Origin of the sequence: Marinitoga sp. 1154 (genome assembly GCF_013363285.1) — a bacterium.
In the GTDB taxonomy this organism is placed as follows: Bacteria; Thermotogota; Thermotogae; order Petrotogales; family Petrotogaceae; genus Marinitoga.
Genome location: NZ_LBFB01000006.1, coordinates 1 through 57,671 on the forward strand (window position 1 = coordinate 1; position 57,671 = coordinate 57,671).

A 57,671-nucleotide genomic window follows, 5' to 3' on the forward strand; every position below is an offset into this window, starting at 1 on the left:
TCAATGGTAATTTTATCAGGAGTGATATTAAATTTTTTTAATGATGGTAGAAACAAATTGATAAATTCAATAATCATATCTTTGTCTTGAAATATTTCTTTGAATAGTTGATCATATAGTCCCATATTTTTCACCTTCTGATATTTTATTTCTTTTTTATTATATCATAATTGGATTAAATGATAAAAGATACAACAAAATTTCTTTTAAATTATTTACACCATAATAGAAAAATCCATTACTATTTTTTTGGTTTTAGGTAATTTGTCTTTTTCCTAATTACCCACTCTTTTCGTGGGAGAATATAGTATATTCATTATTTAGGGTAATCAGGAATAAATTATAATAGTATAAATTTTATACAGTTTAATTATATGTTTTTTTATATAAGTATAAAATTCATACTAAAATAGAACATTTGTTTCTATTTTTTCGTATGGCACATTGTTGCTGATAAATAGTATGGATGAAAATTTACATATGATAAAAAATTACGGGAGGTAGAATTATGGTAAAAGTAGCAGTTACAGGATTAGGAACAATTAATTCAATAGCAAAGTCAAAAGAAGAATTTAAGGAAAATTTAAAAAATATGAAAATAGGAATAGACCATATAAGCCAGTTTGATACTGCAGAACACAAAGTAAAAATTGCGGGAGAAGTAAAGGATTTTGATCCAACACAATATATGGATAAAAAATTAGCAAGAAGATATGACAGATTTTTACAATTTGCAATAGCAGCGTCAAAAGAAGCTTTAGAAGATAGTGGTTTGAATTTAACCGAAGAGTGGAAAGAAAATGCGGCTGTTATAGTAGCTTCTGGTATAGGTGGATTTAAAACATTATATAAAGAGTTTTTAAAAATGGAAAAAAAAGGACCTAAAGTAGTGAGCCCTTTTTTAATACCAATGATGATTTCAGATATGGCATCAGGAGTGGTTTCTATAGAATTTGGAATAAAGGGTCCAAATTTTAATACAGTAAGTGCATGTGCATCATCTTTGCATGCAATAGCAATTGGAACTATGTTAATACGACATGGATATGTAGATGTTGCTATTGTAGGTGGAACAGAAGCTACTATTGATCCTATGCCAATAGCGGCTTTTGCTAATATGAAAGCATTGTCTACAAGAAATGATGATCCCAAAGGTGCTTCACGACCATTTGATAAAGATAGAGATGGTTTTGTTATGGGAGAAGGTGCGGGAATAATAGTGTTGGAATCAGAAGAACATGCTAAGAAAAGAGACGCAAATATATATGGATATGTTGAAGGATTTGGCATGAGCGGAGATGCATATCATATAAGCGCTCCGGATGAACAGGGACTAGGAGCAGCAAAAGCTATAAAATTAGCATTAAAAGATGCTAATATAGAGCCAGAAAGAATAGATTTAGCAAATTGTCATGCAACGTCAACTCCTGCAGGAGACATTGCTGAAACAAGAGCATTGCGAAATGCACTTGGAGAACATGCAAAAAAAGTTTATATCCAGGGATCGAAAACGTTATTTGGACATGCTTTAGGTGGTGCAGCTGCAATTGAATTTATAGGTCTTATATTGCAGATGAAAGAAGGTTTTATTCACGGAATGCCAAACCTTCAGAATCCAAATGATGAACTTTTAGATCTCAATATTCCAAAAGAGACAGTAGAGGTTAAAACACAATATGCAATAAAAAATTCGTTTGGATTTGGAGGTCATAACGTTTCTGTGGTTTATAAAAGTTTATAAGGAGATGGTTTTATGAGAATAGGTTTAGTAACAGATAATACATGTAATTTGCCAATAGATTTTTTAGAAAAAAATGATATAGGATACGCATCGTTATATATACTGAGAGATGGAAAACATATAAAGGCAATAGATTTATGTCCAACAACCTTTTATGAAGAATTAAAGGTTGGATCCTATGTTCCACTTACATCGCAGCCTTCTGTAAAAGATTTTGAAGAAGTTTATAGAGATATGTTGAAAAGATATGACTATTTAATAACTTTGACAATATCAGAAAAATTAAGTGGCACCCTGAATTCTGCGAGTCTTGCTGCATCCATGGTTGATGAAAAAAGGATATTTACAGTAGATTCGAAATTGACGAGTTATGGTCTTGGATTTTTAATACTTGAATTGATGGAGAAAATAAAGAGTGGAAATTATTCTATTGAGCAATTAATTGAATACTCCAGAAATTTTTATACAACAGTAAGAACAATTTTTAGTGTAACAAATATTGATTATCTATACAAAGGAGGAAGAATAGGAAAAGCGAAAGCACTTATGGGTGGATTGCTAAATATGAAGCCCATTCTTTCTCTTGAAGAAGGTGAAATAATACCGGTAAAAAATGCCCGGGGAATCAATAAAATGATAAAAGAAGTTATAAATCATTCTATCGAAAGAATAGATTCGTTAAGAATGAAGAAAATAGCAGTTATTCATACAAATAATTTAAAGTATGGCGGATTATTAATTGAAGAATTAAGAAATCGTGGTATAAATGATGATACTATTGTATATTCATTATTAGATCCTGTTATAGGAACACATTTGGGACCAGATGCAGTGGGGGTGATTACTCAGTGGGAATAGATGAAATTATGGAAATATTACCACATAGATATCCTTTTTTATTGGTAGATAAAGTTATTGAAATAACAGAAGAAAAAATTATAGCTTATAAAAATATATCAATAAATGAGCCTCAATTTCAGGGACATTTTCCAGGATACCCCATTATGCCTGGAGTTTTAATAATCGAAGGACTGGCGCAAACTGCAGGGATATTGTTAATGAAGGATTTGAAAGAAAAAGTTGTGCCTTTATTTCTTGGAATAGATAAAGCAAGATTTAAAAAAGAGGTTAGACCTGGAGATAAATTAATGTATGAAGTTATGATATTACAGGAAAAAATGGGAATGTATAAATTAAAAGCTGTAGCAAAAGTTGAAGATAAAATAGTAGCAACTGCAGAATTAATGGTTGGAATAAAGAGGGGATAGAATGCATATATCTCAAATAAACGCATATATTCCAGAAGAAATACTGGATAATTTAACTCTGGCGAAAAAATTTGATGTTACAGAAGATTGGATATTTAAAAGAACAGGAATTAAAAAGCGATATATCTCAAATATAGATATATTTCAGATGGGGATGAAGGCTGCTGAAAAGCTTGATTTAACAGATGTTGATACTATTCTTTTTGTCTCATCAACAGGAGCGCATTATATTCCATTTTATGTGAAAGCTTTTGAAAAACTAAAGATTAAGAAATTACGTTATGGTATAGATATATCAAACGGATTTGTCGGATTTATAACATCCTTACATATAGCAGGAGTAATGTTTAAAGAAAAAATAGCAGGAAAAATATTAATAATAGTTTCAGAAAAATTATCAGATCTTGTGGAAAGTACCGATATAAATACAGCAATACTTTTTTCAGATGCTGCTGTTGCCATGGTTTTAGAAAATCATGATGGTTATATTTGTGATCATAGGGTTATATATGATTCACAATATTTGGATGCATTAAATATTAATGATAATAAAAAGATAATTATGGATGGGAAGAGAGTATACAAATTTGCTGTTAATAATATGAAAAAAATGATAAATCAATATATAGAAACGTATGGAAAAAAAATAATAGTTCCACATCAGGCTAATAAACGAATTCTTGAAAGTGTGAAAAAAACATTTGAAGATATAACTTTTTTAAACATAATAGAAGAATATGGTAATACCGGTGCTGCAAGCATTCCTTTAACTTTATTTAAAAAATATGGCAATACAAAAATACAATTAAAAGATCATATATTAATATCAGTTGGTGGTGGAATGACAACATCAGCGATTACCTGGAGGTGTATCAATGAATAGAGTAACTGAATTGCTGAAAATCAAATATCCAGTATTAGAAGGTGGAATGGCCTGGGTTGGAACTCCAAAATTGGCGGCGGCAGTTTCTGAAACTGGGGGACTTGGAACAATTGGAGCCGGTGGCATGACTCCTGATATTTTAAAAAACGCCATAAAAGAAATAAAAAGATTAACAAATAAACCATATGCAGTTAATATTATCCTTGTAAATCCCTATGCTGAACAATTAGTAGAAATAGTTAAAGAAGAAAATGTTCCTGTTGTTATTTTTGGTGCAGGAAATCCAGGGAAATATATAATGCCTCTTAAAGAGAAAAATATAAAGGTTTTAGCTGTAGTTTCTTCAGAAAATCTGGCGAAGAGGCTGGAAAAAGCAGGTATAGATGCAATAATAGGTGAAGGCATGGAATGTGGTGGGCATATTGGAGATGTGTCTACAATGGTATTAATACCAAAATTGGTGGATGTATTGAATATACCGGTAATTGCAGCAGGTGGTATTGCAGACCTTAGAGGAATGAGGGCAGTTCTTGAACTTGGTGCCGAAGGTATTCAAATGGGGACGCGTTTTGTTGCCACACACGAATGTGAAGCACATGAGAATTATAAAAAATTAATATTAAAAGCAGGTATAAGAGATGCTATAGTAACAGGAGCATCAATAGGGCATCCAGCACGTGTAATAAAAAACAAATTTGCAAAAAAAGTTAAAAAATTAGAATTATCTTCACCAGAAGAGGCGGAAGAAATGATGGTGGGTAGCTTGAAGAAAGCGTTTTTATATGGTGATTTGGAAAATGGTTCTTTTATGGCAGGTCAAAGTGCCGGATTAATCAATGAAATAAAGAGTGTTAAAGAAATAGTGGAAGAGTTTGGAAAAGAATTAGAAAAAATCTTTAGATAAAAATTTAGCAAATGTAAAGGAGGAAGAAAATGATAGGCTTTGTATTTCCTGGTCAGGGGTCTCAAACTCTTGGAATGGGAAAGGAAATATTGGATAAATATCCAGAATATAAAAAATATTTAGATATAGCCTCAGATGTGATTAAACTTGATCTGGCATCAATAATTTATGGCGATGATGAAAAAAAGTTGACATTAACAGAAAATGCACAACCAGCTTTATTAGCAATTTCATATATTATATATTTATATTCAATAGAAAAATTAAATATTGTTCCTGAAATTTTAGCTGGTCATTCACTTGGTGAATGGACGGCATTGGTAGCATCTGAAGTTATTTCATTTGAAGAAGGAATAAAATTGGTAAGATTAAGAGGAAAATATATGAGCGAAGCATGTCCTCCAGGCAAAGGAACAATGGGTGCAGTGATAGGGCTTGATATTGAAAAAATTGAAAAGGTTTTAACAAATTTTGGAAATGTAAATATAGCAAATCATAATTCTCCAGAACAGGTAGTAATTAGCGGAGAAAAGGAAGAGGTTTTAAAAGCATTAAAGCAATTGAAAGAGAATGGAGCTAAAAAAGTTGTTGAGTTAAATGTTAGTGGTCCATTTCATTCAAAATTAATTGAAGATGCTAAAGAAAACATGAAAAAAGAACTTGAAAATATAAACTTTAATTCACCAAAATATAAACTTATACAAAATTATACAGCTAATATAGAAAATGACCCAATCAAAATAAAAGAAAATATTATAAATCAGATTACTGGAACGGTAAAATGGGTTGATAGTATAAAAAAAATGAAGGAATTAGGCGTTGAAAAAATATATGAAGTTGGTCCTGGAAAGGTTTTAACTGGTCTGATAAAAAGAATAGATAAAAGTTTAAAACCACAGAGTATATTAAAGGTATAGTAAAAAAACCCCAACTGCTGAAATAGCGTTGGGGTTAAATTTTCTCCAGAATTTCTTTTAATTTTTCTTTTTGTATAGGAATAGCCAGAAAATCTTTTGCGCCATTTATTATGGCTTTTTTTACATATTCTTTTTCTGAAGATGAAGAGGTCACTATAATATTTGCCTGAGGGTCATTCTCTAAAATAAATTTCATTGCTTCTATACCGTCCATCACAGGCATAAGAAGATTCATTAATACTATATCTGGATATAATTTAAAATATTTATTTATAGCTTCTTTGCCATTTTCAGCTTCTCCTATAATTATATGCCCCAGTTCTTCAATCATACTTTTAATAACTATTCTATCAAATCTCGAATCGTCAACCACCAAAATGCTATAAGGCATTCAATCACCTCACATTAATCCTTCAAATAAATTAACCTGATTTCTTTCTGGTAATCCTTTTAACATACCCAATTTTCTAAAAGTTTCTATTGTAGTTTTGTTTATTCCTGTCCTTTTCAATAAATCTTCAACAGATAAAAAACTTTTTTCTTTTCGTGCTTTTACAATACTAACAGCAGCTTTTTCGCCAAGATTTGGAACTTTTATAAATGGTATTCTCAATTTCTTTTCTTCAATTATGAATTTTTTTGCATCTGATTTATATATATCTGGAGCTAAAAAACCAAATCCTCTTAAAATCATTTCATAGGCTAATTCAAGTACAGTCAATTCATTTTTTTCTTTTACATCAAGGGATCTTGATTTTAAATCAAAAATCTTTGATCTAATAGCATTTTTCCCTTTTAATATAATTTCTGTATTAAATTCATCACCTTTTACAGAAAAATAAGTTGCATAAAATGCAAGTGGATAATGAACTTTAAAATATGCTATTCTAAATGCCATACTTACATAGGCAGCAGCATGAGCTTTTGGAAATAGATATTTTATTTTTTTACATGAATTTATAAACCATTCAGGCACCTTATTTTTTTTCATTTCCTCTTCATCTTCTGGAGCCAGACCTTTGCCTTTTCTAACCTTTTCCATTATAAAAAATGAATGTTTTTTTTCAAGACCTTTCTGGATTAAATAATTCATAATATCATCACGACATGCGATAACCTCATCAACAGTTGCCTGTTTCGCAACTATTAAATCTCTGGCATTATTTAACCAGACATCCGTTCCGTGGGATAAACCGGAAATCCTAACCAGTGCAGCGAAGGTTTTTGGTTTTGTTTCTTCTAACATGCCTCTAACAAATTGAGTGCCAAATTCAGGAATTCCCAATGTTCCAACTGTAGTTCTTAATTCTGAACTTAGATCTACTCCAAGAGCTTTGGATGATGAAAATATAGACATTGTTTCCTTATCATCCATCTTTATATTTTTATATTCTATACCAGTTAAATCACTTAACATTTTCAAAAATGTGGGGTCATCATGTCCTAATGCATCTAATTTTACCAGGTCATCATGAATAACATGGTAATCAAAATGTGTTGTCATTGTGTTAGCCTTTCTATCATTTGCAGGGAATTGAACAGGAGTAAAATCATAAACATCCATGTTTTTTGGAACAATCATCAAACCACCAGGATGTTGCCCAGTTGTTCTACGAGAGCCTTCTATTTTCTTAGCCAATCTTATAATTTCTGCATTTTTCAAATCTCCGGCATATTCTTCTGCGTATTTTTTTACGTAGCCATATGCGGTTTTTTCTGCAACTGTCGATATTGTACCTGCTCTAAATACATGGTCTGAACCAAATAGTTCTTCTATAAATTTATGAGCTCTTGATTGATATTCACCTGAAAAGTTTAAGTCTATGTCTGGAACCTTATCTCCTTCAAAACCCATAAATGTTTCAAAAGGAATATCCTGACCGTTTTTTTTCATTTCTTTACCACATTTAGGACATTTCTTGTCCGGCAAATCATATCCTGAATCATATGAACCGTCTGTAATAAATTCACTATACTGGCATTCTGAACAGATATAATGTGGAGGAAGAGGATTTACCTCTGTAATTCCCATCATGGTTGCAACTAATGAAGAACCAACAGAACCTCTTGAACCAACAAGGTATCCGTCATCATTTGATTTTTTTACAATTTTTTGAGCCATTAAATATAATACAGCATAACCGTGATTAATTATTGAATTTAATTCTCTTTCTATCCTTGCTTTTACAATTTCTGGCAAAGGATCTCCATAGATTTCTTTAGCAGTTTTCCAGGTTAATTCTTTAACCTGTTGATCAGCTCCATCTATTATCGGTGGATGTAATTTCCCTTCTAAAGGCTGAATTTCCTCTATTAAATCTGCAATATTATTCGTATTTTTAATAACAATTTCATGAGCTATATTCATATCTTCAAATATTTCATAAGCTGCATCAAGCATTTCTTTAGTAGTTCTAAAATACTTATTAGATGGATATACTGTCTTTTTTTGTCCTTTTGTGGCAGAACCTATAATTAGAGCATCGCGTGCTTTTTTATCTTCCTTATTAAGATAATGGGCATTGCCTGTCATAACAACAGGAATATTATAATTTTTAGCTGATTTATATAATAATTTATAGAATTCTTTTATTTTTTTAATATCCACCTTTGGATGCTCTATACTATCTAAAGGTTGAATTTCTATATAGTCGAATAAACTGATTAATGCATTAATTTCTTCAATAGAAGCTCCTCTTGAAAATTCTTCAAATATAATATTTTTTGAGCAACCACTACCTATTAATAGCCCCTCTCTATTTGCTAATAATTCAGTAAGCAATACAGTAGTATCTCTATAAAAATATTCCGTATGAGCTTTAGACACCAATTTATAAAGATTTTTCAACCCTGTTTTATTTTTTACCAATATTGTAGTGTGATATTTTCTTAATTTTTTAAAATCTATCATCTTTTCAAGATTTATCAATTCATTTAAATTTTTAACCCCTCTGCCTTTAGCTTTTTCAAGTAACTTTAAGAAAGCATATGCAGTAACTTTGGCATCTTCATGAGCTCTATGATGATCAAAATTTCCAAGTCCCAATGCCTTAACAACTTTATCAAGAGAATGCCCGCCTTTTAGATTAAGTAAAGCTCTTGCCATAGCTAATGTATCTATGTAAGGCATTTTTATATCAATATTCATAACTTCTTTAACCCAACGCCTTAAAAATCTATAATCAAAGTTAGCATTGTGAGCTACCAGAATAGTATTTGATATAAAATTCATGAATTCTGGCAAAACGGTTTCTATAGATGGAGCATCTTCTAACATTTCATTGGTTATTCCGGTAATTTCCTGAATTTTTTGTGGGACATTTTTTGATGGTTTAATTAATTTATGATAAATATCTGAAATTTCTCCGTTTATAATTTTTACAGCACCAATTTCTATAATTTCTTCTGTGTTTGGATCAAAACCTGTAGTTTCAAAATCAAAAACTGTGAAATTTGAATCAAAAGATAGCTCTTCTGAAAAATTGTTTATAATTGATGCCATATTATTAACGAGGTTAATTTCACATCCATATATAGGCTTTATATTATTTTTTTTTGCAATATTATAAAAGGTTGGTATTGATTGAACCACTTCGTGATCTGTTATAGCAACTGCTTTATGCCCCCACTTTGCAGCGGTTTTTACTAATTCTTCCACATCGAGAACAGAATCTAAAGCGCTAAATTTAGAATGAGCATGGAGTTCAACTCTTTTTTCTTTTTCGTTATCGATGCGTTCTTTTGGAGGGATTTTTAATATATTTTCTGGTATTATAACATATTCTTTTTGATACTCATCATACGTAATTTTACCTTCCACTTTAATATAATCATTTTCTTTAAGGGTATTATTTACTTTTTCAGCATTATTTTTAAAAACTTTAATAGTTATAGAATCTTTTTCATCAGTTATATACATAGTTAGTATAATAGCTCTATCATTAAATTCTTTATGAAATATTCTCCCTTCAACAACTACTTGTGAGGTTTGATACATAATATCATTCAATCTATCAAGAGGAATAGAGACTCTTTTAAAACCTTTTCCTATTACAATATCGTCACTTTTAGTTTCGTTTTCTTTGTGATTGAAATTAGTATTTTGAAAAGAATCTATATTTGAATTGATAGTATTTAAAGTTTCAATATTTAAATCATTAGAATCAGAATTATCAATAATTTGTGAATCATTACTTTTGGAATTCGAAAAATTTTCATAATTTATGTTTATGGAATCGTCATAAACAAACTCATAATCTGGCAGATATCCAAGGCTTCGTTTTAAAATATTATCAATGACGATTTTATTTTTCTTCATTCTTTCAAGTGCAAATTTATTTGAAATTCTAAAAATTAATGTATTATTTTCAATATCAGGTAAAAAGAATCTTAGATAATTTTCTTCTTCATTACCAATTATTAAATCTATCCAATTCTCCAAAATATAATCCAGAGTATTTTTGGAATTAAACATTATTTTTACAGGCATTTTCATCAATCTCGAAAAAAAAGTTTTTATTTTTTTTTCATCTGTTTCGTTTAAAGGTGTAGAAATTTTTAAAAGAAGAAAGTCATTTATTTCAATATCGCCTTGAAGAGAAAAAGGGATAAATCCTATTTTGGAAAGTAAAAAATCTGAAATTTTCATTGAAAGACCTCCCAATATTTCCTTTACATAACTATACCATATTTTTTTTAAATTTATACATTTTAAATGATGAAATTATGATATTAAAAAAATAAAAGAGGAAGCAATGCTTCCTAATTAATAAATAATATTTCATTTAAGCAACCACCAGGATTTTATCCCGATATTATTATTTTTATACACGATATAAACTTATTCTGAAATGGCTTATTATAAATTTTTGTCCCCATAATTATCTTTAAGATAAAAGGTCTATCAATCTCTAGCTTTATGCAGGTGATATTTATCAAACTATATAAAACAAAAAATTAACTATATTAATATATCAGGTGATATATTAATTGAGTAATTATTATTAATTTTAGAAATATAAAATTAACAGCAAATTTACCACGATTTTGTTTACTTTTTTTTTTTTTTGATAAAATGATAAGTGAATTATCAAGATATAAAACTTAAGGTGAAAGAATGAAAAAGATTTTTATCTCATCTGTGATTTTAATAACAATATATTTGTTGAATATTTTTACCACTTTTTATATTTCGAATTTAAATAATGAAAATGATTCCAATACAAATATATTTTACAAGTATAGTAAAAATTTAAATATTGAAAAAGAATTCTTACAGAGTAAAGAATACACATGCGGACCGGCTGCTTTAAGATATTTATTATTTTTATATGGATATGATATTTCCGAAAATACAATATCTTTAATTGCAGGAACAGAACAAAAAAATTAAATAAAACATTTTATTCCAGATATGGAATAAAGTTATATTATTTAATATTCATAATAACAATAATAATATTAGTCAACAATAGCGCGCTATTGAAAAAACAAAGAAAAAAATGATGGGAGGATGGAAAATGAAAAAGGTAGTGATATATGCTATTTTGTTGATGATGTTTGTAAATATGATACCTGTAAACCTTTTTGCTGATTCAAAAGTTGTTAATGTAAAGGTTTTAACTGATGACGAAATGAAAAACATTATTGGTGCTGGTAGTAATAATGGTGGAGGTAATAGTGGAAGTGATTTTACAAGAAAAGAAATTGAAGGTATATGGATTAAAAGAATTTATTATGACATATATTCTTATAATAAAATAATAAAAATTTCCAAAGAAGGGTGGATGGATACAGGGCCTTTACCAGGGAATTATAGTATTTCTGACACTAGTGAATGGAATGCGAGTGGTTCTATTAACATTTCGATTCCGAAACTTAAAGATATTGTTTCAGTAAACGTTGGAGCTTCCTATTCGGAAAGTAAAACCTATACTCTTAATTTCACTTTTCCGGCATATCATAAAGGAATTGTGTGTTCTATTGAAGAAGGAAAAGTTGAAAAAGGGACTATAAGTATTAAAAAAAGAGTTAGTGTATATGATGGACTTACTTTAATTCGACAATATAATATATATGAAAATAAAAATTATATTGCAATTGGGCCAGAAAGCTTAGTTTGGAGACCTTTATTTAAAGAAGGAGAGACTATAAATAAACCTGGAGGAGAAATCTATAATTATAATCTCTATGTATCAAGAACTGATTTAGGTTTTCCATCAACATCTAAAGTATATGCTAACAAAATATTGGCAGGTGGAAAAGATGAAAATTATAAATAATGAGTTGATAGATGAAATAATCTTTAAAAGATTCACAATATTTTGCTTATCATTAATTTTAAATGTGTCTATAGCTTTTTCGTCTGGTTTTCAACAATTAAAATTTGAACATATATCTACTTTGACGTTTAACAAAAAATTTGAATATAGGTCGTCTATTCAATATAAAAATAATATTACTTTTTTGACTTTACCAGAAAGTTCATGGAAAAATGATTTTGATTTTCAATGGACAGTAAATGAAAAAGGGAATATCTTATATATATTCAAAGGTTTAGAATATTTAAACAACACAAATGAATTTAAAAATATATATGTATATAAAATTGATATATTGAAAAATACAACGAAAATAATAAAATTAAAAGATTTAGCGCCATCTCCCTTTCCTTCAGGAATAGAAATTTTAGATATATATACAAAAAAAGATAAAATTTATTTTTTAACATCTGGGGGTATTACAGTATTTAACGAAAAATTTAAAATAATTGATTTTTATATATTTGAAGATGTTGCTAATATTATTACTGAAAAAATAAAAAATAAATATGAAAAAAAGATAAATTTTATACCCTATAATCATGGTAATCAATTTATTATTGATAAAGATGAAAATATATATATTAAGGATGGATTAAGTATAAAAAAATATTCTTATTCAGGAAAAAGGGAAAAGTTTTATGGGGGAAAAATATATTCGTTATCAAATGAATATAAAATAAATTCAAGTGAAGAGGCTTATTCTCTTTTATTAGAAAATGAAAACGGAGAAATATTTATGATTCTTTTTAAAGAGCGTGATTTAAAAAATAAATATTTAATTTTTAACAAAGTGGAAATATATAATATAAATGATCGTAAGTTATTAGAACTAAAAATGAAAAATCGAAAATTTTATTATACCGGAGCTATTTCGAATGATTATATATATTTGATTACAGCTTCTTCACTTTTAAATAATTCAATATCATATTTGCAAGGATTGAAAATTAATATGAATGGTGAAAAATTATTATTCAATACGTATGAAAAAGAAAATTCTCAATATTATCAGTTTAAAAAAATTATTGTTAGAAGAATATTTAAAACACCTTATATTTATATAAAAAAAGATTTAGAAAGATTAGATATATTTAAAGAAATAGAATAACAGGAGGAAGAGATGAAAAAAAATATTTTTTTACTATTAACAATTTTTGGCATATTTATTATTGCGTATGGGGAAAATAATATTAAAAATATTTTTTTAAATTATGAAGATGCATATAAATACTATGTCTCAAATTTAAATTCAGTCTATGAAATAAAAAATAAAAATATTTTAGAAAAATATAGTGATTTTTTACCATATATTTCATATAATTTTGGTTTTAGTGGTGATAAGATAAGTGGAATAAATTTAAATACTTCCTCAATAAATTTCTCATGGAATGTGTTTAAATCAGATTTTGGCGATAAAACACAAATGAATAAAATAAACGAAAAAATAAAAGGTTTAAATAATGAAAAAATAAAAGAGTCTAATATTACATATTTTAAAAACATATTTTATAATACTTATTATCTTCAGAATTATATCGAATTTTTGGAGAAGGAATATAGTGAATTAAATAATATCTCAACAACTACTGAAATAGAAGTATTAAAAAAAGATCTAACAAAAAAGAAACTAGAACTATCATTAAAGGAAAACTATGAATCATTATATAATTACAAAAGTATGATTATAAAAGATTTAAATTTAGAAACACAGAAAGAATTTAAATTAAAATATTCAGAAAAATATCATAATTTAAAAAATTTTCGTTCAAATATAGAAAACGTGCAATATAAACCTATAGAAAGTTTTTTAGAATACAAAATAAATTATATTACAAAACAACAAAATAATCTGGAAAAAAAATTAAGTTCTAGCAATTATTTTAATGTTAATTTAAGTGGAGGATATGATATTTTAAATAATAACTTTTCAATATCATTGAACTTTAACCTATTAGAAGATACTCCATATTTAAAAATATCCAGTAACGGGAGTTATAGTAAGGATTATATAAATTTTAATGGTTCTATAAACCCATATCTCTTTAAAAATAAAGATGATTACAAAAGTTTAAATGAAGATAATATCCAGGATATCGTTTCTAAAATTAAAAATTCAAGAGAATATTTAAAAAATGAAATATTAAAAATAGAAAAAGAACTAGAATTAGATGAGATTCAGATAAAAATACTTAAAGAAGAACTAAAAAGTATAAAATCAGAGTGGGATAAATTTGAGAAAGAATATCAAATAGAAAAAATGAAATTAGAAAGAAAAATGAAAATAATATATTATAATTTAAAAATTGAAGAGTTTATTGAAACTTATACCAAAATAAAAAATACAAACAACCTCCCTTGAAATAAAAGAAAAATAATGATATAACCACACTACTGTTTTTGCAGGAGTGTGGTTGCTAGTAAAAATGATAAAACAAAAAATTAACTATATTAATATATCAAGTGATATATTAATTGAGTAATTATTATTAATTTTAGAAATATAAAATTAACAGCAAATTTACCACGTTTTTGTTTACTTTTTTTTTTTTTTTTTGATAAAATGATAAGTGAATTATCAAGATATAAAACTTAAGGTGAAAGAATGAAAAAGATTTTTATCTCATCTGTGATTTTAATAACAATATATTTGTTGAATATTTTTACCACTTTTTATATTTCGAATTTAAATAATGAAAATGATTCCAATACAAATATATTTTACAAGTATAGTAAAAATTTAAATATTGAAAAAGAATTCTTACAGAGTAAAGAATACACATGCGGACCGGCTGCTTTAAGATATTTATTATTTTTATATGGATATGATATTTCCGAAAATACAATATCTTTAATTGCAGGAACAGAACAAAAAAATTAAATAAAACATTTTATTCCAGATATGGAATAAAGTTATATTATTTAATATTTACAATAATAATTGTAATATTAATCAACAATAGCGCGCTATTGAAAAAACAAAGAAAAAAATGATGGGAGGATGGAAAATGAAAAAGGTAGTGATATATGCTATTTTGTTGATGATGTTTGTGAATATGATTCCAGTAAATATTTTTGCTGATTCAAAAGTTGTTAATGTAAAAGTTTTAACTAATGATGAAATGAAAAACATTATAAGAATAGATATGCCATCTGGAACAAGAAGAGATAAATTAGAAGTGCTTGCTCCAAGATATGTTAAAATTAACTATTAACGAGAGGTGAAAAAGTGAGAAAATTTATAATAGTATTAATAGTTTTTATTAATGTAATGATTTTTTCGCATAATTTATCAATGAAAAATAAAATATATATTGATCCTATTAAAGTTGATTTAGATAAGTATATTGGAACAAATAATGGTCAGATTTTTTTAATAAAAGATATTGATAATTTAAATATTGAAAGATATAATATTTATAATGAAGAGGTAACTAATTTTTTTGAATTTTTTAAAAACTTTTCTCTACCGGTTTTAGTAAAAAGTAATCCATTTTCAAAACAACCATATTACACCGAATTTTTAAAAGTAATAAATGATAAAATTTATATAATAGATCAGATTGGTGAAAAAAGAAAATTGTATATATTTTCACCTAAAAATAATGAAGAAAAAACGATAAAAATAAAAGGAGAAATTCGCTACACTTCCTTTATTTCATTTGATGCCAGGGATAACGATATTTTTTTAATTAATGAAGAAGGATATTTATATTATTATAATATAAATAATGGAGTAAGTAAAAAAGGAAATGGTTTTCCTAATAAAAACAAAATAATGATTGTAAATAATAATGTCTATGTTATTGTATATGATACAACTTTTAAATATCCGCATATAAGTATAATAAAATATGATTTTGATTTAAATATTAAAAACTTTAGCAACAGAGAATATTCGGTAATAGAAACACAGTTTGATTTTATATCAGAAAATGAAGAAAGAGAAATATATAGTAGTTTTATCGAAGATTATATAAAAATCACAAAATTTAAAAATTATATAATAATAATGGATGAAAAGAATTTTTATATAATAGACACAAGAACAGATGAAAAAGGATACTCAAAACTATTTAAAAAAATACCGATAAAAGAAGTGATCGATAAAAAAGTGGGAAGTATAAACAATTTAATACTAGATTCGGATGAAAAAAATATATATCTTATAAACAAAGAAAATTATATACTATATGTTCTAAGTTTAGATATTTAAAAAATATGGAGGAGTTATCAACTCCTCCATATAATAATGAAGGGTGGTAAGACATGAAAAGGATAATAATATTTTTTTATACAATATTGTGTATAACTATATTTTCTAACAATGGAGAATATTTTAAGAAATATTTTTTAAAAATATTTAATGGAAAAGATTTTCAAGTAGTATTAGAAAACGAGAAAACAGAATTTTATGAATTATCGAATTTTTCCATATACACTAATTATCCTTATAATGATAGATTTTATGGTAATTTAAATGCCGGAATAAAATTAAAAATTTTTGATTATTCAATGATAATAGAAAATAAAATATTGGAACATCGCAATAAAATTAATATTGCAAATATCGAAGCAAGAAAAATGAATTATCAAGATATAAAACTTAGGGTGAAAGGATGGTAAGAAAATGAAAAAATATATAATCCTATACTTTTTTTTAGTTGCAATGTTGGTAATTATATTTCCTCATGAATTAAAATATTATTTTAGAGAAATAAAACCATTAAATTTAAAACCAATATATACAATAGCAACAGACAAAAAATATAAATTTGATGATGGTTCAGATATTTCAGAAGAAGAGATTATTACTATACCGAAAGAAATAATAAATGAATATTTTCCATTATCTTCTATGTATTGGATAGTTAGCGAAGATGGTAATAATATATATATTTTTAAAGGAGTAGTTGTATCATATGGAATGCCCGTTGATTATTTAGATTTAAAAGAACGTAAAGCCTTTGTTTATGTTATCAATCTAAAAACTAAAAAAATAAAAAAAATACAAATTAAAAAATTTGCACCACCACCATTTGCAGAAGGACTTGCTGTTAGAGATATAAAAGAAAAAAATGGGAAAATATACTTTTTTACAAACAGTGGAATAAGCGTATTTAACAAAGATTTTAAAATGATAGATTTTTATATTTTTGAAGATATTGCAAACCTTATTTCCAAGAAAACAAAAGAAGATTATTATAATAAAAATATTTCTGTAGTTGGATATAGCCACGGAAAGGAAATGATGATAGATAAAAATGAAAATATTCATATAATTAGTAATGTATATGAATATATAAATTCAAAAAAAATTCATAGTGTTATATATCGAAAATATAGTTCATTAAATAAAAAAGAAAAATACTTTGGATATACAATATATGGAATAAAAAAAGAATATGAAATAAAGCAGGAATTATTTGAAACAAGTAAAATGGAATCATTTTTATTAGAAGATAAAGAAATACCATATTTACTGATATTTGAAGAAAATATTAATAATCAAGAATATAATCTTTATAAAAAAATAAACAGACTTGCTTTATGGAAGATTACAGAAGATGGAATAACTGAAAGAAATAAAATTATTGATACAAGATATTCTTTTAGATATGAACAAATTACGCATGCAGCAGAATTAATAGAAAATAATTTATATTTATTAACAACTGACCCAAAAATGGGATACACAAATACAGGAAATTTGTGTTTTATAAAAAAATATGAAATTAAAGATATAGGTTTAGTTGAAAAAAATGCAAAAATATTTTTGAATTTTGGGGATAAAGAACCTGTTCAACCATATAAATTTATACCTACTGATATAAAAATAAAAAAAATAAACAATATACTATATTATTATGTATATGATAAATTTTATGAAAGATTTGTTATATTTAAAGAAATAAAATACCATCTTCAAAAATTCTAAAATACCATTGTTCACAATGCTTTCATATTAGCTTTTTAAAAAGTTTACCTCCCTGGTGTGCAATATAATTGGTTAAATTATTATTTGATTCGGTAAAATCAAACTATACACTTTTACAGGGAGGTTAAATCATGAGTAATAATTCTAAACAATTTTATCTTGATTTTGTCTATATAGTATTAAATTTTTCCTGAGTTTGACGCTTATATTTTTTTAATTGCCTGTGTTGCTGCTACAAGGTCAATATCCCATACTGGAGAAAATGGAGGTGAATAAGCCAGATCCATATTTCTTAGCATATCGACTGTGCCGTTTGTGTATAACAATGAAGTAATTGTATTCAACCTTGGGTGAGTTTCACCACCTACAAATTGTGCTCCTAAAATCTTTCCAGTTTTTTTCTCAAAAACAAGTTTAATTTTTAATTTTTTCGAGCCTTTGTAATAGTGGGCTTTGCTTCCCGATTTAATAAATACAGCTTCCGCATCATATCCTTTTTCTTTCGCCTTTTTTAAAGTTAAACCAGTTTTTGCATATTCAATATCTTCAAATTTTGTAATTAATGAACCAACAACACCTATAAATGAATCATTTCCACCAGCAATATTTTTTCCCGCAATCCTTCCCTGCTTGTTTGCCGTAGTTCCAAGTGGGATATAAACGTTTTCTTTTGTAATAAAATGATTTACTGTTGCACAGTCACCGGCTGCATAAACATCTTTTATATTTGTTTCCATTTTTTCATTTACTATAATAGCACCATTTTTTGCCATTATTAAACCAGATTCTTTTAAAAATGCTGTATTTGGTTTTACGCCTATTGACACTATAATCATATCAGCAGCATAAACGCTATCTTTTGTAATTACTTTAAATATCCCATTTTCTTTTATAATATTCTCTGCAAAAGTATTCAAAACAAATGTAATTCCTTTATCTTTTAAACTATTCATAAACTCTTCATGAATTTCAGGTTCGATTTCACCAAGAATATGGTCAGTTCCCTCTATTATAGTAATATCTATATTATGTTTTTTTAATGCTTCGGCAGTTTCAATTCCGATAAAACCTCCTCCAATTATAATTGCTTTTTTAGGGTTATTCTTATGTATAAAATTTAAAATGTTTCTTGCATCATCAGGATTTCTTAATTTAAAAATACCATTTTCTCCCCAGGTATCAAATGAAGGGATTATTGGAGATGCACCGGTAGAAACCACTAGTTTATTATACGAAACAATTTTTTCATCATTTTGTGATTTTATATATACAACTTTATTTGAAAAATCGATATTATAAGCCTCATGTTCTACAAAAACATCAGCACCTTTTTTTTCTTTAAATTTTTCAGGGGTTAAGGCAATTACAGATTCAGCGGATTCAACATCGCCGCTAATGACATATGGCAAACCACATCCGCCATAAGATATATATGGTTCTTTTTGAAAAATAGCTATTTTCAAATTTTTATTTATCCTCTTTGCAGTTGCTGCTGCACTTGTTCCAGCGGCTACTCCGCCTAAAATTACAACATCGTATTCCATTTTTTTCATAACAACACCTCCGTTTATTATTAATATTTTGCTATTAATATTAACATTATCTTTAAACAATTAAGGAGCATAGCTCCTTGAAATAATAACTAATCTATACAAAATATTAATACGATGTCTAAAAAGTCAAATTCACTTAGGCAGCTCGATTGCTTATCCTTAAAATTATTCATTCTCAGCCGTCGTTCAGATTTTTCATCCATGAAAAAGCTTCACTCAAAAAAACGTCCTGTTTTTTTGACGGCTTACATTCATAATTTTAAGGGCAATCTTCGAGCCTTCGTTTCATTTGAGACTTTTTAGACAACCTAAAATATTAATTTAATATATCGTAGTAAGACAGTAAAGATAAAAAAACAGAATAAGTCAAATATACAATGCTTGGTATATAAAATAATTGATTTTTTCCAAGTGAAGTTTTTCCAAATAGTGAAAGTCCAAACCATTGAATCCCATATTTGAATATTAAATATAAAATCGAAAATATCATAATCATAGATATTAAAAATTTCATAAAAGCTGTAATTTTAGTTGCTCTTATTTTACCCTTTAAATAATAAATAGCATTAAATTGTTCAAAAATACTATAAGAAAGATATAATATTCCAAGAATCATTATATTAAAAACATCAAGTGTGAATTGACTTCCAAGCATACTCTGGATTAGCGGTTTTTGAAAATATATTATACTCATAAGTAAAGTTAAAAAAAAGGATATTAAAAAGTTAAAGCTTGAAAAAATAATTTTCAACCATCCAATTAAAGCATTTCCGGAAGAAATATTTTCGACTATTTCTTTTTGTTGCTTAACGTTATTTTCAATTTTTTTAGTTGATTTAATTTTTTCAGACAATAAATGTTTTGTTTTTCTTTTTTCATTGTGGATTTTTAAAGTTGCCATTTTATCCTCCTATGACTTTCATAAATGTGAAAGCTCTATTTTTTTCTAAAAAACAAAATCTTATTTCTTTTAAGTATAAGGATATTTTTGAAAAATCATTTACGGCTTTTAAATAGGTTTTGCATGCTTTTTCAAATGGATAGCCAAATATTCCAGAACTTATTGCAGGTAAAGAAATTGAAGAAATTTTCATTTCGTCAGCTTTTTTAAAAGAATTAAAAACAGAATTATAAAGCAATTTCTCTTCGTTGTCATTTCCTCCGTGCCATACAGGTCCAACTGTGTGAATGACATATTTAACAGGTAAAGAACCTGCTTTTGTAACGGCAACTTCACCTGTTTTTATTATACCATTATTTTTAATATATTCATCACTTTCTTTTTGAATTTGATATCCTCCTGCTTTAACGATGACTGCAGCAACGCCACCACCATGAGAAAGATAAGAATTAGCCGCATTTACAATTGCATCAACCTTTTCTTTTGTTAAATCACCTATAATAATTTTTAAAACGATGTTGTTTATTTTCTTTTCAAATAATACTTTATTCATAACAACACCTCCAGGTACAATCATTAGAAAATTAAATAAAAAATAAATAGATAGTACCTAAAATTAAAGGAATTAAAACAGGGAAAAAGGATTTTTTCATATACTCATTAAAGGTAACAGTTTTGTTGTAATTCTTTTCAAGTAAAGATACTCCGACAATATTCTGAACAGCACCTAAAGGAGTTAAATTGGTACCTAAATTTGCACCAATAGCATAAGCGTACCATAATTCATAAGGAGCTCCATTTAATACTAATAATTTAATAACAGGGGCTAATATGAGTGTTCCTGGCACTGCGCTCAAAAATGGAATAACAATCGCAGAAGACCACATAATTACTATCATTAATATTATCGGAGAACCTATTAAAGGGTTAAAAATATTTGCAATCATTTTAGTTACACCGATTTCCTCTAATGAAAAAGCTATTGTAAATAAACCTGCGTAAAAAAACATGGTATCCCAATCTAAATCTTTTGACATGCTTTCAAAATCTTTTTGGGTTAACAACATAAGTATTAAAGCTCCAGAAGTAGCGATTAAAGCCAGATCTATCTTTATTACAGAATGAAACATAAAACCCATTAAAACAATAATAAATATTGTAACCCCTTTATACATCAATGACTTATTTTCAATAGCTTTTTCAGGATCCATATTAGATAGTGTTTTTAATTTTTCATTGAAAGTTTTTGTGTCTACTTTGTTGTTGAATTTAAACATAATAAGAACTGAAATAAATGATAATGTTGTAATTGGAAGCATTGTAATTAAGAATTTTGTAAAATGAAGCTCACCAATAGAGCCTAAAACAATATTAAGCGGACTACCGATTAAAGTACTCATCCCACCGATATTGTCAATGGTTATTGTTAACAGCATCAACGGAACAGGGTTTATTTCAAGCGTATCAGCAACTAAAAATATAATGGGAGCAATAAGCATAATTGTAATAAGATTATCTAAAAATGCAGAAAAAAGAGCGACTAATAGCATTAGCAATGTCAAAACTACCCAGAATTTATATCTGCTTAATTTTATTGCATTAACAGCGGCAAATGTGAAAAAACCACTTTCTTTTAATATTTCTACTATGATCATCATTCCAAGTAATATTCCGAGCGTTTCAAAACTTACAATTCTTCCAATATTTTCAAATTCCAGGCCGTCTACAGGCTTTAATATGAATAGTAGAATACCAAAGAGAAAGGTAATAATAGATTTTTTAACGTTTTTTGCAAAGATAATAAAATAATATGCTACTATGGTTATCAGTAAAACAACAAACGCTGACATATAGACCGCCTCCAATTAGATAGTTTTAACATCATAATTAAACTCTTTTTCTTTAAATTTCTCTTGAAAAATATTTTAAGGTTTAAAAAAGTTTTAAGAGTATATAGCGATGAAAATCAATAATTTTAAAGGTATATTCTTCATAATTTAGTGAAAATGTGTTAAAATATCTATTAGATACGGAGGTGATAATATGTTTGATAACTTTACAGATAGAGCGGCTAAAGTTTTTATCGAAGCCCAAAATGAAGCAAGATTTATGGGACATCCTTATGTAGGAACAGAACATCTGTTATTGGGACTTTTAAAAGTTAGTGGAAAATACTTAACTCAGATTTTTTCGTATTATAATTTAACATACGGAAAAATAAAATCAGAAATAACAAATATCGTTGGAGTAAACGCTTCGCATAATATTGTAGGGTCATCCCCTCAACCTACTCCAAGAGCTAAAAGAATTATAGAATTAGCTTATGATGAATCAGAAATTCTTGGAACTTCACAAATAGATGCCGAACACTTATTGCTTGGGATATGTCGTGAAGGCGAAGGGATAGCAGCACATGTTTTACGAAGATTGGGTATAAACCTTGTTGAAATGAGAAAAAAATTAGCAGATTTAATGTTAAACAAAAATGAGAATGAAAAAGGAGTATCACCATTTGTTGAAAAGGATGATGAAAGACTTAGACAGAGACAAAATGCGATTAAGCAGCTTGAAGGTTATGGAACTGATTTGACGGATAAAGCTGCAAAAGATGAATTGGATCCAGTCATTGGCAGAGAAGTTGAAATAAGAAGGTTAATGGAAATATTAGCACGAAGGAAAAAGAATAATCCTGTTTTGATTGGTGAAGCAGGAGTTGGTAAAAGTGCTATTGTTGAAGGATTGGCTGAAAAGATAATAAAAGGTGATGTTCCAGAAGTTTTGAAAAATAAATGCATTTTTTCTCTTGATTTAACTTCTCTTGTTGCAGGAACAAAATATCGTGGTGAATTTGAAAAGAGAATGAAAAAATTAATGCAAATACTTGAAAAAAATAAGGATATAATATTGTTTATAGATGAATTACATATGATTGTGGAGGCTGGGGCTGCAGAAGGGTCTTCAATGGATGCTGCTAATGTTTTAAAACCAGCACTGGCAAGTGGGAATATTACGGTTATAGGTGCCACGACTCCGTCAGAGTATAGGAAATTTATTGAAAAAGATCCTGCTCTTGAGAGAAGGTTTCAAAAAATATATGTAAATGAACCGACATATGAAGAGGCAATTGCGATTTTAAAAGGAATAAAATCAAAATATGAAGAACATCATAAAGTAAAATATACAGATCAAGCGTTGGAAGCGGCTGTTAACTTATCATTAAGATATATTACAGACAGATATTTGCCGGATAAAGCTGTAGATCTTATAGATGAAGCTGGTGCAAGAATGCGATTGAATGCATTGACTCTGCCAAAAAATTTAAAAAAGATGTTAAATAAAATAACGGAATTAGAGAACAAAAAAGAGTATTTTGTTCAAAAAGATAAATATGACGAAGTCGAAGAAATAAAAAATCAGATCAATGAATTAAAGAAAAAATATTCAAAAAAATATTCAGAATGGAGAAAAAACGCGGAAAAGGATATAATAGAAATTACAGAAGAGAATATTTCAGAGGTAGTTTCAGATTGGACGGGTGTTCCTTTGAAAAAATTAGAAATGTCTGAAATGGAAAGGCTTTTAAACCTTGAAGCAGTATTACATGAAAGAGTGATAGGACAGGATGATGCTATAAAAGCAGTATCAAAAGCGATAAGACGCGCAAGAAGTGGGATTAAAGATCCAAAAAGACCAACAGGGGTATTTCTGTTTTTAGGGCCAACCGGTGTAGGAAAAACAGAACTTGCAAAAACAATTGCTGAATATTTATTTGGTGATGAAAAAGCATTGGTAAGAATAGATATGTCTGAATATATGGAGAAATTTAACGTTTCAAGATTAGTTGGAGCTCCTCCAGGATATGTTGGTTATGAAGAAGGTGGACAATTAACTGAAGCAGTAAGAAGAAGACCATATTCCGTCATTTTATTAGATGAAATTGAAAAGGCTCATCCTGATGTTTATAATATATTATTACAGATTATGGATGATGGACGATTAACAGATTCGCAGGGAAGAATAGTAGATTTTAGAAATGCTATTATCATTATGACCAGTAATCTTGGCAGTGAAACAATTAATAAAACCAAGCGGTCTATGGGATTTGTGGATGACGAATCTGAAGAGAAAAAGTATAATGAAATAAAGCTATCTGTAATGGAAGAGGTTAGAAAAGCATTTAAACCGGAATTTTTAAATAGATTAGATGAAACGGTTGTGTTCCATCCTCTTACAAAGAAAGATATGAAAGAAATAATAAAAATTCAATTAAAAGATTTGGAAAAACGATTAAATGAAAAAGATTTGCATTTAAAATTCAAAGAAGAAGCTATAGACTTTTTAGTGGAAAAAGGTTTTGATCCAATATTCGGAGCCAGACCACTTAAACGAGCTATTCAAAGATATTTAGAAGATCCTTTATCAGAAGAAATATTAAAAGGTAGATTTAAAGAAGGAGACAGAATAATAATAGAAATTAAAAATGATAATATTCACTTTAAAAAAGGAAGAAAAACATCATCTAAACAGAAGGTGCTATAATGGCCAAAAAGAATCAAAAATATTTTGTTTGTTCTGAATGTGGTTATGAAAGTACAAAATGGTTTGCAAAATGTCCTTCATGTAATGAATGGAATACCGCGGTGGAATTCACCGCGGATGTTTTTGATAATACGACTGTACAATCAACTTCTGAAATATTATTTTTAACCGATGATATAAAAGAACCAGTAAAAATAAAAACAGGATTTAAAGAATTAGACGAAATTTTATATGGGGGTTTAGTAGAGAGCGGTGTATATCTTCTGGCTGGTGAACCAGGTATTGGGAAAAGCACGTTTTTAACTCAGCTTTCCTCCAATATAGGAAATGAAAAAACAGTTATATATGTATCTGGTGAGGAATCTGCAGAACAAGTATTTCAGAGATTTAAAAGGTTAAATGTAAAAACAAATAAGAGCAAAATAGGACTTGTTTTTGAAAATTCTATGGAAAAAATAGTTTCATTAATAGAAAAATTGAAGGATAAACCAGATTTGTTGATAATAGATTCTATTCAAACCATAAAATCAGAAAAGTTTTCATCATATGCAGGTAGTGTATTACAGGTAAAAGAAGTAACACGGTATCTTTCTGAATATTGTAAGAAAAAAGGTATAACTTTAATAGTTGTTGGTCACGTAACAAAAGGAGGTATTATAGCAGGTCCAAAAATATTAGAGCATATGGTTGATGCAGTTTTGCAATTTGAACTTGAAAAAACTTCCGGATTAAGAATGCTCAGAATTTTGAAAAACAGATATGGTCCAACCGATGAAATTTTAATGTTTGAAATGACTCAAATAGGCTTAAAAGCTATTTCTGAATATACACAGTATTTTTTAAAAGATTATAAAAATGCATCTGGCAATGTTTTAACTATTGTTAAAGAAGGAAGTAAGTTAATTCCTATTGAAATACAGGCATTGGTAAGCAAACCGGTATATGGAAATCCTAGGAGAGTAACCTCAGGTGCTCCGCTTGATAGACTACTTATGATAATAGCTGTTTTGAGCAAAAGATTAAGGCTACCCTTTGAGTCAAAAGATATATTTTTAAGTACTTCTGGTGGTTTTAAAATATCAGATACTTCAAGTGATTTGGCAATTGCATATGCGTTACTTTCATCTTTATTTGATATTTCAACAGTTGATTCTATAGTTGTTATGGGAGAAATAGGGCTGGATGGAAATGTAAGGCATATTAGAAGTTTGGAGAAAAGAATTGATTTTGCAAGAAAAATAGGAATAACAAATATAGTTATACCAAATTCAAAATTAGAATATAAGGATATAATAAAAATAAAAAATCTTACCACTATGTTAAAAAAATTTTTTTCCTGAATAAGGGGTGATTTAAATGAAACCAGCTTTTGATGAAATTCTCAGCATTCTTGCTCCTGGAAAAAGATTAAGAACAGGAATAGATTTGATTATTTCTGCAAATTTAGGTGCATTGATTTTTTTAACAGATAAGGCAGAAGAACATCTTGAAAAAGGGTTAATACAACTTGGTTTTATTATAGATTGTGATTTTGAACCGGAAAGGTTATATGAATTGGCAAAAATGGATGGCGCTATTGTATTAAATAAAGATGCAACTAAGATTTTATATGCAAATACACAATTAAATCCATCGAGTGATATTCCGAGTTACCAGACAGGAATGAGACATAGAACTGCAGAGAGAATGGCAAAACAAACAAATGAAATATTAATTGCAGTATCAAAAAGAAGAAATCAGGTTTCTATATATCATGGAAGTAATAGTAGAGTTTTATATCCTGAGATAGTAATATTACCAAGATTAAATCAGGAGATAGCTGTCGCTCAAAGATATAAGCAGAGCTTTTTTGAATTATTATCTGAAATAAATATTGCAGAAATGGAGAATAGAGTTATATTATCAAATGTTGTAGAAGCCATCTCAAAAGGATTTATGACTTTGAAAGTTGCAGAAAAAGCCGAGAAATACCTTTTAGAATTGGGTGAAGCAGCCGAAAGTTCAAGACTTGAGATTAATGAAATTTATAGAATAACCCCGAGATATCTGGGTGCTTTGATAATGGATTATTCCATGAATTTATTGGATTACCAATATCCACAGGATTCGTTGACTTTATTTAATGGTTTGAAAACAGAAGATTTTTTAAATATGAAAATAATTGCGCAAAAATTGGGATATGATATAGAAACTGAAAATGATCTGGAAGAATTTTTTGTTTCACCACGTGGATTTAGATTACTTTATTCAACCAGAATTCCTTCAATTATTGTGAGGAATGTTGTGGAAACATTTAAAAACTTAGATTCTTTAATGAAAGCAAATATGGATGAATTAATAAATGTACCAGGAATAGGTAAAAAACGTGCAGAAAGGATTAACAGAGCTATAAAAAGGAAAAGTGAATTTTCGGAGAAGTTATCATCTGAAATGGAGGAGTAAAGATGAAAATCATAACAAATAATAAACATGCAACATATCAATATCATATTTTAGAGAAATATGAAGCGGGAATAGAGCTAAGAGGCTCAGAAGTAAAATCTTTACGTGAAGGTAGAGTTAATTTAAAGGATGCATTTTGTAAGATAGAAAAAGGTGAAATATATTTATATAATGCACATATAAGCCAGTATAAAAATGCATCATTATTTAATCATGATCCAGAAAGACCCAGAAGATTATTAATGCATAAATATGAAATACTGAAATTGGATCAAAAGGTTAAGGAAAAAGGGTTGACTATAGTACCATTGAAAATGTATTTTAATGAAAAAGGTCGTGTAAAGGTTGAAATTGCTCTTGTGAAAGGTAAAAAATTGTATGATAAGAGAGAAGATATAGCAAAAAGAGATTTAGAAAGAAGATTAAGAAAGAATTTAAAGTATGATATGTGAGGTGTATTATGAAAGCAATAGAAATGAAAAAAGTTACCCGTAATTTTGGTAATGTAGAAGCTTTAAAAAATATAAATTTTGAAGTGGAAGAAGGAAAAATTGTTGGATTATTGGGACCCAATGGTGCAGGAAAATCTACTTTGATGAAAATTGTTTCCACATTAATTTTACCTTCATCTGGTGAAGTTAAAAGTTTTGGGATTGATGTTATAAAAGAAAAAAACAAGGTCAGAAACTTTATAAGTCTTGTTTCTGATTATACAGTTTTAGAAGATGAATTAACACCATACGAAAATCTAATATTATTCGGGAAAATAAGTAATGTGAAAAGTGATTTGAAATCCAGAGCGTTAACGTTATTAGAAGATTTTGGGCTTTCTCAATATAAAAACAGATTAACAAAGAACCTTTCTTCTGGAAATAAGCAAAAACTTAATATTGCGCGCTCTTTAATAAAAGATCCTAAACTTCTGTTATTAGATGAACCAACAATAGCAATAGATGTAGAAACTTCGAGATTTATTAGAGAATATATATTGGATCAAAATTTAAAAAATAATAAAACAATTTTAATTTCGTCGCATTATATGTGGGAAGTAGAACAAATAGCATCTGAAATAGCGGTTTTGGTTGAAGGTAAAATTGTAGCGCATGATAAAATGATTAATATAATGAAAAAATTTGAAGATAAGTTTTCCATAATTGAAGTAGAATTAGAAAACGAGAAATATCTTTCCCAACTTGAGAAATTAAAAAATGAACCTGAAATATTTGGATTAAAAATTATTTCTACAACAACAGCTATAATAGAAACGCCTTTAAATATAAAACAATTTGACGAAATTATAAATAAATATAATATAAAATGTATATATAGAAATATGAAAATTTCACTTGAAGATGTATATTCATATATAACAAAAGGAAGATAATGATGGATAGATTGGATAAGTTTTTATCAAATTCAAAAATAGGCTCAAGATCAGAAGTAAAAAAGTTGATAAAATCAGGAAAGATTCGGGTTAATGGGGAAATTATTAAAAATCCCAACTATAAAGTTTCAAACTCTGATACTGTAGAATTTAATAATCAAATAATAGAAGGACATAAATTTATATATATTATTTTAAATAAGCCAGCTGGTTATGTGTCTTCAACATATGAAAATAAAAATAAATATGTAATTCAATTAATAAATCATAAATATAAAAATGAATTATCCATAGCTGGAAGATTGGATAAAGATGCGCGGGGGCTTTTGTTTTTGACAAATGATGGTGAATTAATTCATGAAATAATATCACCTAAGAAAAGGATATATAAAACTTATGAAGTTAAGGTTATAGGGGATATTACAAAGGAAAAAGTTGAAAAATTAAAAAAAGGTATACAATTAAAAGATTTTAAAACAAAACCTGCAATCGTTGAAAAAATTGAAAATAATATAATTACAATAAAGATTTCAGAAGGCAAATATCATCAAATAAAAAGAATGATGAAAGCAATAAATCTTACAGTAATTGATTTAAAAAGAGTGGCTATAGGAAATATATTTCTTCCAGATAATTTAAAAGAAGGAGAATGGATTGAAATTAGAAAACCAGATATTTTCAACAACAGTTCCCCAGAATAGAAAATAACCAAATGCGATTTTATTCTTTCTTTCAAAGATTAATGAAACAATAACAGAAAAAATTATTATATAAAACACATCAATACCATAAATTAAACCGAGACCTGATAAAAGTTTAACATCTCCAAAACCTAACTTTTTATTTTTCGCATATTGAAATAATATAAAAAACAGAAAGATGCTTATTAATATATTAAGAATGTTTGTATTTATTAAACCGTATAAAATTATTGTGTAATTTAATATGTCTGGGATATAAAGTGTATTATAATCAACAAATGCAATTAAACCAAGTAACAATATTATAATATTAAAATTTCCAAAAAATAGTACAAAAAGAACTCCCGACATAATCGGGAGCAATATTTTTTTATTTTTAAAAAACGATGATGTAAAAAGTTCAATGTCTTCTTTAATCCATGAGAATACTTTTTTCATTTTCATCAAGCATTTCATCTAAAATATTTTTCATTCCGTAGTAATACCATGGAAATTTTTCTTTAATTTCTCTAATTATTAGTTTAGCTTCTTCTTTCTTTCCTGATTTTAAAAATGGTATGGTCAATAAAATTTTAAAGTGTTCATACTCTTTGTTTTTATATAAAAATTTACTGATAAATTTTTCAACATTTTCATATTTTTTATTCTGAAACATTATTTTTGCCCATATTTCAACATCACTTACATATTCTGGCTGGGATTTGGAAATTTCTTCTTTTAATTCGTCTGCTTCAATATTTCTACTTAATTTTCTATAAATTTCGATTAATTCATATTTTGCTAAAATACTTTTTGGATATTTATTTAAGAACTTTTCTAAAATTCTTGCAGCTTTTTTGAAATTTTTACATTGCCTGTAAGCGTCAGCTATCATAAAATAAGTAACAGAGTTTTCTGGCATTAATTCTACTTCCTTCATCCATATTTCAGCAGCTTTTTCATATTCCCCGAGATTAAAATACGTTTCTCCCAATTCAGATAATGCAGCAACATTCCAAGGATCTTGTTTAACAGCTAATTCTAAATATTTTTTTCCTTCCTCTAAATTTCCTTCTTCAATTAAAACAGACCCCAATATTTCATAAGCTGGTGTATAATTTGGATCTATATCTATCATAAATTTCACAATCTTTTTTAGTTCGTCGAAATTATGATGATCAGCATAGTCCAGAATAATATCGTAGAGTTCATTTAAAGTAGCATGGTTAAAATCACCAGGAGTTAAATTAAATTCATTAAGGTAAGAAAGAAATTCGGAGAATATAAAAGGTTTAGTAACAAAATTTGAAGAAATTCCAGGAATATTTTCTGAAATAAATTTAATTTTTTTTGCTTCTGACATCAATTTATTTTTTGATTTTAAATCAGCCATCATTAAATCTAAATCACCTTCATACATAACATCTGCCAATATTACAGGAAAAACTGTATTTGTATTTATTTCAATCTTTTCACCGTTTAATTCTAAAATAGCCACTGTTTCCACGGATATCTCCTCCTATATTTAATATAGTTGTAATTTTATTTTATCATTTTTTACATAGAATAATAAATGTTATAAGTCTTTGTCAAATAGTATAATGTTAAGTAAGAGTTAAATATCTATAATTATTTTAAAATTTCTTAGTATTCTAGATGGTTTATAAAATCTTTATAAATTATAAGGTGGTTAGAAAATGCGGTTTTTAAAAAATTCTATGATTTTCATTCTAATAATAATATTTTATGCTTTTATTATTGAGCCGTTTTCCATAAAAAAAAGTTACCTGAATATAAAATTATCAGAATTAAATTTTAAAGAAAAATTTTTGAATGAAAAAAATATTAATATAAAAATAGTACATATTACAGACCTTCATATGTATAAATACATATTTTTCCATGATAAAATTTTAAATGAAATAAAAAAGGAAAATCCTGACATAATATTATATACAGGAGACACAATAATAAAAAATACAGATAAAAAAGATTTAAACATGTTTTTTAAAGCATTAAATGAAATAGCGCCTGTTTATGCTGTTTATGGCAATTGGGACTATTATGATTTAGATATGATAAATGAGATTTATAATAAAAACAATATACACGTAATTAATGATAATACAATTAGTATATATTTTAATAAATTCTCTTTAAAACTTATTGGGCTACCTATATATAAAAAATTGAGTTATATTGATACAACTCCAGCAAGTTATACCATAGTTATGGAACATATACCGGATACCATATTTTATAATAAAGAAGCATTTGATGAAGCTAATTTAATTTTAGCAGGGCACACTCATGGAGGACAGGTCTACATACCGATTATAACAAAATGGATATTAAAAAAATATGCTTTTTATCTAAGAGGTGAAAAAGAATTTGAAAATAATAAAATTATGTATATAAACAATGGTTTAGGAGCATGGTTTAACCTTAGATTTTTCGCAAAACCTGAGATTTTAGTAATAAAGCTGCAAAAATAAACTTTAAATAATTATTTGCGATTATTGTATACCATATTTTAATATAATTGTTTATTAAAATATAAATACTTTCTTGACTATGAAAAAAGAATATGTTATAATTTGTCAGACAAAAATATTATAATATAGAGGTGAATAACATGAAAAAAGGAATACACCCAGAAATGAAGTTGATTACTGTAAAGTGTGCATGTGGTGCTGAACATCAACTTTATAGCACAGAAGATAATTTCCGTGTTGATGTATGTTCAAAGTGTCATCCGTTTTATTTGGGTGAAACGAGTTCTCAGATTATAGATACTGAAGGTAGAGTACAGAAATTCAAAAACAAATATGCAAAATTTCTCAACTCATAAGTGGGAGGATAACCTCCCATATTGTTATATATAAATTTTTTATTAAATTATTTTATGGAGGTAGTTTTTGTGGCTAAAAGTATGGCATTTGGAGAAACTGTGAAAGTAACGGTTAAAGACATTAAAAAATTCGGAGCTTTTGTTACATTAGAATCTGGAGAAGAAGGTTTTATTCACATTTCAAAGATTTCCAATGACTATGTAAAAAACATTTCTGACTTTTTAAAGGTTGGACAGGAGCTTGAAGGAAAAATCATTGGTAAAACAAAGGATGGTAAAGTAGAGCTTTCGTTGAAAACAGAAGACGTAAAAGAAGAAAAAAAGGATGAAGAGTTTGAAAAAAAACTTACCCGTTTTTTGAGAGACAGTGACAGAAAATTATCCGAATACTCAAAAAGGCTCGATAAGAAAAGAGGTGGCAAGGGTAAAAGATAATCTTTTATAATTTGTGGGGGACATAAGGCGGCAATAGCCGCCTTATTTTTTATTTTTTTGAAGTTGTATTTGAACTTTTAGATGTTTTTGAGCTATTTGAGCCTTTTGAATTACTTGTTTTCGAATCATTTATATAAAACCCACTACCTTTAAAAGAAATACCAATTTTTCCAATACCTTTTTTCGCAGGACTTCCACATTTTTCACAAAATATTTCAGGAGTTTCATTCATACCATGCATTACTGTAAATTCATGTCCGCAACTGTCACAAACATATCTATAGATAGGCATATAAACACCTCCTCTCATAATTTCTTGTAAATTTTAACAATATTATGTTTAAAAACCTTTTCGAACAAATTAATTTCACAAAACAATATTTCTAAAATATTTTATAAATTATTATCAAAGACCATTTTTTACTTGAATTATCAAAAGTTTTAGTGTATAATATTTTTTGAGAACATTAATATAAAAATCAAAGGAGGCAGTTGAAGTGTCAATCTTAACAATATTAGCTATTATTGTTCATATTATTCTATCGATTGCTTTAATTTATTTCGCATTGCAACGAATGCAAAAAAATGCTGAATTAGGTGGAGCATTTGGTTCGGGAGCTGCCCATACAATGTTTGGAAGGGAAAAAGGGCTTGATCCTGCAGCAAAGATGGCATTATGGTCAGGAATATTATTTATGATATCTTCTTTTGTAGTCGCAGCGCTTCTTGCGAGGTGAGTAAATAGTGGATTTTGAAAAGCAATTTGATATTATAAAAAGAAATACAATAGACTTAATATCATCAGAAGAATTAAAAGAGCGTTTAAAATCCGGGAAAACATTGAGGGTTAAACTGGGTGTAGATCCATCGCGCCCCGATCTTCATCTTGGGCATGCTGTCGTATTAAAAAAGTTAAGAGAATTTCAGGATTTAGGTCACCAGGTAGTCTTAATCATAGGAGATTTTACTGCAAGAATTGGTGATCCTTCTGGTCGTTCTAAAACAAGGCCGATGCTTACAAAAGAAGAGGTTGAAGCCAATGCCGAATCCTATAAAAAACAGGCTTTTCGTATATTGGATCCGGAAAAAACAGAAATAAGATATAATAGTGAATGGCTTGAAAAGATGTCTTTTTACGATGTAATTAAACTTTCATCAAATTATACAGTTGCGCGTATGCTTGAGAGAGATGATTTTGCAAAAAGACTTGCAAATAATGAACCCATAAGTGTGTCGGAATTTATGTATCCTTTAGCTCAGGCATATGACTCTGTTATGGTTGAAGCTGATGTAGAAATGGGAGGAACAGATCAATTATTTAATTTGCTGGTTGGTAGAAAAATCCAGGAAGCGTATGGTCAAAAACCTCAAATTGTTTTAACCATGCCTATCATTGAAGGAACAGATGGACATTTAAAAATGAGTAAATCATATGATAATTATATAGCCTTTGAAGATGAGCCATTTAACATGTACGGGAAGGTAATGTCTATTCCAGATACATTAATATTAAAATACATGAGATTGGCTACAGATATTCCTGAAGAACAAATAAAAGAATACAGTGAAAAAATGAAAAATAATACCATTAATCCTCGAGATGTAAAGATGAAATTAGCTTATGAAATAGTGAAATTTTTTCATGGTGAAGAAAAAGCTGAATATGCACAAAATGAATTTATAAAAGTATTTCAAAAAAAGGATATTCCTGATGAAATGGAAGAAATCATTGTAGAAAATGAAATTAAAGCTATTGATTTAATTATGAAAACAAAATCGGTTTCAAGCAAAAGTGAAGCAAAAAGGCTTATCAGTCAGGGAGCAGTAAAGATTAATGATGTTAAAATTAATGATCCTTTCCAATTATTAGAAATTAAGGGCGATGAAATACTAAGAATTGGGAAAAGACGATTTTTTAAACTAAATACGAATTAAAAGAAAATCAGTTTTTTATAGTATAATATAATTAGTGTATTTTCACAACTAAAATTCAAAATTTAAAAGAGGGGGTAGAGCGTATGCGTAAAACACTTTTAGTATTGGCATTAGTTCTTTTTGGAGTATTATCATTTGCATTTAAAGATGTACCTAAAGATCATTGGGCATATGATTATGTTATGGATTTAGCAAATAGGGGAATTCTTCCTATGGAAGATAACTTTAATCCCGATATCGTTTTAACGAAAGCTGAAATTGCAGTATTATTATCAGACACATTAACTTATATTGAAAACGACCCTGTATTGGCAAAAGCTGAAGATATCAAAAGAGTTGAAACTGTTATGAAGATTTTGGATAAAAAATTATCAAATGTAGTGAAGGCAAATGATGAGAAATTATCAGCATTGGGAGTAAAATTGGGTGCGGTTGAATCAGCTGTTACTGCAAATCAAAATGTATTGATTAATTTAACAAAAAAGGTTGAAGTTTTGAATAAAGAGATATCAGCCTTAAAAACAGCAAGTTCAAGAAGTTATTTAGAATTAAAATATACAGTTCTTGATTTATCTGATAAATTAAATTCTATGTCTTCATTAAAAGATGATGTTTCTGTAAATATTGAAAACATAGATGGATTATGGGAAGAATTAGATACTGTAAAATCTGATTTAGATTATGTAGCAGGTCAAAATGTAAAAGAACATCAAGAATTAAAAGATATGATATCTAAAAAAGCAGATAAAGAAGTTGTAGATGGATTATCTAAAGATTTAGAAAAAACAAATGCAAAATTAGAAACAATAACAAAGGTTGCTTATAGAGCATTTAATAATGCGGATATGCTTGTTGAGGATATGCTTGATTTGCAGGATCAGGTAGATGAGACGACAACAAAAGTGGATAAAGTTTCTGGTGATTTATTAAAGGTTCAATATCTTGCAAATGACTTATCAGATAGGATGACAAATGTTGAAGGAAAAGTATCTGCGAGTGCAGAAAAAGTAAACAAGGCTAACATGTTAGCAATGGTTGGAATAGCATTAGCAGGTGTAGCATTGGTACTACCATTTGTAGTAACAAAATAATATATCAATTGATTAATTAATTTAACGTTAAGAACTCTTGACATTCTTTCGTTAATATGATAGAATATTTACAGTTTAATTCAAATTAAATTATATTTAAGGAGGTTGTTTGAATGAAGAAGATCTTTGTTTTAGTTATGGTATTAGCGTTCTTAGTATCTGCGTTTGCAGCTACTGAAGTGCCTGCAACATTGTCAGTTACTAACCCTGTATTTGAGGGAACAGTTAGTTTTGAAGTTGGATTTGATGAAAATGGGTTAGATTTAATGTTTGGAAATACTTTGAAGGTTACAACAGCATTTTCATCAGGTTATTCAGCAACATTTGGTGGTAATGAAGGTGGGATGTTAACAGCTGTTTTAAGTGGTGATTTAGTTGGTTTAGCTAAAGATACTACTCCAGCTTTTGATTTAGTTAGCATTACTTACGAAGACAATATGTTAAAAGCTGTATTTAATAACAGTGGTATTTTAGATTACTCAAAATATATTGTTTATAATACTTATGATGATGATGGTAATCCAGAATTATCCAAAGTTGGTGCTCATCATGCAATTGTAACATTAAAAGATTTAGGATTTGAATTTTTATATGTTGATTTAACTTCTACAGATGATGTTAAAGCAGATGCTACACAAACAGATAATCCTGTAATGTTGAACGGTGATTTATTTGCAGCAAAATATTCTTTAAGTGTAGTTCCTCAATTTGATGTTGATTTAACAGCAGGTTTCTGGGCAGCAGATCCAGCAACAAGATTAGCAGTATCTACTCCTGCAACAAAAACAGGTTTTGCAGTTGCAGCAGCATTTACAGGTAAGGAAGCGGTTTCTGGGTTAACTGGCGAATTCTTCTTTGGATCACAGGAAGGTTCTTCAACATATTTATTATCAGCATCTTATAAAAAAGATTTCGAAGCAGGCATGTTTACTGTAACACCTCATACAACATTTGATTTTGCTAAAGCTACAACATTACCAGCATTTGTTAAACCGGTTTCTGATGCTACACAGGTAACCTTTGGTGCAGATTTATCAGCTGATTTTGGTGTTGCTGGTAGCATATCTTTAACAGATAAAGTTACATTACCATTGCCTGGCGATATGACTTATACATATGCTGTAGAATATTCAAATAAAATACATGATTTGTTTAATATTGAAAGTGTAAAAGTTTCAAAAGCAGATGGAACAGAAATTGCTACACCATTAAGCTTATCAGCTAAAGTATCAGGTTCCCAAACATTTGATGCAGTATCAGCAGTTTATGATGTAACATTGAATTCAGTTGATTTGGATAAAGTTTCTGATGAATATGCTGTTGATGTTCATAGTAAAGTTGGCTATGAAGCAGATATGGTTAATGTAAGTGCTCATGTATATTATAAATTATATGCAGCTACAAAAGATGCTACAAATAATTTAGGTTATATGGTTTCAGTTACAGTAAAACCAGTAGATAAAGTTGATGTTGAATTATCTATAAAGAACTATACAGATAGCGATTCAGATGGAAATATTTTTGAAGAAACATTCAATGAACCAAGCGAATTCTTATACACAGCAGATGTAACATACTCACCAAATGATGTTATAACAACTGGAGTACATGTAAGCAATGCATCATTTGGAAGCAAAGATTTATATTGGAATGCATACATAAAAGGTTCAGTAAGCTTCTAATAATGTTGGTTTATATAAAAAATCCCGGCAATTGCCGGGATTTTTTATGTTTTCTCATTTTACTTTTATGATAAATATTCATTTTTATTCAAATAATTATTATGATATCGATTATAAAGATAAGATTAGCACTTATTATAGAGATTTACCAAATGATTAAAACATATCTTAAGATAATTTGAAAAGATGTTTTTCAAAAATATTATTTCGAAGGCGTTTTAATTCCTATTAAAAATTTTTATATTAATACTCAATTATGGGATTATGATTATGAAAAATTAAACGATATTAACCATGAAATAGGATATGAAATCAATTTATATTATAAATTAAACGAGATGCGAACAGGTTTTGAATTTGGAAATACTATTACCGATAAAACGACAAAGCTTATTATTGGTTTTAAAGATAACCACTACTGGCAATTTTATATAAAAATAGATGTAACTCCATCAAGTGACGAAGCCTTTGAATATAATGAATGATATTGGTGATTCAAAATAAAAAACTCCTGGATTCCTCCAGGAGTTTTTTGGCGGGGACGACGGGACTCGAACCCGCGGCCACCGGTGTGACAGACCGGCATGCTAACCAACTGCACCACGTCCCCAACTGACCGAATATATTCTACCAAAAGAAATATTACATTTCCAGTCCTGAGTGGTTTCTAAATGGTGACATGTTTTTTAGTATTATTTTAATTATACACGGTCTAAAAAGTCTCAAATGAAACGAAGGCTCGAAGATTGCCCTTAAAATTATGAATGAAAGCCGTCAAAAAAACAGGACGTTTTTTTGAGTGAAGCTTTTTCATGGATGAAAAATCTGAGCGACGGCTGAGAATGAATAATTTTAAGGATAAGCAATCAAGCTGCCTGAGTGAATTTGGCTTTTTAGACATCGTATTATATTGAAAAATATGAATTAAAATACTTTAAATAGTAAAAAACTCTAAAATTTACATTACTGCTTGATTTTAAGCAAAAAATGTGGTAAAATTCCTTTGAAATACGTTTATATCAATATATAGGGGGTGCATGTATGAACAAAAAAGAACTCGTTAGTGCATTAGCTGAAAAAGTTAATGTTACAAAAAAAGAAGCTGCTTTATTTGTTGATTCTTTTGTTGAAGTTGTATCCGAAGCTTTATCAAATGGTGAAAACGTAAAAATTGTTGGTTTTGGTACATTTGAAGTTGTAGAAAGAAAACCAAGAAAAGGTGTTAATCCACAAACAAAAGAAGCTATTGAAATTCCAGGCGGTAAAGTACCTAAATTCAAACCAGGTAAAGAATTAAAATTAAAAGTAAAATAATCTAAACGGAGCCAAAAGGCTCCGTTTAGATTTAAATGGAGGAAGATAAATTATGAGTTTGATATATATAGGCTTAGGAGGCTTTTTGGGAGCTATTTCAAGGTATTTAGTATCAAAGTATATAAACTCGATGTTTTCGCTTGCAAACATGCCGTATGGTACATTATTTGTAAATATTTTAGGGTCATTTGTTTTGAGTTTTATTATGTCTTTAGGTATAAATAGGTTAGAAATACCAAAAAATTTTATGCTATTTTTTTCGACAGGATTTATAGGATCTTTCACAACTTTTTCAACTTTCATGTACGAAACTATAATTTTAAATGAGGAATCGTTTAATTATTATTCTTTTGTATATTTAATAACAAGTATAATTCTTGGGCTTTTTTTTGCATTATTAGGATATTCGTTAGGGAGGATAGGATCATGAAATTTTTAAGAATTTATCTGGGAGAATCAGATCACTGTGGGCATGAATCAGCTTATAAACATATAGTTAAGTTATGCTATGATCATGGATTAAAAGGTGTAACGGTATTAAAAGGAGTTATGGGTTTTGGTGAAAAGCATCATGTGCATAGAGTTGACTTTTTTACTTTGAGTGAAGATTTGCCCATTATTATTGAAGTAATAGATGAAGAGGAAAAAATTCAAAGATTATTAAATGATGTAAAAAAATGCAATTTTGATGGGTTAGCAGTGTATTGGGATGTTGAATATATGAGGATAATTAAAGAAGAATAAAAGAATATAAAAAAGAAGCCCAATGGCTTCTTTTTTATATCAAGTTATTGTTTATGTATAATTCTTCTAAAGCTTCTTCTTTTAAATTTTCTAATAAAGTATCTATTTCACTGTTAGAGGCTTTTTTTTCCATAAATCCTAATTTTTTGTTTAGATAATTTTTTATAATTTTCATGTCTCTCCCTCCCCATTGTAATGTTTTCATCTTTATTATATATTTAATTTTATACAATTAGGTATCCGAACTATTATGTTATTTAACATTTATTATTTCATCTTCATTAATCAACAAGGATTTTATAAGGAGTAGACATGAATTTTTCAAATTATGTTAATTTTTATCGGATTTTTGATTTTTAGGTATACTATTAAAAAATTCTATAGATTTCATAATTATATTTTTTATTTCATTTTTTGTATAATCATAATTTTTTTCTCCATATTCTTTTAGAACAAAAAGATTAGTTAAAAGTTCAAATTCTTTTGGATAAGAAATCTTACATAATAATTCATAGGGAGTTAAATGTGAAAAGGATTTAAAAAATCTTTTTCTGATATATTTATATCCTTCTTCTATAATATATGGAATATCTTCTTTTTCAATTTTTTCTATAGAAAATTTTTTGATTTTTTTAATATCTTCTTTTTGATTTTTAAAGAATTTTTTTATAGCCATTATTACTAAAATTCCAAATAAAATTGATAATACTAAATATAGCCATTTTATAGGTTGATATAGTTTTACATAGGCTGATTTAGGTGAATTAGCAATTTCTCTAAATATATCTGTTATTTTTGAAGCAGAAATAGCGTTTATAGGTTTGTCTTTCTCTGTTAAATTGATAGAATTTTGCGATTTATTCACCATTGGCTCACGGCCTCTTTCCATATATGATATACCCGTTCCAATCAATAACAGAACAGAAAAAAATATTATCAAAGATATAACAACTTTCTTTTTTTCATTTTTTCCAAGTAATTTCCATATTATAATTGCCAAAATTATAGCGATAAACCCACCAATTGCAATATTTATTAAAATTATTGTATCCACTATTTTATTATTTAATAATATTGTTTTTCTTTCTTCTGGAGTGATGTTATTTGAAAATTTATCTTTTATTTTTTTTATTTCGGTTTCATCTTTTTTTTGGGTTAAGCTGTTTTCTAAATTTATTTCTTCAGCTCTTTTTTCATTTAGTAATTGTGTATCTGGAGAAAAATGTAATTCCTTAAAAGGATTATAATAATAATTAAAGTTTATCAGTGAAAATAATATGAATATTAGATATAATGAAATCACCATTATTTTATTTTTTTGATCTTTTAATAATTCAAATAAAGATAATAATAAAGCTATAAGAGGGAATAAAGGATTTATTAAATTTCTAAGTAAAATTAATGCAATCAGGAATAAAAATGTGAATCTAATGATATCTTTTTTGAAAGTATCTTTTTGAATTCCTGGTAGGTAATAGGATAATATGACTATTGCTATTATATTTAAACTATAGTATAAATTTTTTGAACCTGTTGCGTTTAAAAGGAAAAATGTAAACATAAATATTCCAAATAAAGCTAAAAAAGCTATATAATATGGCATACCAAATTTTCTTATTCTAATATACAGGAATGAAAACAATGTACCAAATATAAAAAGGACTAATCCTGAATTCCAATTAAATGGAATAAATGTCAAAAAGATTGAAATCAGATAAATCCATCTTTTTTTATTCATTCAATCACCCCTATATACTTTCAAAAATTTCAGTTAGAGAATTGTTTGGCGATATGAGACGGACGATAATATAATTTTCTTCGAGTAATATTGCTTTTTTTTCCAGTTCTTTTGCTTCGACTCTAAATATTTCATGTTCTTTTATATCAAGTTTTCCTTCATGTTCAATTCTAAACCCATACGGCATTATAAGCACTATAACTTTAGAAGTTCTGGCTCTCAATTTTATTAAATCCGGTATAATTTCATCAGTTAAATGAATGGAGATTATAATTACTGTATCTTCATATGTAAGATAAGGTAGTTCTTTTTTTAAAATATTTTCAAATGTATATGTGGGTTTGTTTATTCCTTCTACTATAGAAAGAATATCATAATAATCTATCCAATCATTGGAGGAAATCTTTTTAATATCCTTTCCAATAACAACTAAATTTACTTCCTGATGTTTAAGTTTTTGTGCTCTAATTATGCTTGCAGCAGCCTTTAGTGCGTATTCTTCATAGATTTTCCTTTCTTTTTTCCAGAAAATATTATTTTCTGGTATTCCAGCTGGGAGATTTAAATCTACAAACATAAATATTTTTCCAGTTGATGTATGCGAGAATTTTTTTACCATTAATTTATCATATTTTGCTGATATTTTCCAGTTTATTCGGTTCATTGGTTCATTATTATATTCATCTATATTTTCAACATATGTTACATCTTCTAATATTCTGATATTGGATTTTTCTCCTGGTAATAATTTTTTAAGACTTTCTTTGTTGAATTCGGAATATATGAATTCAGGTAAAACATCTATACTTTTATTAACCTTTATATTTTTCCAGAATTCAAATCCCAGAGGTGTTTTATAATTTATACTGATAAAACCTATTTCCTTTTTCCCTCTTGTGCCAAAAGAAGTTATGAAAACAATTTTTTTTGTTTCATGAGCAGCTAATTTTATTTTTTGATATGGAGGTCTTAGTCTACTTAATAAATTGGAAGGTGACAGCGTAATAGTAATTTCTTCATCAGAAGGGTTGTTTAATATTACCCTATATTCAATTTCTTCTTCTATAAAGCATTTTTCATATTCAAGGTCATAATTAACCTTCAAGCTTTCAAATATGCGTTTTTTTTGAATAAATTCATACCAGCTAAATATTATAAGAGACAAAAGAATGATTGTATAATTACTGAAATAGAATATATTAAGTATTATGGTAAATATACTTAATAGTACCAAACCTTTTATTTTATATTTCATACTATCATCTACTTTATTAGTTTTACTTCATTGAGTATATCCTTTATTAATCTATAAGAAGAAACTTTTTTAATTTTTGCTTCTGCTTTTAATATAATTCTATGTGATAAAACATAAGGAGCTATTTTTTTTATATCATCTGGTATTACAAATTCTCTTCCTTCAATTGCAGCTAAACTTTTTGAAAGCTGCATTAAAGCAATTGCACCTCTGGGGCTTGCGCCTACTTTTATATCTTTATGATTTCTTGTTCTGTTAACTATATCAACGATGTATTGCTTTATTTCATTTGAAACCAGAATACTTTTTATTTCTTTTTTTGAGTTTAGCAGTTCTTCTTCATTTGATACACTTTTAATTTCATAGATTGGATGCTTCATTTCTTGAGAAGAAAGCATGTTTATCTCATTTTCTATATCGGGATATCCAAGACTCAGTCTTATCATAAATCTGTCTAATTGTGCTTCTGGTAATGGGAAAGTCCCCTCAAATTCTATAGGATTTTGTGTTGCTATAACAAAAAAATTATTTTCTAATCTGTGAGTAATTCCATCTATTGATACCTGATTTTCAGCAAGAGATTCTAATAATGCAGATTGTGTTCTTGGAGTTGCACGGTTTATTTCATCACCCAATAAAATATTTGTGAAAATCGGTCCTTTTTTTAGTATAAATTCATTTTTATTTTTATCATAAATATATAATCCTATTAAATCATTTGGTAGTAAGTCAGGAGTAAATTGTATTCTTTTAAATTCAAGATCAAATGACTTTGCCAGAGCTCTGGCGAGCATGGTTTTTCCTGTTCCTGGAACATCTTCAAGTAAGACATGACCATTTGAAAGAAATACTGCTAAAACCATTTTTATTTTTTCTTCTTTTCCTTTGATTACAATTTCAACATTATTTACAATCTTTTTAGCTAAAGTAGCAGTTACCATAATGCACCCCTTTCATTCCCATTTCAACATACGTTCTTTGGTTTTCTTTATTTCTCTTTTTATAAGATATATGGTTAAAAAAAGCAAAAATAATGGAAGAACAGCTCCAATAAGATGATATAAAAGAGTTGAGTCAAATAAGAAATCAATTAATTGTTCTTTTATTTCTATATTTTTTAAAGAGGAAATATATAAATTTCCTGGCAAAAATATTCCAAGTCCAAGTCCAAGAATAATGCCTTCAAGATAAAAAACTTCTTTTCCACTTATAATATTTTTTTGGGATAAATCTCTTTTAGGATTTTTTAAATAAAGACTAATTCCGAGTATGGAAGAATACATAATTATTAAAATTACTGGAATAATACTCCAAAAAACCTCTATAGATGCTTTTCCTGATAAATATATTAATACTGTTATAGCAATATACTCAACAACGTATATTATAAAAGGCATAAATGCTTTTGAAAAAATTAAATGTCCTATTTTGATAGGGTATAATTTTGGTACTGGCCATAATTTTCCTTCATATGAAATGGCATAAATAGCAACCATTGCAGCATAAATAGCAGCGATCATAACAAAAATAATACTTATCATATCAAGTGATGTAGAAGAAAACATAAATATTATTGGAAAAAATAAAGGATATAATAAAAGGAAAAACGTTTGTGAATCTCTAAAAAGCAGTTTAAAATCTTTTTTTAATATTGGGAATTTTGAACTTTTAAACTTAATTTCTGCTTTTTTCTTTTTTCCCTTTTTTCTTGATACAGAAAATTCAAGTGTATTTGATAAGTTATAAATTATATAAGATAATATAAGTATAGTTGAATACAGCAAAATCAAGAAAGGGATACTACCTTTCATTACGTTAATTACCCATGTGTGAGGCCAGAAAATATTTAAGATTATATTTGACATTTTTTCAAGGGCGTTGGCTAACTGAGAAGGAGGAGTATTTGCAAAGTTTGGGAGTAAGTTGCTAATTCCAACATAGAAAAAAATACTTATAAAATACATAATCATTGTCCAGCGCTTAGCAGACGTTTTTGTTAAAAATTTTGAAAATAATATACCTCCTAAATTTGAAATTAATAACAATAGAATTAAAAATCCAATGCCTCCAAGTATGCTGAAAATAATACTATTTTTAGCTATTAAAGCATAAACTGCAAAAATTGGTATCATCATTCCCAGAGGAAGCCCGGCCATTATTAAACTATCAATGGCACTTGCTATATATATCGATGAACGCCTTATTGGCATAGAAAGCAACAGTTGAGTCATTTCACTTTCATATAAATTTGCAACAATAGCAGGTGAATAATTTAAGAAAAACATGAATCCCATAAGTAGAAACCACATTCCAAAAATCACATCTAAAATAGTCCAGGGCAAATTTATACCTAATTGAGAAAACGGAATGTTTAATTCTTTAAACATAAAATACATCATCGGAGCGAGAGAACCTCCAAATATTATAGCAGGGAGTATATAAGCCATTAAAGCTCCCCATGGACCTCGCTTTTTATATGTGCCATCTTTTTTCTGTTTCGGTCTTAATTTATTTTGATATGAATATTTTAATATTAATATAATCTTATTTTTCATTAGATCCCCCCTATAATTCCTTTATTATATCATCTAATTCCCCAGCACCTGTTAATTCAAGGAATAAATCTTCAAGAGATTGTTTTTCACCAGTTTTTGATAGGCTTTTTAATTCTTCTAATGTTCCTTCAGCTATTAAATTACCACTTGATATTATACCAATTCTATCACACATTTTTTCTGCAATCTCAAGAATATGTGTTGTCATAAATATTGTTGCACCTTCATGAGCGTATTTTTCTATTAACATTTTTAAGATTTTAGCAGATTTTGCATCGAGGCCAACTGTAGGTTCATCTAAAAAAATAATTTTTGGTTTCCTCATTAATACAGATGCTACCATTAACTTTTGTTTCATTCCATGAGAATAATCTCCAATAAAAGAATCAAGATAATCAATTTCAAAGGCATCACAGATTTCATCAAGCCTTTTTTTTGCATCATCTTTTCTGACTTCATATATATCCATAATAAATTCAATAAATTCCGATCCTTTTAAGTTTTCATACATTTTTGGTTCGTCAGGAACTACTCCGATATTAGCTTTGATTTTAATTTCATGTGTTTTCATATTCATTCCAAGAATTTCGATATTTCCATCTGAAGGTTGTAATGTTCCGGTTAGCATCCTTATAGTAGTGGTTTTTCCTGCACCATTTGGGCCTAAAAAACCATAGATTTCTCCGGGTTTGATATCAAGGTTTATGTTATTTACCGCAGTGAAATCCCCAAATTTCCTCACCAAATTCCTTGCTTTAATCATAAGTTGCACCTCCGTTTAAAAATTGAATTTATTTTTTATATAATTTAAATGGCTTCTGCCAATTTTCAGTTCAGTTCCATTATCAAGTTCTAAAATATAATCCCGAACAAAAAATTTTTTAAATTTTTTTATATGTTCAATTGAGACAATATAACTTTTGTGTATTCTAATAAATTTTTCCGGGTCTAATTTCATTTCTAAATTTTTTAAAGTATCATCATAGTAATATTCCTGATTTTTTGTACATAAAAAAACATATTTATCCTCTGCCTTGAAGTAATATACATCAGTTTCTGGAATTATTAATATAATATCTCTGTCTTTTACCGAAAATTTATTTATGTATTGTATATTAATATTATCTAATATTTTTTTAGTTAATAACTTTTTTCTTTCCGTTGTTCTATCTATAGCTATTTTTAATCGTTTTAAATCAAAAGGTTTTAGTAAATAATCTATAGCATTTTCTTCAAAAGCTTTTATAGCATATTCTTGATATGCCGTTATAAAAATCACAAGTGGTTCATAAGATAAATTTTTTAAAATTTCAAAACCACTTTTTTCTGGTAGATTAATATCAAGAAATAATAGATCAGGTCTTTTTTCTTCTATTAAATCAATGGCTTCGTCACCATTTTTGCTTTCACCTATTATTTCAATGCTTTCAAAATTTTCCAGCATTTTTTTTAATCTATTTAAAGATCTCTCTTCATCCTCGATTATAATACATTTAATCATTATATTTCCCCCATATTTTGTATTGATATAATAACTTTTATACCTGATGGATTATTTTGATATATATTAAAATTAGCATTATTTTTATATATAAGATTTAGTCTATTGATAACACTTGAAATGCCAAAGCCATATCTTATATTTTCAACTTTTCCTATACCATTATCAGATATTTCTATTATAAATAAAGTGTTTTTTAGATGTATATTTATATTTATAAAACCGCCATTTTTTTTTGGAGCAATGCCATGGATTATGGCATTTTCCACCAAAGGTTCTATAATTAGTGTAGGAATTTTATAATTTAAAGTTTTTTTATCAATATTTATATAATATTTTAATCTATCTCCAAGTCTCACTTTTTCAATTTCAAGATATTTTGTTACTATATTTAATTCATCTTCAACAGTACAAAAATCTTTGTCTGAAGAGTATAATATTTTTCTATATATGTCTGAAAGATTTATAATAATTTGTTCAACTTTTTCAGGAGATTCATATGCCAGATCTATTATAGCATTCAATGTATTAAAAAGAAAATGCGGGTTTATTTTAGCTCTAAGCGCTATTAATTCTGATTTTAACTTTTCGCTTTTTAATTTTTCGTTTTCAATGATTTTAATTCTGAGTTTTCTATATATTAAAATTATTGATACAATTAAAAAAATAAGTATAATATTAACAATTAAAAATAAGTATTTATATGAAGGGGAAAGATTAAATGATAATAAATTTGACATAATATATTCTGAAATAACTATACCAGAAAAAAAACTAAAAATCAAAATTAAAAATTGTAAAATTTTTCTTAAAAATTGTATTTCGATTTTTATAAACGAATACAACAATTTTTCCAGTAAAAAATATATTATTCCAATTGAATTAGAAAAAATTTCGGCAATTATTAATCCATGCCAGAAATTAAAATAAGGAGAAAAAATATATATGAGAATTAATATAAATATAGAACTTATCTGATTTTCTATTAAAATAATGTGCAATTTTTTATTTTTCATAATATATCAACCTATAATAGTTTGGATATTCTTTTAATTTTTTTAATAAAGATTTTGCTTTTTCTTTATTATCTAATTCATATATCCGGTATAATTTATACAATACTTCACCAAAGTTAAATTTATTTTTGAAATCATCATTCACTCTAATATAAATATACTCAAAATCATTAATAAAAATTTCTCTCGCAAAGTCATATGATAAAATTTCAAATGCGGTTTTTCCTCTTATATATCGATATATGAGGTTGTCAAAATTCTCTTTGACAACCTCTTTCATTTCCAGCATTCCACTATAAAGATAATAATATTTTAAAGGTAAAAACCATTCATGTTTTGCTTTTTTAACCAATACACTCCCATGGATTATTTTATTTAATCCATTTTTACTCGATTCTGTAATATTTAATATCTTATTTAATTCAGCCTTATTTAATTTATCAAAATTATTCAGATAGTAATTTAATATATTTTCTGAAAATACGTATGAAGAAAGTAAAAGTAATATAATTATAATCCGTTTTTTCATTAGAACCCCCAGATAATTCCCGCTCCAAATGAATAATAATAGTTATAATTAGGCACATTATCCGTTATTTGATATTCTCCTTCAATTTTCCAGTTTTCGGGTGAATAATTATATGTGAATTTACCTTCTATTACAACACTTAAGAATTCCATTAGATTTAAATAAATTTTAGCTCTTGGGGAAATAGAAACTTCTTCTCTTTTTAATTGTACCACATATGGAACAGAATCAATATTATTTACAATATCATCAATAGATTTTCCATTTCTTGATTCATCAACTTTTTTACTTACAATAGTTTCTCCGCCACCCAGGCCAATTCCAACATCAATATTTATTATGTTTAAATTAATTTGTTTTCCGAAAGTGAAATATCCTTGAGAAACATATAATTTATAATTTCCGTTTGTAGTTTCACCACTATAACCTTCTCCACCAAAGTAAGAACCGCCTGGTATTATACCAAAGCCGCCACCACCTTGTAAAATTAATTCATCGAAAGATAAATAATCTTTTAAAGGGTTAATCTGTTTTACCTGATCTTTAGGAATGTAATTAAGTATATATCCACCGCCACCAAAATTAATTGAAAATATTGAAACAGAAAATATCAGAGTAAAAATTAAAATCATTTTTTTCATACTATACACCTCCTCAATATTTTATAATTTGAATATTTTTATTTGAATTTATCTTACCAGTATTATTTTTATTCATTTTCACTGTTATATTTTCTGAAATAGAATTTATTTTAATATTTCTAGAATCATTCCATGTATCCAGAAAAAAGATATTGCCACTTATAGATATGCTATCAAGATTTATATTTTTTAGCATTTTAGCCTTTATGTCTAGAATCAGTGAAACACTATCAACATTTAAATTTTTTGCAAAAATATTTCCATTGATTCTTATACTTGTTCCATCAATATTTAGAGTATTTCCAATAAAGATGAATGTATTTTTTAGTATAATATTAGTTCCAGATATTTCTGCAATATTACTATTTACATTGCCATTTACCGTTATATTTAATCCGTTTATTTCAATATTTTCATATGTATATTTAGTTCCAATAATTATTTCGAGATATCTGTTTCTACTTCCGCTATTTAAAATTAATTCTTTATCTCTTTTTTTAATTAATATTTTAGATGGATAATATATTTGTGTGGCTTCAGGATCGAATTTTATATTTACATTTAAACCATCAATTTTTATTTCTTTAATATCTTTTAAATCCATGGTTTTATCTGGTATTACCGAATAATCGTTAATACTATATTCTGTAATTTGAAGTGCCATTAAAATAAAAACGATTCCAACTAAAGGTAAAAGATACCAGTATTCTCTCATGTTATCACCTCCATTTTCATTATATATGAAAAATGTTTTGATATAAAATTTTTTTTGATATATTGTCAATTTATATGTATAATATGCCTGTAAAATAAAATGAACTGAGAAATCAGTTCATTTTAATAAAAAAAAGAAAAAGATAAAATATTATAAAAAATGAGCTGATACTTCAGCTCATTTTAGTTTTAGCAGTTTTTTTATAAATAATTCATTTTTAGTATTTTCAAAAGGATTACCTGTAAATATTACATAGTTTTTATTAAGAATAAATCCTCTCTCTTTTCCTTTATATAAAATTATTTTCCCATCATTGAAATATAAATTATTGATTTTTTGATTTTTAAAACTTTTATCTGTAACTTCAAATTTCGAAGGTATTAATTTTAATACCGTGTTATTTATTTCATCTAATACTATACCAACTTTTTTACTTCTTGCAAAATCCTGGATTTTATTAAACAAAGTTTCATCTTTTAATAAGCTTGAACTTATTATAACAACTTCTGAATTTTCAATAGAACTTGTTAAATAATATTTGTCTTTTAAAAATCCAATCTCTACACCAGATGAATAAATTTTTATTCTATTTTTTAGTTCTATAACATTTTCATACCATAATATATTATTAATATATAACTTCAAATTAACGTTATTTGTGTTTGGAGTGTTTAAAATAGAATTTATTAATGTTTTTGAATAACCGTTTATTACTAATGTATTTTCAAAGTTTAGTTTATCATTAATAAAAATTTTTATATGAGCTTCTTTTGATTCTTTTGATATATTGTAAACATAAAATTTAAAAGGATTTTTTGCGTTTTTATAAAGTATATTTTTAGGTGTAGAGAAAATTCTAATACTATCTTGTGGTTCATACCATATTGCACTTGAAACTATTTTATCTCCATCATCTTGAATAAATTTAGCAAATGCATAGAAATATGCAGAATCAACATTAATTTTAATTTCTTTTTTGAAATTTGAAGGTAAATTATTGTAAATATATGTGTGATTTGGCGTATATATTTCAAGAGTTTTAACATTTTCTTTATCAGGATCTGTATAATATATATTTAGCGAAACTTCCTGTGGCTTTTTTGTATAATAAAAAACATCGCCCATTTTTGCCTTACTAGTTTCAAGCCATATTTGTACATTTTTATCCTCTGTTCCATAACTTTTTCTTTTAAAAAAAGCATTTAATATATCTTTTTTATTTCTTGATTTTGCCCAGATTGCTGTTCTTGAATCATTTGCAGCTCCCCAATTAGCACTATGATTATCCTGACCTACAGTAGCTCCAACATGCCACCCCATTTTTAAAGCTGTGATGTAATTAGAAAACATTTCGTCATTTATTGTATCGTTTTTTGCCCAACTACCATTTCCAACTTCAATCATGTTAATATATAAATCTGCTTCTGGATAATATTCGAAATTTTTGAATGTTCCAAACATAGAAATTGGATGATTGAATTGAGCCAAAGCTTTTTCGTTAATCAACCATTTATAAAAATCTTCAGTGGTAGTGTTTATATTTCTACTTGTCCAATTTTTAGATTCAAAAACATTAATATGACCACTACCAGAAGTCCATTCAAAACCGGCCAATGCTGTAAATTTATTTGTTGTTTCTTTATTTGCCATTTCTTTCATAACTTCAAATTTATTTCTACCTTTATATTTTGCTTCAAAGTAATATGCGTGATCAGTAACAGCAAGAAAATCAATGTTTGCAATATCTCTTGCATATTCGTAAGCATCGCTTGGTATGGTGCCAGGTTCTCCATCTGAAAAAGACGTATGAGAATGAGGATTTCCAAATAATACAATTAAATTATTGGAAAAAGTAAATGTTATAATAGAAACCAAAATAAATATCCAGACAAAAAAAGTTTTTCTCATAAAACTCCCCCTTTTCTTTATTATAACATAGCATTATATCATATTTTTGCTCTTTCTAAAATAGTAGAAAAGTTTTATTGAAACATTTATTATAAATCTGTTTTAATTAAAATAATTTAGACAGTTTAAATTTAATAATGAAAAAAATTCATTAATGAGCATACTCACGCATACTGATAATAAAATTATATAACCGTGAAAATTTTATCATACTTATAAAAATTCAAGGAATTTGGAACTTTTATTTTCTTAATACATAAAGTATAATAATATTTGGATTTAAATTTCAAATGTAGGGGGTAGAATTATGAGTATAAATGTGTATTCTGAAGTAAAGGATTTAAAAAGAGTACTTTTACACAGACCAGGACTTGAATTGGAAAATATGGAGCCAGATTTATTAGAAGAACTTTTGTTTGAGGATATACCATATTTAAAAAAAGCGCAACAGGAGCACGATTATTTTGCAGAAATTCTCAGAACAAACGGAGTTCATGTTGAATATATTACAGATTTATTGGCAACAGCTTTAAGTGAAGAAAATATAAAAAAAGAATTTGTAGATGAATATTTGTTTTTGAGCGAAGTAAAGAATGAATACATATTAGAAGCTTTGAAAGACTATTTGTTGAGTTTTGATACGAAACAAATGATAAATAAAATTGTTAGTGGAATAAGGATAAATGAATTTAAATTAAGAAAAGAGAATTTTTCCACAAAAGTAAGAATGAATAAGCAATTTTATTTATTGCCTCTTCCAAATCTTTATTTTCAAAGAGATCCAGTAGCTTTTGTTGGGAAAGGTATTGTTATAAATAAGATGATGACAAAGGCAAGAAGAAGAGAATCTTTATTTATGAAGTATGTTGTAAAATACAACAGAGATTTTAAATCCACACCTGTATATTATGATATGAGCTATTATTTTGCTATAGAAGGTGGAGATGTTTTAGTTTTAACGGATAAGGTTTTGGCAATAGGTATTTCTCAAAGAACAGAACCAGAAGCAGTGGAAATATTAGCCAAAAAACTTTTTTATGAAACTGATGAGAGTTTTGATACAATACTTGCAATAAATATTCCTAAAAAAAGAGCTTATATGCATCTCGATACTATTTTTACAATGATAGATAATGATAAATTTTTGGCTCATTCAAAATTAGAATCCAGTTTATTAGTATATGTGATAAAAAAAGGAAAAGATGATTTGGAAGTTATAGAGGAAAAAATGTCATTAGAAGAAATTTTGCAGAAATACATGAATAATGGGAAAATTAAAATATTAAAATGCGGAGGAGAAGATGAAATTGCTGCTAAAAGAGAGCAATGGAATGATGGTTCTAATGTTTTAGCCATAAAGCCCGGAGTCGTAATAGCATATGATAGAAATTATGTAACAAATACATTATTAAGAGAAAATGGAATTAATGTTATAGAAATTCCTTCAAGTGAATTATCAAGAGGTCGTGGAGGGCCAAGATGTATGTCCATGCCTATGAATAGAGGAAAATAAACAATAATATTTTAATAATAGGAGGTGTAGGTGTGGGAACAAATAAGGTTTTGGGTTTATTTGCGTTAACGATGATTGTTATTGGTTCTATGATTGGAGCTGGAATTTTTAATTCACCTGCTGATTTAGGTAGTGTGGCAAATCCAGGAGCTATTTTAATTGGTTGGTTGATAACTGGTTTTGGGGTATTTTCGCTTGCTATGGTTTTTCAGTTTTTGTCTTATAAAAAGCCGGAGCTTGAGGGTGGAATTTATTCTTACGCCAAAGAGCAATTTGGTGAATTTGTAGGATTTAACTCTGCATGGGGATATTGGTGGTCAGCATTACTGGGAAATATAGCTTTTTTTGCTGTTATAATGAAAATATTAAGTGGATACTTTCCGGTTTTAGAAGAGAATAAACTTATTGCTTTGATTTTTTCAAGTATTATTTTATGGGTATATCATTTCTTAATTGTAAGTGGAATAAGAACTGCTGGAGTTACAAATGCGATTTTAACTATTTTAAAATTAATACCATTGTTTTTAGTAGCAATACTTTCAATATTTGCTTTTAATCCTGATCTTGTAAAAGATATATTCTTTTCAACAAAATTAGCAGCAACAGGAGAGACTTCTTCAATATTTAGTCAAATAAATAATAGTTTTGGTACTATGTTATGGGCATTTATTGGGATTGAAGGTGCAGTTGTATTATCCAATAAGGCAAAATCACAAAAAGATGTTGGTAAGGCTACTGTAATAGGATTTCTTATTACTTTAGTAATATATATATCTGTTTCAGTATTTACAATGGGAGTTGTTCCTCCAGTTGAATTAGTAAATTCAACATCACCACTTGGAACTGTTTTAAGTAAAATAATGGGTAAAACTGGTCAATATATACTTGATTTTGGATTCTTATTCTCAGTATTTGGTGCATTATTAAGCTGGTTGTTATTGACTGCTGAAATTCCATATATCGCTTCAGTTAAAGATAATGTATTTCCAAAAAGATTTGCTGAACAAAATGAGCACGCAACACCTGTTTTTTCCTTAACTATAACCAATATAATCACTCAAATATTCTTGTTATCTTTGTTGTCAGATACACTTCAAAATGTATATAATACTATATTTTATATAGCAACTACGACAATATTATTGCCCTATTTATTTTCAGCAATTTTTGGAGTTAAAGTGGCAAGTGAAGAACAAAGTGGATTATATAAATTTTTTGGTTGGATTGCGGTTATTTATACAGCATGGGTAATATATGCGGTTGGGTGGATATATATTATTACAGCATTGGTAATTTACTCATTTGGTATATTTGCTTATCCTATAGCAAAACGCGAAAAAGGAGAGAGTTTAACTGGCACTCAAAAAATAATTTATTCTATTATGTGGATAATTTCTATTGTTGTTATAATTTTGGTTGTAACTGGAAAATTAACTGTTTAAAAAACACCCCGTTATGGGGTGTTTTTTTGAATATGAGTTATTTTATCCATAATGTTTCATAAGGTAATACTTCAATAATTAAATGTCCTGATTCAGCATTAATCAACTTGTTTGATAATAAATCTTTTGGTTTTTCTGAATAAATATTTTTGACATTTATAACGAATTTTTCATTTGATACATTTGTTATGACAAGTATCCTTTCATTTTCATATTCTCTGATGAAAGAAAAAATTCTATTGTCTAAAAACAAAATTTTCTGATTTCCTTTTGGGTTAAACGCTTTTTGATTAATTCTTATTGACAGCATATTTTTCATGGAGTTAAATATTTTATATCTGAATGATTTTTTATCAGTCAGTTCATTTTCAAGAGTATCAAAATTTAGTTTTTCTCTATTTATACTTCTATTTATACCACTGATTTTAACACCTTCATAGTAATTTCTTGACCCCAATAGACTATGTATGTATATTCCAGGAACACCTTTCAATGAAGAAGCTATAGCATATGCAGAAACAAATTTTCTAATATTTAATTCCATATCCTCACTTTCTTCATATAATGCATCAAAGTAATTTATATTTAATTCATATGGTGATTTGGAACCATCGGGATTACTTTTATATGAGACTAATCCATTATTTTTTAAAGTATGAGTTACCAAGTAATCTATTTCTTCATCTTTTAATATACCTTTTGCTGGCATTAAGCCTATTCCATCATGTGAAGCCAAAAAATTAAAAAATGTAGTTTTATCGCTTGGTGTTTCCAGTTTATCCGCCCAATGGGAAATATAATATGCATTTTTTGATAAAAAAGAGTGTAAAACAAGGGGGGGTAATGAAAAATTATAAACCATTTGAGCTTCATTATATCCATTTCCAAAATACGAAATATTTTCTTTATGTGGAACGTTGGTCTCTGTTATTAAAATTACATTTTTAGCTGTAAGGTTGAGAATATCCCTGAATAGTTGAATCATTTTATGTGTTTGTTCTAGATGAATACATGATGTTCCGATTTCTTTCCACAAATATCCTATAGCGTCTAATCTTATTAATTTAGCCCCTCTTTTAGCATAAAAGAGTAATATTTCAACAATTTCTAAAAATACATCTTTTGACTTATAATTTAGATCGATTTGATCTTCACTAAATGTAGTCCATATATGCTTTTTTCCATTAGCTGTATCATATATATGTAGCAAAGGCAAAGCTCTAGGTCTTGTTACAATTTTTAGCTCTTCAACAGGAGTTTGTTCAATAAAATAGTCTTTGTATTTTTGATTTCCTTTTAAATATTCTTTAAACCATGCACTTTCTTTAGAAATATGATTTATAACAGCATCAAACATTAAATTATAATCTTTAGATAAAGATTCAATATCTTTCCATGTACCCAAATTTGGATTAACCATTTTGTAATCTATTACAGAAAATCCATCATCGGAAGAATACGGGAAAAACGGGAGAATATGAACTGTATTTATAATACCCTTTACGTGTTTGTTCAAAAAATTATGGAGGGTTTGAAGCGATTTTTCTCCTTTTTTTTGTATGGAGTCGCCATAAGTTATTAAAATAATATCCTTTTCTGTTAAATTAATATCTTCATCTGAAATTTTGTATTTTTTAATTAAATCCATTAATTTAATATAAATTTCGTTAGCTTCATCATGATACAAAAATTTTAGTTTATCTAGAATTTCTTGAGACATATTAAACACCTCGATTTAGAATTTCTTTGGTTTTATAACGTTTTTTAATTTATTAAAATGTTCATCATTGAATTTTTTTGAAACAACTATATTATATAGTAATTCAACGATATACATTTCTCCAATTCTGTCATGTGTAAACTCATTTTCTGAAGGATCACTTGGTGTTGTATAAATAACATCATGAACTACAGTGCTTAGTGGAGAGGCAACGCCGGATGTTATTGCAACTGTATAAGCTCCAGCATCTTTAGCAATTTGAGTGGATTTGAAAACATCTCTTATATATCCTGAATGACTGATAGAAATAACCATGTCATTATTGGTTAGGTTTGCACCAACAATAACCTGCATATGAGGGTCAGAATATGCAGTTGCAGCTAAACCAAGAGCAGCAAATTTCAAAGAACTATCCAGCGCAACAGGGAATGATCTACCAACAGCAAAGAAGATTAATTTTTTTGAGTTTAGAATCTTATCAGCCACTTTTTCAAGTAAAGTTTTGTTTAGATTTTTATATACAGTATTTAAGCTATTACAGATTTTATTATGGAATTCTGAAAATAAATCTTTTTTATCATTAATGTTTATAGATGGCTCTGATAATTCTTTTGCAAGTGCAATTTTAAAGTTTTGATATCCTGTAAAACCTAATTTTTTTATTACTCTATATACGGTAGTTTCGCTAACTTCAGACCAATTGGCTAATTCTGTTATGCTGTAATGAATAACATCTGGAGCCCTTTCTATAATATAATCTGCAACTTTTTTTTCTCTTTTAGTCAGAGAATTATATATTCCTTTTATCTTGTTAATTATCATAAAATCACCTCTCGATTTGAGGGTTTACTCTTTTACGCCCCCTGCGGTTAATCCACCTGTCAAATATTTTTCCATCATCATAAACATTACCACTACTGGAACTGCAGTAACAACAGATGCAGCCATCATTTTTGCCCATATGGCGTGTTCTGAATTGAAAATTTCATTTAATCCCAGAGGTAATGTATAAAATTCTGGGAATGGTCTTACAAAGATGGAAGCAAACAAAAATTCATTCCATGCTATCATAAAAGCGTAAATATATACAGTAATAATTGCAGGCAAAGATAGAGGAATAATTATTTTTGTAATAACTCCCATTCTTGTTGAACCATCTATAATAGCAGCTTCCTCGATTGATCTGGGAATGGTTCTAAAATAATTTCCAAGCATATACAGAGAAACCGGTATAGTTTGAACAATGTATATAACAAATAACGCAAAAGCAGATGATAGTCCAGAAGAAGTTAGACCTATTTTAACAAAGATTTGATAAAGTGGGACTGCTAATATTGTACCACCAAAAAGATAAACAATCAATACACCTCTTTGAATAGTTCCTCTACCTTTAAAGTCTATTCTACTAAAAGCATAGGCGCCAAATACGGAAAGTATTAAGCTCACCAGAGCACTTAATCCAGCTAGTACTAAACTGTTTCTAAAAAAACGTAAAAATGGGAAAGACTCTTTTTTTCTTTGCGCTTCAATTTGAGCTAAAACAGTTTCCTGCTGTTCCTTAGGCAGGGTTTTAATTATTTCCAGTAATTGTTGTTGTTCGTTGCTTAATTCTTCCC

58 protein-coding genes and 1 tRNA gene (1 of these 59 running past the window's edge) are annotated in these 57,671 nt (G+C 27.5%); 34 read left to right on the forward strand and 25 right to left on the reverse strand.

The genetic code is table 11. From position 1 onward, the window contains the following. The first annotated feature begins 508 nt into the window (after window positions 1–508). Genes fabF through fabD form a run of 6 tightly spaced genes read left to right on the forward strand, consistent with a single transcriptional unit; the run spans window position 509 to window position 5,713 of the window. Entirely contained in the window at window positions 509–1,741 is a 1,233-nt protein-coding gene (gene fabF / locus XO12_RS04020; RefSeq protein WP_175419727.1) for a beta-ketoacyl-ACP synthase II, read from the forward strand. Window positions 1,742–1,753: 12 nt separating this feature from the next. Next, the gene (locus XO12_RS04025) at window positions 1,754–2,599 is read left to right on the forward strand and encodes a DegV family protein (protein WP_047265553.1); all 846 of its coding nucleotides are present in this window, start codon (window positions 1,754–1,756) and stop codon (window positions 2,597–2,599) included. After that, a complete protein-coding gene (fabZ, locus tag XO12_RS04030; RefSeq protein WP_047265552.1) occupies window positions 2,590–3,009 on the forward strand; it encodes a 3-hydroxyacyl-ACP dehydratase FabZ in 420 nt (139 codons plus the stop codon). Before XO12_RS04025 ends, fabZ begins: the two co-directional genes overlap by 10 nt. Window position 3,010: 1 nt before the next feature. Next, on the forward strand, window positions 3,011–3,892 hold the full coding sequence (locus tag XO12_RS04035) for a 3-oxoacyl-ACP synthase III family protein (RefSeq protein WP_175419728.1): 882 nt from the start codon (window positions 3,011–3,013) through the stop codon (window positions 3,890–3,892). Continuing rightward, window positions 3,885–4,796, forward strand: a complete 912-nt coding sequence (locus tag XO12_RS04040) for a nitronate monooxygenase (RefSeq protein ID WP_047265550.1) — start codon at window positions 3,885–3,887, stop codon at window positions 4,794–4,796. Before XO12_RS04035 ends, XO12_RS04040 begins: the two co-directional genes overlap by 8 nt. Window positions 4,797–4,825: 29 nt before the next feature. Beyond that, window positions 4,826–5,713 carry an ACP S-malonyltransferase gene (fabD, locus tag XO12_RS04045; protein ID WP_175419729.1) on the forward strand — a complete coding sequence of 296 codons (888 nt, stop codon included), beginning with the start codon at window positions 4,826–4,828 and terminating at the stop codon, window positions 5,711–5,713. A gap of 34 nt (window positions 5,714–5,747) precedes the next feature. On the opposite strand, the gene XO12_RS04050 is transcribed toward fabD, so the two are convergent. Further along, entirely contained in the window at window positions 5,748–6,104 is a 357-nt protein-coding gene (locus XO12_RS04050; protein ID WP_047265548.1) for a response regulator, read from the reverse strand. Between the two features lie 9 nt (window positions 6,105–6,113). Continuing rightward, complete coding sequence (locus tag XO12_RS04055; RefSeq protein ID WP_175419730.1) at window positions 6,114–10,361, reverse strand: PolC-type DNA polymerase III; 4,248 nt, start codon at window positions 10,359–10,361, stop codon at window positions 6,114–6,116. A gap of 468 nt (window positions 10,362–10,829) precedes the next feature. On the opposite strand from XO12_RS04055, the gene XO12_RS04060 reads away from it, so the two are divergent. The 9 genes from XO12_RS04060 to XO12_RS04100 all read left to right on the forward strand — a co-directional run bounded on the left by XO12_RS04060 (window position 10,830) and on the right by XO12_RS04100 (window position 17,971). After that, complete coding sequence (locus XO12_RS04060; RefSeq protein WP_175419731.1) at window positions 10,830–11,105, forward strand: hypothetical protein; 276 nt, start codon at window positions 10,830–10,832, stop codon at window positions 11,103–11,105. Window positions 11,106–11,232: 127 nt separating this feature from the next. After that, window positions 11,233–11,994, forward strand: a complete 762-nt coding sequence (locus tag XO12_RS04065; RefSeq protein WP_047266676.1) for a hypothetical protein — start codon at window positions 11,233–11,235, stop codon at window positions 11,992–11,994. After that, the gene (locus tag XO12_RS04070; RefSeq protein ID WP_175419732.1) at window positions 11,978–13,144 is read left to right on the forward strand and encodes a hypothetical protein; all 1,167 of its coding nucleotides are present in this window, start codon (window positions 11,978–11,980) and stop codon (window positions 13,142–13,144) included. The genes XO12_RS04065 and XO12_RS04070 overlap by 17 nt, the downstream gene beginning before the upstream one ends. A gap of 12 nt (window positions 13,145–13,156) precedes the next feature. Further along, window positions 13,157–14,395 carry a TolC family protein gene (locus tag XO12_RS04075; RefSeq protein ID WP_047266674.1) on the forward strand — a complete coding sequence of 413 codons (1,239 nt, stop codon included), beginning with the start codon at window positions 13,157–13,159 and terminating at the stop codon, window positions 14,393–14,395. Window positions 14,396–14,638: 243 nt separating this feature from the next. Further along, window positions 14,639–14,914 carry a hypothetical protein gene (locus tag XO12_RS04080; RefSeq protein WP_175419731.1) on the forward strand — a complete coding sequence of 92 codons (276 nt, stop codon included), beginning with the start codon at window positions 14,639–14,641 and terminating at the stop codon, window positions 14,912–14,914. A 127-nt stretch (window positions 14,915–15,041) separates the two neighbouring features. Continuing rightward, window positions 15,042–15,248, forward strand: a complete 207-nt coding sequence (locus XO12_RS04085) for a hypothetical protein (RefSeq protein ID WP_175419733.1) — start codon at window positions 15,042–15,044, stop codon at window positions 15,246–15,248. Between the two features lie 14 nt (window positions 15,249–15,262). Next, the gene (locus XO12_RS04090) at window positions 15,263–16,249 is read left to right on the forward strand and encodes a hypothetical protein (RefSeq protein ID WP_047265645.1); all 987 of its coding nucleotides are present in this window, start codon (window positions 15,263–15,265) and stop codon (window positions 16,247–16,249) included. Window positions 16,250–16,302: 53 nt separating this feature from the next. Continuing rightward, window positions 16,303–16,659, forward strand: a complete 357-nt coding sequence (locus tag XO12_RS04095) for a hypothetical protein (protein ID WP_175419734.1) — start codon at window positions 16,303–16,305, stop codon at window positions 16,657–16,659. 4 nt (window positions 16,660–16,663) lie between these two features. Further along, a complete protein-coding gene (locus XO12_RS04100) occupies window positions 16,664–17,971 on the forward strand; it encodes a hypothetical protein (protein ID WP_047265643.1) in 1,308 nt (435 codons plus the stop codon). A 203-nt stretch (window positions 17,972–18,174) separates the two neighbouring features. Here the strand turns inward: XO12_RS04100 and XO12_RS04105 are convergent, their stop codons facing one another. The 4 genes from XO12_RS04105 to XO12_RS04120 all read right to left on the reverse strand — a co-directional run bounded on the left by XO12_RS04105 (window position 18,175) and on the right by XO12_RS04120 (window position 22,275). After that, on the reverse strand, window positions 18,175–19,524 hold the full coding sequence (locus tag XO12_RS04105; RefSeq protein WP_175419735.1) for an FAD-dependent oxidoreductase: 1,350 nt from the start codon (window positions 19,522–19,524) through the stop codon (window positions 18,175–18,177). A 316-nt stretch (window positions 19,525–19,840) separates the two neighbouring features. After that, window positions 19,841–20,425 carry a hypothetical protein gene (locus XO12_RS04110; protein WP_047265642.1) on the reverse strand — a complete coding sequence of 195 codons (585 nt, stop codon included), beginning with the start codon at window positions 20,423–20,425 and terminating at the stop codon, window positions 19,841–19,843. A 1-nt stretch (window position 20,426) separates the two neighbouring features. Further along, complete coding sequence (locus XO12_RS04115; protein WP_175419736.1) at window positions 20,427–20,978, reverse strand: macro domain-containing protein; 552 nt, start codon at window positions 20,976–20,978, stop codon at window positions 20,427–20,429. Between the two features lie 31 nt (window positions 20,979–21,009). Beyond that, the gene (locus XO12_RS04120; protein ID WP_175419737.1) at window positions 21,010–22,275 is read right to left on the reverse strand and encodes an SLC13 family permease; all 1,266 of its coding nucleotides are present in this window, start codon (window positions 22,273–22,275) and stop codon (window positions 21,010–21,012) included. 193 nt (window positions 22,276–22,468) lie between these two features. Here XO12_RS04120 and XO12_RS04125 point away from each other — a divergent pair, with 193 nt between their 5' ends. Genes XO12_RS04125 through XO12_RS04150 form a run of 6 tightly spaced genes read left to right on the forward strand, consistent with a single transcriptional unit; the run spans window position 22,469 to window position 29,491 of the window. Then, complete coding sequence (locus XO12_RS04125) at window positions 22,469–24,964, forward strand: ATP-dependent Clp protease ATP-binding subunit (protein ID WP_175419738.1); 2,496 nt, start codon at window positions 22,469–22,471, stop codon at window positions 24,962–24,964. Continuing rightward, window positions 24,964–26,304, forward strand: coding sequence for a DNA repair protein RadA (gene radA, locus XO12_RS04130; RefSeq protein ID WP_175419739.1), 1,341 nt, complete (start codon window positions 24,964–24,966; stop codon window positions 26,302–26,304). The genes XO12_RS04125 and radA overlap by 1 nt, the downstream gene beginning before the upstream one ends. A 16-nt stretch (window positions 26,305–26,320) precedes the next feature. Beyond that, entirely contained in the window at window positions 26,321–27,406 is a 1,086-nt protein-coding gene (gene disA, locus XO12_RS04135) for a DNA integrity scanning diadenylate cyclase DisA (RefSeq protein WP_047265637.1), read from the forward strand. A 2-nt stretch (window positions 27,407–27,408) separates the two neighbouring features. Beyond that, window positions 27,409–27,858: an SsrA-binding protein SmpB gene (smpB, locus tag XO12_RS04140; protein WP_047265636.1), complete on the forward strand. Its 450-nt coding sequence runs from the start codon at window positions 27,409–27,411 to the stop codon at window positions 27,856–27,858. Between the two features lie 8 nt (window positions 27,859–27,866). Continuing rightward, a complete protein-coding gene (locus XO12_RS04145; RefSeq protein WP_047265635.1) occupies window positions 27,867–28,790 on the forward strand; it encodes an ABC transporter ATP-binding protein in 924 nt (307 codons plus the stop codon). 2 nt (window positions 28,791–28,792) lie between these two features. Beyond that, window positions 28,793–29,491 carry a pseudouridine synthase gene (locus XO12_RS04150; protein ID WP_047265634.1) on the forward strand — a complete coding sequence of 233 codons (699 nt, stop codon included), beginning with the start codon at window positions 28,793–28,795 and terminating at the stop codon, window positions 29,489–29,491. Here the strand turns inward: XO12_RS04150 and XO12_RS04155 are convergent. Beyond that, entirely contained in the window at window positions 29,426–29,929 is a 504-nt protein-coding gene (locus XO12_RS04155; protein WP_175419740.1) for a prepilin peptidase, read from the reverse strand. The genes XO12_RS04150 and XO12_RS04155 overlap by 66 nt on opposite strands. After that, complete coding sequence (locus XO12_RS04160) at window positions 29,904–30,977, reverse strand: lipopolysaccharide assembly protein LapB (protein WP_047265632.1); 1,074 nt, start codon at window positions 30,975–30,977, stop codon at window positions 29,904–29,906. The genes XO12_RS04155 and XO12_RS04160 overlap by 26 nt, the downstream gene beginning before the upstream one ends. Window positions 30,978–31,167: 190 nt before the next feature. Here XO12_RS04160 and XO12_RS04165 point away from each other — a divergent pair, with 190 nt between their 5' ends. The 3 genes from XO12_RS04165 (at window position 31,168) to XO12_RS04175 (ending at window position 32,756) form a co-directional block, all read left to right on the forward strand. Then, window positions 31,168–31,965: a metallophosphoesterase gene (locus XO12_RS04165; protein WP_047265631.1), complete on the forward strand. Its 798-nt coding sequence runs from the start codon at window positions 31,168–31,170 to the stop codon at window positions 31,963–31,965. A gap of 140 nt (window positions 31,966–32,105) precedes the next feature. After that, window positions 32,106–32,321, forward strand: a complete 216-nt coding sequence (gene rpmE / locus XO12_RS04170; RefSeq protein ID WP_047265630.1) for a 50S ribosomal protein L31 — start codon at window positions 32,106–32,108, stop codon at window positions 32,319–32,321. Window positions 32,322–32,402: 81 nt separating this feature from the next. Then, entirely contained in the window at window positions 32,403–32,756 is a 354-nt protein-coding gene (locus XO12_RS04175; protein WP_047265655.1) for a S1 RNA-binding domain-containing protein, read from the forward strand. A 49-nt stretch (window positions 32,757–32,805) separates the two neighbouring features. Here the strand turns inward: XO12_RS04175 and XO12_RS04180 are convergent, their stop codons facing one another. Further along, on the reverse strand, window positions 32,806–33,048 hold the full coding sequence (locus XO12_RS04180; protein ID WP_047265629.1) for an FmdB family zinc ribbon protein: 243 nt from the start codon (window positions 33,046–33,048) through the stop codon (window positions 32,806–32,808). A gap of 205 nt (window positions 33,049–33,253) precedes the next feature. Here XO12_RS04180 and secG point away from each other — a divergent pair, with 205 nt between their 5' ends. From secG to XO12_RS04205, 5 genes are all read left to right on the forward strand, one after another. Further along, window positions 33,254–33,493 carry a preprotein translocase subunit SecG gene (secG, locus tag XO12_RS04185; protein WP_084822631.1) on the forward strand — a complete coding sequence of 80 codons (240 nt, stop codon included), beginning with the start codon at window positions 33,254–33,256 and terminating at the stop codon, window positions 33,491–33,493. Between the two features lie 7 nt (window positions 33,494–33,500). Then, entirely contained in the window at window positions 33,501–34,691 is a 1,191-nt protein-coding gene (tyrS, locus tag XO12_RS04190) for a tyrosine--tRNA ligase (protein WP_047265628.1), read from the forward strand. A gap of 83 nt (window positions 34,692–34,774) precedes the next feature. Next, window positions 34,775–35,782 (forward strand): S-layer homology domain-containing protein, encoded by a 1,008-nt coding sequence (locus XO12_RS04195; protein WP_175419741.1) that lies wholly within the window; start codon window positions 34,775–34,777, stop codon window positions 35,780–35,782. A gap of 113 nt (window positions 35,783–35,895) precedes the next feature. Next, a complete protein-coding gene (locus tag XO12_RS04200) occupies window positions 35,896–37,464 on the forward strand; it encodes a hypothetical protein (RefSeq protein ID WP_175419742.1) in 1,569 nt (522 codons plus the stop codon). A gap of 338 nt (window positions 37,465–37,802) precedes the next feature. Beyond that, window positions 37,803–37,949: a hypothetical protein gene (locus tag XO12_RS04205; protein ID WP_175419743.1), complete on the forward strand. Its 147-nt coding sequence runs from the start codon at window positions 37,803–37,805 to the stop codon at window positions 37,947–37,949. A gap of 48 nt (window positions 37,950–37,997) precedes the next feature. Here the strand turns inward: XO12_RS04205 and XO12_RS04210 are convergent. Next, window positions 37,998–38,074, reverse strand: a tRNA-Asp gene (locus XO12_RS04210). Between the two features lie 431 nt (window positions 38,075–38,505). Between XO12_RS04210 and XO12_RS04215 the strand changes: the two genes are divergently transcribed. The 3 genes from XO12_RS04215 to XO12_RS04225 are packed head-to-tail and all read left to right on the forward strand — an operon-like array spanning window position 38,506 to window position 39,522. Then, window positions 38,506–38,778 (forward strand): HU family DNA-binding protein, encoded by a 273-nt coding sequence (locus XO12_RS04215; protein ID WP_047265625.1) that lies wholly within the window; start codon window positions 38,506–38,508, stop codon window positions 38,776–38,778. A 52-nt stretch (window positions 38,779–38,830) separates the two neighbouring features. After that, window positions 38,831–39,208, forward strand: a complete 378-nt coding sequence (gene crcB / locus XO12_RS04220; protein ID WP_047265624.1) for a fluoride efflux transporter CrcB — start codon at window positions 38,831–38,833, stop codon at window positions 39,206–39,208. Next, window positions 39,205–39,522: a DUF190 domain-containing protein gene (locus XO12_RS04225; protein WP_047265623.1), complete on the forward strand. Its 318-nt coding sequence runs from the start codon at window positions 39,205–39,207 to the stop codon at window positions 39,520–39,522. The genes crcB and XO12_RS04225 overlap by 4 nt, the downstream gene beginning before the upstream one ends. Before the next feature lie 34 nt (window positions 39,523–39,556). Here the strand turns inward: XO12_RS04225 and XO12_RS04230 are convergent, their stop codons facing one another. From XO12_RS04230 to XO12_RS04285, 12 genes are all read right to left on the reverse strand, one after another. Continuing rightward, window positions 39,557–39,697, reverse strand: coding sequence for a hypothetical protein (locus tag XO12_RS04230; RefSeq protein ID WP_156166135.1), 141 nt, complete (start codon window positions 39,695–39,697; stop codon window positions 39,557–39,559). A gap of 156 nt (window positions 39,698–39,853) precedes the next feature. After that, window positions 39,854–41,260, reverse strand: coding sequence for a hypothetical protein (locus tag XO12_RS04235; protein WP_047265622.1), 1,407 nt, complete (start codon window positions 41,258–41,260; stop codon window positions 39,854–39,856). A 10-nt stretch (window positions 41,261–41,270) separates the two neighbouring features. Further along, entirely contained in the window at window positions 41,271–42,515 is a 1,245-nt protein-coding gene (locus XO12_RS04240) for a DUF58 domain-containing protein (protein ID WP_047265621.1), read from the reverse strand. A gap of 8 nt (window positions 42,516–42,523) precedes the next feature. Then, window positions 42,524–43,456, reverse strand: coding sequence for a MoxR family ATPase (locus XO12_RS04245; RefSeq protein WP_047265620.1), 933 nt, complete (start codon window positions 43,454–43,456; stop codon window positions 42,524–42,526). A 12-nt stretch (window positions 43,457–43,468) separates the two neighbouring features. After that, entirely contained in the window at window positions 43,469–45,070 is a 1,602-nt protein-coding gene (locus XO12_RS04250; RefSeq protein ID WP_047265619.1) for a hypothetical protein, read from the reverse strand. A gap of 10 nt (window positions 45,071–45,080) precedes the next feature. Continuing rightward, entirely contained in the window at window positions 45,081–45,833 is a 753-nt protein-coding gene (locus tag XO12_RS04255) for an ABC transporter ATP-binding protein (protein WP_047265618.1), read from the reverse strand. Between the two features lie 15 nt (window positions 45,834–45,848). After that, on the reverse strand, window positions 45,849–46,571 hold the full coding sequence (locus tag XO12_RS04260; RefSeq protein ID WP_047265617.1) for a LytTR family DNA-binding domain-containing protein: 723 nt from the start codon (window positions 46,569–46,571) through the stop codon (window positions 45,849–45,851). Next, window positions 46,571–47,587, reverse strand: coding sequence for a sensor histidine kinase (locus XO12_RS04265; protein WP_052913175.1), 1,017 nt, complete (start codon window positions 47,585–47,587; stop codon window positions 46,571–46,573). Before XO12_RS04265 ends, XO12_RS04260 begins: the two co-directional genes overlap by 1 nt. Continuing rightward, the gene (locus XO12_RS04270) at window positions 47,577–48,116 is read right to left on the reverse strand and encodes a hypothetical protein (RefSeq protein WP_047265616.1); all 540 of its coding nucleotides are present in this window, start codon (window positions 48,114–48,116) and stop codon (window positions 47,577–47,579) included. Before XO12_RS04270 ends, XO12_RS04265 begins: the two co-directional genes overlap by 11 nt. Continuing rightward, window positions 48,116–48,757 (reverse strand): hypothetical protein, encoded by a 642-nt coding sequence (locus XO12_RS04275; protein ID WP_047265615.1) that lies wholly within the window; start codon window positions 48,755–48,757, stop codon window positions 48,116–48,118. Before XO12_RS04275 ends, XO12_RS04270 begins: the two co-directional genes overlap by 1 nt. A gap of 13 nt (window positions 48,758–48,770) precedes the next feature. After that, window positions 48,771–49,472, reverse strand: a complete 702-nt coding sequence (locus tag XO12_RS04280) for a hypothetical protein (protein WP_047265614.1) — start codon at window positions 49,470–49,472, stop codon at window positions 48,771–48,773. A 177-nt stretch (window positions 49,473–49,649) separates the two neighbouring features. After that, window positions 49,650–51,380: a CehA/McbA family metallohydrolase gene (locus XO12_RS04285; RefSeq protein WP_052913174.1), complete on the reverse strand. Its 1,731-nt coding sequence runs from the start codon at window positions 51,378–51,380 to the stop codon at window positions 49,650–49,652. A 307-nt stretch (window positions 51,381–51,687) separates the two neighbouring features. Here XO12_RS04285 and arcA point away from each other — a divergent pair, with 307 nt between their 5' ends. Further along, window positions 51,688–52,893 carry an arginine deiminase gene (gene arcA, locus XO12_RS04290; RefSeq protein ID WP_175419744.1) on the forward strand — a complete coding sequence of 402 codons (1,206 nt, stop codon included), beginning with the start codon at window positions 51,688–51,690 and terminating at the stop codon, window positions 52,891–52,893. A gap of 32 nt (window positions 52,894–52,925) precedes the next feature. After that, a complete protein-coding gene (locus XO12_RS04295) occupies window positions 52,926–54,335 on the forward strand; it encodes a basic amino acid/polyamine antiporter (protein ID WP_175419745.1) in 1,410 nt (469 codons plus the stop codon). A gap of 37 nt (window positions 54,336–54,372) precedes the next feature. On the opposite strand, the gene XO12_RS04300 is transcribed toward XO12_RS04295, so the two are convergent. The 3 genes in view from XO12_RS04300 to XO12_RS04310 are tightly spaced (at most 24 nt apart) and all read right to left on the reverse strand, a layout consistent with a single transcriptional unit that may run on beyond the window. Further along, window positions 54,373–56,055, reverse strand: a complete 1,683-nt coding sequence (locus XO12_RS04300; RefSeq protein ID WP_047265611.1) for an alpha-amylase family glycosyl hydrolase — start codon at window positions 56,053–56,055, stop codon at window positions 54,373–54,375. 15 nt (window positions 56,056–56,070) lie between these two features. Continuing rightward, on the reverse strand, window positions 56,071–56,877 hold the full coding sequence (locus tag XO12_RS04305; RefSeq protein ID WP_047265610.1) for a MurR/RpiR family transcriptional regulator: 807 nt from the start codon (window positions 56,875–56,877) through the stop codon (window positions 56,071–56,073). Window positions 56,878–56,901: 24 nt separating this feature from the next. Continuing rightward, a protein-coding gene (locus XO12_RS04310; protein ID WP_047265609.1) for a carbohydrate ABC transporter permease crosses the window boundary here: on the reverse strand, window positions 56,902–57,671 show its 3' portion. It continues 202 nt past the right edge of the window; 770 of the gene's 972 nt are visible here — the last part of the coding sequence; the start codon falls outside the window, past its right edge — the gene reads right to left on this strand; the stop codon is at window positions 56,902–56,904.

Excerpts from the sequence above, each read along its gene's own strand:
- fabF (WP_175419727.1), top strand. The coding sequence starts at position 509 with ATGGTAAAAGTAGCAGTTACAGGATTAGGAACAATTAATTCAATAGCA.
- XO12_RS04025 (WP_047265553.1), top strand. The coding sequence starts at position 1,754 with ATGAGAATAGGTTTAGTAACAGATAATACATGTAATTTGCCAATAGAT.
- XO12_RS04035 (WP_175419728.1), top strand. The coding sequence starts at position 3,011 with ATGCATATATCTCAAATAAACGCATATATTCCAGAAGAAATACTGGAT.
- XO12_RS04040 (WP_047265550.1), top strand. The coding sequence starts at position 3,885 with ATGAATAGAGTAACTGAATTGCTGAAAATCAAATATCCAGTATTAGAA.
- fabD (WP_175419729.1), top strand. The coding sequence starts at position 4,826 with ATGATAGGCTTTGTATTTCCTGGTCAGGGGTCTCAAACTCTTGGAATG.
- XO12_RS04050 (WP_047265548.1), bottom strand. The coding sequence starts at position 6,104 with ATGCCTTATAGCATTTTGGTGGTTGACGATTCGAGATTTGATAGAATA.
- XO12_RS04055 (WP_175419730.1), bottom strand. The coding sequence starts at position 10,361 with ATGAAAATTTCAGATTTTTTACTTTCCAAAATAGGATTTATCCCTTTT.
- XO12_RS04060 (WP_175419731.1), top strand. The coding sequence starts at position 10,830 with ATGAAAAAGATTTTTATCTCATCTGTGATTTTAATAACAATATATTTG.
- XO12_RS04065 (WP_047266676.1), top strand. The coding sequence starts at position 11,233 with ATGAAAAAGGTAGTGATATATGCTATTTTGTTGATGATGTTTGTAAAT.
- XO12_RS04070 (WP_175419732.1), top strand. The coding sequence starts at position 11,978 with ATGAAAATTATAAATAATGAGTTGATAGATGAAATAATCTTTAAAAGA.
- XO12_RS04075 (WP_047266674.1), top strand. The coding sequence starts at position 13,157 with ATGAAAAAAAATATTTTTTTACTATTAACAATTTTTGGCATATTTATT.
- XO12_RS04080 (WP_175419731.1), top strand. The coding sequence starts at position 14,639 with ATGAAAAAGATTTTTATCTCATCTGTGATTTTAATAACAATATATTTG.
- XO12_RS04085 (WP_175419733.1), top strand. The coding sequence starts at position 15,042 with ATGAAAAAGGTAGTGATATATGCTATTTTGTTGATGATGTTTGTGAAT.
- XO12_RS04095 (WP_175419734.1), top strand. The coding sequence starts at position 16,303 with ATGAAAAGGATAATAATATTTTTTTATACAATATTGTGTATAACTATA.
- XO12_RS04100 (WP_047265643.1), top strand. The coding sequence starts at position 16,664 with ATGAAAAAATATATAATCCTATACTTTTTTTTAGTTGCAATGTTGGTA.
- XO12_RS04105 (WP_175419735.1), bottom strand. The coding sequence starts at position 19,524 with ATGAAAAAAATGGAATACGATGTTGTAATTTTAGGCGGAGTAGCCGCT.
- XO12_RS04110 (WP_047265642.1), bottom strand. The coding sequence starts at position 20,425 with ATGGCAACTTTAAAAATCCACAATGAAAAAAGAAAAACAAAACATTTA.
- XO12_RS04115 (WP_175419736.1), bottom strand. The coding sequence starts at position 20,978 with ATGAATAAAGTATTATTTGAAAAGAAAATAAACAACATCGTTTTAAAA.
- XO12_RS04120 (WP_175419737.1), bottom strand. The coding sequence starts at position 22,275 with ATGTCAGCGTTTGTTGTTTTACTGATAACCATAGTAGCATATTATTTT.
- XO12_RS04125 (WP_175419738.1), top strand. The coding sequence starts at position 22,469 with ATGTTTGATAACTTTACAGATAGAGCGGCTAAAGTTTTTATCGAAGCC.
- radA (WP_175419739.1), top strand. The coding sequence starts at position 24,964 with ATGGCCAAAAAGAATCAAAAATATTTTGTTTGTTCTGAATGTGGTTAT.
- disA (WP_047265637.1), top strand. The coding sequence starts at position 26,321 with ATGAAACCAGCTTTTGATGAAATTCTCAGCATTCTTGCTCCTGGAAAA.
- smpB (WP_047265636.1), top strand. The coding sequence starts at position 27,409 with ATGAAAATCATAACAAATAATAAACATGCAACATATCAATATCATATT.
- XO12_RS04145 (WP_047265635.1), top strand. The coding sequence starts at position 27,867 with ATGAAAGCAATAGAAATGAAAAAAGTTACCCGTAATTTTGGTAATGTA.
- XO12_RS04150 (WP_047265634.1), top strand. The coding sequence starts at position 28,793 with ATGGATAGATTGGATAAGTTTTTATCAAATTCAAAAATAGGCTCAAGA.
- XO12_RS04155 (WP_175419740.1), bottom strand. The coding sequence starts at position 29,929 with ATGAAAAAAGTATTCTCATGGATTAAAGAAGACATTGAACTTTTTACA.
- XO12_RS04165 (WP_047265631.1), top strand. The coding sequence starts at position 31,168 with ATGCGGTTTTTAAAAAATTCTATGATTTTCATTCTAATAATAATATTT.
- rpmE (WP_047265630.1), top strand. The coding sequence starts at position 32,106 with ATGAAAAAAGGAATACACCCAGAAATGAAGTTGATTACTGTAAAGTGT.
- XO12_RS04175 (WP_047265655.1), top strand. The coding sequence starts at position 32,403 with ATGGCATTTGGAGAAACTGTGAAAGTAACGGTTAAAGACATTAAAAAA.
- XO12_RS04180 (WP_047265629.1), bottom strand. The coding sequence starts at position 33,048 with ATGCCTATCTATAGATATGTTTGTGACAGTTGCGGACATGAATTTACA.
- XO12_RS04195 (WP_175419741.1), top strand. The coding sequence starts at position 34,775 with ATGCGTAAAACACTTTTAGTATTGGCATTAGTTCTTTTTGGAGTATTA.
- XO12_RS04200 (WP_175419742.1), top strand. The coding sequence starts at position 35,896 with ATGAAGAAGATCTTTGTTTTAGTTATGGTATTAGCGTTCTTAGTATCT.
- XO12_RS04205 (WP_175419743.1), top strand. The coding sequence starts at position 37,803 with ATGCGAACAGGTTTTGAATTTGGAAATACTATTACCGATAAAACGACA.
- XO12_RS04215 (WP_047265625.1), top strand. The coding sequence starts at position 38,506 with ATGAACAAAAAAGAACTCGTTAGTGCATTAGCTGAAAAAGTTAATGTT.
- crcB (WP_047265624.1), top strand. The coding sequence starts at position 38,831 with ATGAGTTTGATATATATAGGCTTAGGAGGCTTTTTGGGAGCTATTTCA.
- XO12_RS04225 (WP_047265623.1), top strand. The coding sequence starts at position 39,205 with ATGAAATTTTTAAGAATTTATCTGGGAGAATCAGATCACTGTGGGCAT.
- XO12_RS04230 (WP_156166135.1), bottom strand. The coding sequence starts at position 39,697 with ATGAAAATTATAAAAAATTATCTAAACAAAAAATTAGGATTTATGGAA.
- XO12_RS04235 (WP_047265622.1), bottom strand. The coding sequence starts at position 41,260 with ATGAATAAAAAAAGATGGATTTATCTGATTTCAATCTTTTTGACATTT.
- XO12_RS04240 (WP_047265621.1), bottom strand. The coding sequence starts at position 42,515 with ATGAAATATAAAATAAAAGGTTTGGTACTATTAAGTATATTTACCATA.
- XO12_RS04245 (WP_047265620.1), bottom strand. The coding sequence starts at position 43,456 with ATGGTAACTGCTACTTTAGCTAAAAAGATTGTAAATAATGTTGAAATT.
- XO12_RS04250 (WP_047265619.1), bottom strand. The coding sequence starts at position 45,070 with ATGAAAAATAAGATTATATTAATATTAAAATATTCATATCAAAATAAA.
- XO12_RS04255 (WP_047265618.1), bottom strand. The coding sequence starts at position 45,833 with ATGATTAAAGCAAGGAATTTGGTGAGGAAATTTGGGGATTTCACTGCG.
- XO12_RS04260 (WP_047265617.1), bottom strand. The coding sequence starts at position 46,571 with ATGATTAAATGTATTATAATCGAGGATGAAGAGAGATCTTTAAATAGA.
- XO12_RS04265 (WP_052913175.1), bottom strand. The coding sequence starts at position 47,587 with ATGAAAAATAAAAAATTGCACATTATTTTAATAGAAAATCAGATAAGT.
- XO12_RS04270 (WP_047265616.1), bottom strand. The coding sequence starts at position 48,116 with ATGAAAAAACGGATTATAATTATATTACTTTTACTTTCTTCATACGTA.
- XO12_RS04275 (WP_047265615.1), bottom strand. The coding sequence starts at position 48,757 with ATGAAAAAAATGATTTTAATTTTTACTCTGATATTTTCTGTTTCAATA.
- XO12_RS04280 (WP_047265614.1), bottom strand. The coding sequence starts at position 49,472 with ATGAGAGAATACTGGTATCTTTTACCTTTAGTTGGAATCGTTTTTATT.
- XO12_RS04285 (WP_052913174.1), bottom strand. The coding sequence starts at position 51,380 with ATGAGAAAAACTTTTTTTGTCTGGATATTTATTTTGGTTTCTATTATA.
- arcA (WP_175419744.1), top strand. The coding sequence starts at position 51,688 with ATGAGTATAAATGTGTATTCTGAAGTAAAGGATTTAAAAAGAGTACTT.
- XO12_RS04300 (WP_047265611.1), bottom strand. The coding sequence starts at position 56,055 with ATGTCTCAAGAAATTCTAGATAAACTAAAATTTTTGTATCATGATGAA.
- XO12_RS04305 (WP_047265610.1), bottom strand. The coding sequence starts at position 56,877 with ATGATAATTAACAAGATAAAAGGAATATATAATTCTCTGACTAAAAGA.